The organism is Gordonia sp. VNK21, assembly GCF_046098115.1.
Lineage (GTDB): Bacteria > Actinomycetota > Actinomycetes > Mycobacteriales > Mycobacteriaceae > Gordonia.
Genome location: NZ_JBJURU010000010.1, coordinates 133,585 through 189,756, shown reverse-complemented (window position 1 = coordinate 189,756; position 56,172 = coordinate 133,585). Strand labels below are relative to the sequence as shown.

The following is a 56,172-nucleotide window of genomic DNA, read 5'->3' as shown; positions in this document are numbered from 1 at the left end:
TGAGCGGCTACTCCACCGCCGAGCGGACCTTCGACTCCAACGCCGGACTCAAGGACATGATCGCCGGCCTGGAATGGGTGCAGCGCAACATCGCGGCCTTCGGCGGCGACCCGGACCGGGTGACGGTCTTCGGGGAGAGCGCCGGCGGCTCGGCGGTGCTCGCGCTGCTGTCCACCCCGGCCGCAGAGGGACTCTTCGCCGGAGCCATCGCCCAGTCGCCGGCCGCCGACCTGGTGGTGCGCAAGCAGACCGCGGAGCTGCTGGCCGACGAATACGTCCGGCTGCTGATGGACCCGTCGCGGCGGGCCGGCGCCGAACGCACCGAGCCGCCGCTGGATCCGGCGCAGGTGGCCGCCGTCGTCGACGGTGCGAGCCCGTCGCAACTGCTCAAGGCCGCCCACCAGCTGCTCAAGTTCACCGCCAAGGCCGGGCTCAGTGAACCGATGCCCTTCGCCCCGGTGGTCGACGGACAGTACCTGCCGCTGCCGCCGGTGCAGGCCGCGATGGAGGGGTCGACGCTGCCGGTCCCGCTGATCACCGGCAGCAATCTCGACGAGGGCGAGCTGTTCGCCCGGTTCTGGGATCTGCTGCCCAAACCCACCCACTACCTGGTGGGCGTGCACGACCCGGAGATCAAGGCCGAGATCGACCGGCTCTACCCGGGCAGCAAGGACCAGGTGCGGCTCTCCGCCGACGCCGTGTTCTGGGTGCCGACGATGATCTTCGCCGAGCACCACGGCCGCCGGGCCCCGGTGTACGTCTACCGCTACGACTATTCGCCACCGCTGCTCAAGGCCTCCGGGATCGGCGCCACCCATGCCACCGAACTGTTCGCGGTCTTCGGGATGTACCGACATCCGATCGGGGCGCCGCTGGCGGCGGCCGGGAACTGGCAGGCCGCCAAACAGGTCACCGCCGCCGTCCAGTCGCGCTGGACCTGGTTCGCCCGTACGGGGGTGCCCGCCGAGGACTGGCCGCGCTACTCCGCCGAGAACCGGAAGGTCCTGGTCATCGACAAGCAGCCGCGCGTCCACGACGATCCGGACGGTCCGCGCCGGGCGGCGTGGGAGCGGGTCCACCTGGCTTTCATGGAATCGGTGTGACGCTCCACCGCACGGTCGTGGGGACGATCGCCGTCGCGGCGGCCGCCACGGGACTGCTGGCCGGCTGCGGCGCCGGCGACGACGCCACCGGGTCGTCTGCGACGGGTACTTCTCCCGCCCGGTCCTCTTCCGCCGGTTCGTCCGCCGTAGATTCTTCAACTGCCGAATCGTCGCCGGCGACGGCGGTGGCGCTGCCGCCGCCGTACATCTATCGCGTCGACTGGGTGCAGACCGATGTCGGTCCGAGCCTGCAGATCAAGCCCACGCTCGCGGGCCGGCATACGGGCGGCGAGTCGGCCGGTGCGGAGGCCTGGCAGGAGGTGCTGGCGGCGGAGCCGGACGCGGACACCCCGGGTATGCGCGCCCAGTTCGACTGCCACTGGACCTTCGCCAGGCTGGTGGACCCGGACAAGCCGAGCTGGAACCTCGAACCGGGGCGGCCCGTGGTCGATGACTCGGAGATGATCGCCAGCCGCTGCAACCCGGGCTTCGGCGAGGAAGAGTAGCGGGCCTGCGAGCGGTGCCCGGCGCCCGCCCGGTCAGCTGCGGGCGCGCAGGCCGAACAGCCTGCAGAGCAGGTAGATCACGAACGAGATCGTGGTGACCAGCACCGAGACCGGCAGTTCCGGGGCGAGCGACAGGATCAGCCCGCCCACCGCGGCCAGTTCGGCGAAGAGCACCGACAGCGCCAGCACCACCGTCGGATTGGCCGAGAGCCGGGCCGCGGCGGCGGCCGGGGTGATCAGCAGCGACATGACCAGCAGCGCCCCGATGATCTGCACGCCCTGTGCGGCGGCCAGCCCCACCAGGATCGCGAAGACCACCGAGAGGGTGCGCATCGGCACGCCGGAGGCGGCCGCCACCCGCGGATCGAGGCTGGCGAAGAGCAGCGGCCGGTAGATCACGGCGAGCACCACGACCACCACGGCGGCGGTGATCGCCACCGCCCGCAGCCCCTCGTCGGTGATGCTGGCCGACTGTCCGGTGAGCAGTGCGAAGCCGGTTCCGGTGCGGCCGTGCAGGTGCAGGAAGAGCACACCCAGACCCAGCCCGAAGGCCATCACCACCCCGATCACCGAATCGCGTTCCCGGGCCCGGTTGCCGAGGAAGCCGAAGACCGCCGCCGCCACCACGGCGCCGATCACACCACCGGTGTTGACGCTGATCCCGGCCAGCATGGCCGCGGCGGCGCCGGTGAACGACAGCTCGGAGGCGCCGTGCACCGCGAAGCTCAGCTGCCGGGCGACGATCATCGGGCCCAGCAGGCCGCCGATGAGGCCGAGCAGCGCCAGCGCGATCAGCGAGTTCTGCACGAAGCCGCGGCTGAGCAGATCGGCGGTCTGGTCGAAGTTCCAGAAGTCGCCCATCCGCGCCGCCAGCGGCGTGGAGGCGGCGGTCACCGGACGATCACCGTGCCGGCACCGGCGGCCTCGTCGTAGCCGTGGTCCTCGCAGTGGTGCTCGCTGTCGGCGCCGATCACCACCAGGCGGCCGCCCACCTCGGCCACGTCGACCCGGCTGCCGTACAGCTCGGACAGCGTCGCCGAGGTCATCACCTCGTCGACCGGCCCCACCCGGAAGGCGCCGTCGACCAGGTACAGGACCCGGTCGACGAAGGGCAGCACCGGATTGATCTCGTGGGTGATGAACAGGATCGCGGTGTCGCTGCGCCGGCGCCGGGCGTCGAGCAGATCCACCGCCATCCGCTGATTCTTCAGGTCGAGGCTGGCCAGCGGCTCATCGCAGAGCAGCACCGACGGATCCTTGGTGAGCGCCTGGGCCAGCCGCAGCCGCTGCTGCTCGCCGCCGGAGAGCAGGCCCAGCGGGGAGTCGGCGTACCGCCGGGCGTCCACCTCGTCGAGTGCGGCGTCGACCAGGGCGCGGCGCCGCCGCAGCCCGCGCAGGCCCATGCCCCAGCGGGCGCCGTCCACACCGAAGCCCACCAGGTCGCGTCCGCGCAGCGCCATGGTGTCCGAGTCGTCGGCGTGCTGCTGCGGAATGTAGCCGAGGGTGCCGCGGTGCGAGACCGAGCCGGCGGACAGGGCCACCTGGCCCAGAATCGCCCGCAGCAGGGTGGTCTTGCCCGAGCCGTTGGGGCCGAGCACCGCCACGAACTCGCCGGGCCGCACGGACAGGTTCAGATCACGCCAGAGGACCCGGTCTCCGAGCGTCAGCGTGGCTGACGAGAACTCGACGACCGGGTCGGCGGGGGACTGCGTTGTGCTCATCTAGCCGAGGGCCTGCTCCAGTTGTGTGATCTGATCGCCCTGCCACACCAGGTAGTCGGTAACTCCGGCCGGCAGGGACTCGGTCAGTTCTACCACCGGAACGCCGGCGCGGCGCGCGGTACCGAGCACCGATTCGGTGGCCGGATCCACGGTCTGGGTGTTGTAGATCAGCGCCTTGGCCCGATGATCGGTCAGCAGGTCCGTGAAAGCCGCCATGTCGGCCGCCGACGGCGACTGGCCGTTCTCGATCGCCGCGGTGAAGGCGGCCGGGGCGATGTCCTTCAGGCCGGCCTGCTCGAGCAGGTAGGTGGCCAGCGGCTCGGTCGCGGCCACCTCGGTCCCGTCGTGGGCCTTCTTGATCGCGGCCAGCCGCTGGTTCAGGCCGTCGATGCCGGCGACGAAGTCGTCGGCGTTGGTGCGGTAGTAGTCGGCCTCACCCGGATTGACCTCGGCGAGCGCGTCGGCGATCTTCTCGGACACCTCGGCGACGGTGGGCAGGTCGTAGAAGACGTGCTCGTTCTCGCCGTCGGCGTGATGGTGGTGGCCAGCCTCGCCGTCGTGATCGTCTCCCTCGTGATCGTGCTCCTCGTGCGTGTCGGGGTCCTTGCCCTCGTGCACGGCGCTGGCGTTCACCGAGTGGCCCTCGGCGTCGGCGGCCGCGGTCTCGAAGTAGGCGTCGTAATGCCCGCCGTTGAAGACCAGGACGTTGCCGTCCTTGATCTTCGCGGTGTCGGCGAGGGACGGCTCGAACTCGTGCGGATCGCCGTCGGGCGAGTTGTAGAGCGCGATCACCTCGGCGTGGTCGCCGCCGACGGCACGGGCCACCGAGGCCCATACGTCGGTGGAGGCCACCACGACGGGATGGTCGGTGGTGGCGGCCGGGCCGTCGTCGCTGCACGCGGTGACGGTGGCCAGGGCGGTCACCGCCGCCGCGGCGGCGGCCACGCGAGTCAGGAGCCGGGAACGCATCGTTGAACCTGCTTTCGGGCGTAGCGGAGACCACCGGACGGGCTGCTCCGGAGCAAATGAAAATGGTTACCGATATGAGTGTAGGAGTGGTGGCCCACGTGCACTAATCGTCGATTACGCATGAGTACGCGCCGGCTTTTGCGACCGCGGGCCGCGGCCCGCGGCGCCGATGCCTACCCTGGAGGACATGACCGGTGACCCCATGCCGCGACGGCTGGCACTGATCTCGGTGCACACCTCGCCGCTTGCTCAGCCCGGCACCGGTGATGCCGGGGGCATGAACGTCTATGTGTGGCAGACGGCGACGCGGCTCGCGCGCCGCGGCATCGAGGTGGAGATCTTCACCCGCGCCACCCGCTCGAGCGACGAGCCGCTGGTGGCCGCGGCACCCGGCGTGACCGTCTGCAACGTGGTGGCCGGGCCGTTCGACGGCCTCGACAAACGCGATCTGCCCGGGCAGCTCTGCGCCTTCACCGCCGGGGTGCTGCGGGCCGAGGCCGCGCAGGCCCGCGGCTACTACGACCTGATCCACTCGCACTACTGGCTGTCGGGTCAGGTGGGCTGGCTGGCCCGGGACCGGTGGAGCGTGCCGCTGGTTCACACCGCGCACACCCTCGCCGCGGTGAAGAACGCCTCGCTGGCCGACGGCGACACCGCCGAACCGGTCGGCCGGGTGATCGGCGAACAGCAGGTGGTGGCCGAGGCGGACCGGCTGATCGCCAACACCGCCACCGAGGCGGCCGAACTGACCGGGCTCTACGCCGCCGATCCGGCCAAGGTGGACATCGTCACCCCCGGGGCCGACCTGGACTGCTATTCGCCGGGGGACCGGGCGGCGGCCCGGGCCCGGCTGGGACTGTCCCAGGACGAGACCATCGTGACCTTCGTCGGCCGCATCCAGCCGCTCAAGGCGCCGGACGTGCTGATGGCGGCGATCGCCCCGCTGATCCGTGCCGACGCCGGCGGCGCCCTGCGGCTGCTGGTGGTCGGCGGGCCGTCCGGAACCGGACTCGAACGCCCCGAGGCGCTGATCGAGCTCGCCGCGCAGCTGGGCATCTCCGACCGGGTGACCTTTGTGCCGCCGCAGCCGCCGGCCGAGCTGGTGCAGGTGTACCGTGCCTCGGACCTGGTGGCCGTGCCGAGTCACTCGGAGAGCTTCGGCCTGGTGGCCGTGGAGGCGCAGGCCTGCGGAGTGCCGGTGCTGGCCGCCGACGTGGGCGGACTGAGCGTCGCCGTCGCCGACGGGGTGAGCGGCGAACTGGTGGCCGGACACGACATCGGCCGGTGGACGGAGCGGCTCGCCTCGCTGGTGGCCGACCCGCAGCGGCGCCGGCGCTACGGTGCGGCCGCCGTGGCTCATGCGCAGCGGTTCTCCTGGGAGCACACCGTGGACCAGCTGCTCGAGTCGTACGGGCGGGCGATCGGGGACTTCCCGACGCCCGCGGCACAGGCGTTGCCGCCGGCGTCGGCGCTGTCACGCCGGCGGCGGCGGTGGATCAAGAACCGATCGAAGGTGGCGGGATGACGACCTCGCACGAGGACAATCTGGCGGTCCTGGAGCAGGCCCTGACCGAGTCGGGCATCGATTACGTGCGCAAGGACGCCGGCGGTGCCAAGGCCGAGCACGTGGTGGTGGAACTGCCCGGCGAGCGCAAACTCAAGACCACGGTGCTGCTCACCGCGGGGCCGCACGGGGTGCGGGTGGAGGCCTTCGTCTGCCGCCGGCCCGACGAGAACCACGAGGCCGTGTACCGCTATCTGCTCAAGCGGAACCGGCGGCTCTACGCGGTGGCGTACACCCTCGACAACATCGGGGACATCTACCTGATCGGGCGGATCAGCGTGGACGCGCTGACCCGCGACGAGATCGACCGGGTCCTCGGTCAGGTGCTCGAGGCCGCGGACGGCGACTTCAACACGATCCTGCAGATCGGCTTCCTCACCTCCATCCGGCGGGAATGGGCGTGGCGGGTGGCGCGCGGGGAATCGCTGGCCAACCTGCAGGCCTTCGCCCACCTGATCGACGAGTCCGATCTGCCCGAAATCGGGCCGCTGTAGGGGACTACTCTCTGATGTGACAGCCGGGCGTGGCGGGTGTGCGGGTGACCGGGGTAACCCTGACAACACACATTGTTACGATCGGCTGACCGCAATCATCTACGGAGGGTGTTCATGAGCTTTTCCAGTCCCTACGACGACGTCGAGATCCCGGACGTCAGTCTCTACGACTATCTGTTCGGCACCATCGACGAGGCGGACCTCGACCGCACCGCGCTGATCGACTCCAAGAGCGGCTCGACCACCACCTACCGGCAGCTCGTCGGCCAGATCGACGCCGCCGCCGGTGCGCTGGCGGCCCGCGGGGTGGGCGTGGGCGACGTGGTGGCCATCCTCTCGCCCAACGTTCCGGCGTTCGCCACCGTCTTCCACGGGGTGCTGCGCGCCGGTGCCACCGCCACCACGGTCAACGCGCTGTTCACCGCGCCCGAGGTGGCCAAGCAGCTGCGCGACTCCAAGGCCCGGACCATCATCACCATCTCGGCGCTGGCCCCGGCCGCGCTGGAGGCGGCCAAGGAGGTGGGCCTGCCCGACGCCGAGGTGATCATCCTCGACGGCGAGGGGCAGGCCGTCTCCGGTCACCCGAACGCCGCCGACCTGCTCGGCGCCGGCCTGAGCGCCCCGGATGTGAGCTTCGATCCGGCCACCCACATCGCGGTGCTGCCGTACAGCTCGGGCACCACCGGCAACCCCAAGGGCGTCATGCTCAGCCACCGCAACCTGGTGGCCAACGTGGCCCAGATCCGGCCGCTGCAGGGCCTCACGCCCGACGACGTGGTGCTCGCGGTGCTCCCGTTCTTCCACATCTACGGGATGACGGTGCTGCTCAACGCCTCCCTCGGTGCGCGGGCGCAGCTGCTGGTGATGCCGCGCTTCGATCTGGTCGAGTTCCTCGAGAGCGTGCAGACGCACAAGATCACCTTCGCCTACATCGCCCCGCCGGTGGCCGTGGCTCTGGCCAAGCACCCGATCATCGACAACTACGATCTGTCCTCGCTGCACACCATGCTCTCCGGCGCCGCACCGCTGGACGAGGAACTGGGCAATGCGGTGGCCGCCCGGCTCGACCTGACCATGCTGCAGGGCTTCGGCATGAGCGAGACCAGCCCGGTGACCCACCTGATCCCGTTCGATCGCGGCGAGAAGACCCGCGGCACCATCGCGCCGCTGTCGTCGGTGGGCTGGGCCGTGCCCAACACCGAGAACCGGATCGTCGACCCGGGCACCGGCGAGGACGTCGCCCTCCCGGCCGAGGGCGCCTCCGAGCCCGGCGAGCTGTGGGTCAAGGGGCCCAACATCATGGTCGGCTACCTCAACAACGAGGCCGCCACCGCCGAGACGATCGATGCCGACGGCTGGCTGCACACCGGTGACATGGCCACCGTCGACGCGGCCGGCTGCGTCACCATCGTCGACCGGCTCAAGGAGCTGATCAAGTACAAGGGCTACCAGGTGCCGCCGGCCGAGCTCGAGGCGCTGCTGCTGACCCACCCGGACATCGCCGACGTGGCGGTCGTGGGCAGCCACGACGCCGACGGCGAGGAGGTGCCCAAGGCCTTCGTGGTGGTCCAGGAGGGCAAGACCCTCACCGAGGACGAGGTCATCGCCTTCACCGCCGAGCGCGTCGCGCCCTACAAGAAGGTGCGCCAGGTCGAGTTCATCCCGGCGATCCCCAAGTCGGCCTCCGGCAAGATCCTGCGTAAGGATCTGCGCAAGTAACCGGCCCGCCGCGGCGCCGTGGATCGTGACCCGTCTGCGTCACGATCTGCGGCGCCGTCCGCATCCGGGCCGACCGGGAGTGATCACCGGTGCGGGGACGGACGTCGGAGAGGTCGCGGCGGCGGCGATATGCGAAACTTGGACCCATGAGCAACGGCACCCTGATCCTGATGCGGCACGGCGAGAGCGAGTGGAACGCCTCCAACCAGTTCACCGGCTGGGTGGACGTGGCCCTGACCGACAAGGGCCGCGCCGAGGCCGTGCGTGCCGGGCAGCTGCTCGTCGAGCACGACCTGCTGCCCGACGTGCTGTACACCTCGCTGCTGCGCCGGGCCATCATCACCGCGCAGCTGGCCCTCGACGAGGCCGACCGACACTGGATCCCGGTGGTCCGCGACTGGCGCCTCAACGAGCGCCACTACGGGGCCCTGCAGGGCCTGAACAAGGCCGAGACCAAGGACAAGTACGGCAACGAGCAGTTCATGCTCTGGCGCCGCAGCTACGACACCCCGCCGCCGGCCATCGACCCGGACGCCGAGTACAGCCAGGTGGGCGATCCGCGGTACGCCGGCATCGACGTGCCGCTGACCGAATGCCTCAAGGACGTGGTGACCCGCCTGATCCCGTACTTCGCCGAGACCATCGCCGCCGACATCCGGGCCGGTAAGACGGTTCTGGTTGCCGCACACGGCAATTCGCTGCGCGCGCTGGTCAAGCATCTGGACGGGATCTCCGACGCGGACATCGCCGGGCTGAACATCCCCACCGGCAACCCGCTGCGCTACGACCTCGACGACGACCTCCGGCCGATCACGCCGGGCGGGGTCTACCTGGACCCGGAGGCCGCAGCCGCCGGTGCCGCCGCCGTGGCCGCCCAGGGCGAGCAGAAGTAGCTGCCGGTCAGGGCGTTCGATCGCCTGGACAAGCGTCTGCGCCGTCGTCCGGTATTGGGATACATTGGATCTATGGCTGACGGATCGATCACGGTGACTCATTTGGTGGACCAGGAGCGCTACCGCGCCGACATCGATGAGGACGGCACGACGCTCGAGGTGGGCTACCTCGACTACACCCGCGACGCCGGTCATGCCGACGGCGACCGCATCGCCCTCACCCACACCGTCGTCTACGACCGCTTCGGCGGCCGCGGCTTCGCCGCCGATCTGGTCCGCCACGTGCTCGACGACGTGCGCGCCAGCGGAAACAAGGTGGTGCCGGTCTGCTCGTACGTGGTGCGCTACCTGGAGAAGCACCCCGAATACTCGGACCTGGTGGTCAGCGCCCGCTGATCCGGGCGCGGTCGTTCACATCCGATTCACTCACGCGAACTGCGTGTGAACAGCTGGGTGATCGCACTGTCCCGGCTCGCCATCGTCTCGTGAACCGCCGTACACTGCGGATGTGTTTCAGAGCAGCGGATCCGATCGCCGGCGCCCGGCATCCGCACCCGGCTCGACCGGTCCGGCTCTGGTCGACAACGACGCCCTGACCTTCGGTTCCGACGGTGCGCTCTCCCGCGGCGGTCTGCTGAACCTGCTGGTCACCAACGCCGAATCCGGAATGGCCGTGGTCGGCGAGGATCACTCGGTGGTGCTCTACAACCGCCGGGCGGTGGAACTGGGCATGCTCCGCGATGTGCTGGCCGACCCGATCGCCGAGGCGGTCTCGGAGATCTTCGCCTCCGGCGGAGACCGCCGTTTCGAATTCGTTCCCCCGGTGTCCGCGCTCGGTTTCGTGGCCACCGGCCGCAGCATGCCGCGCACCGTGGAGAACGTGCGCTGCGTGGTCCGGCTCGTCGAGCACGGCACCTCCCGGTACGCGCTCGTCTACGGCGACGACGATTCGACCAACATCCGCGTCGAGGCCACCCGCAGGGACTTCGCGGCCAATGTCTCGCACGAGCTGAAGACCCCGCTCGGCGCCATCAGCCTGATGACCGAGGCGGTACTCGAATCCCGTGACGACCCCGAGGCGGTCGCGCACTTCGGCCGCCGCATCCTCAGCGAGAGCACCCGGATGGGCAATCTGATCAACGAACTGATCGGACTGTCCAAACTGCAGGAGGGTCGTACCGAGGAGTTCGCCGTCGTCGACGTCGACGCGCTCGTCGACGATGTGGTGAGCTCGTCCGCGGTGAGCGCCGAAGTGGCCAAGATCGAGCTGGTCTCCGACGCCGGCACCGGCATGGTGGTCTCGGGCGACCGCACCCTGCTGATGACGGCGCTGAACAATCTCATCGTCAACGCGATCAACCACTCGCCGGTCGGCGAGGTGGTGTCGGTGTCGCGCAGGCTCGCCGAGATCGACGGCAAGCCGATGGCGGCCATCGCCGTCACCGATCGCGGCATCGGCATCGCGCAGGCCGACCAGCAGCGCGTCTTCGAGCGCTTCTTCCGGGTGGACAAGGCCCGTTCCCGGGCCACCGGCGGCACCGGACTGGGTCTGGCCATCGTCAAACACGTCGCCGCCAGCCACGACGGCCACATCCGGCTGTGGAGCCGGCCCGGCACCGGATCCACCTTCACGCTCTACATACCCGTCGGGGACACCCCCGATGTCCCGGACCCGCAGGACCGGACCACCGGGAACCAGCCCCCTGAAGTTTCGCCCCCTGAACCGGAGGATCGCACGCCTTGACGCACGTACTGATCGTCGAAGACGAAGAAGCCCTCGCCGATCCGCTGGCCTTCCTGCTCCGCAAGGAGGGTTTCGAGGCCAGCATCGTCAACGACGGCGCGGAGGCGCTGTCGACCTTCGAACGTGTCGGACCCGACATCGTTCTCCTCGACCTCATGCTGCCGGGAGTGTCCGGCACCGAGATCTGCAAGTCCATCCGGGCGCGTTCGAGCGTGCCGGTGATCATGGTGACCGCCCGCGACAGCGAGATCGACAAGGTGGTGGGCCTCGAGCTCGGCGCCGACGACTACGTCACCAAGCCCTACTCGGCACGTGAGCTGATCGCCCGCATCCGGGCGGTGCTGCGCCGCGGCGCCACCGCAGTGGAGGACGAGGTGCAGTCCGCCGGCGTCCTGGAGGTGGATCCGGTGCGGATGGACGTGCAGCGGCACACCGTGAGTGTGGACGGCACCGAGATCACCCTCCCGCTCAAGGAGTTCGACCTCCTCGAATACCTGCTGCGCAATGCCGGCCGGGTGCTCACCCGCAGCCAGCTCATCGACCGGGTGTGGGGCGCGGACTACGTCGGCGACACCAAGACCCTCGATGTGCACGTCAAGCGGCTGCGGTCGAAGATCGAACCGGATCCCGGCCACCCCCGGCACCTGATCACGCTGCGCGGGCTGGGCTACAAGTTCGAGCCGTGAGCCCGCGCGGGCGGCTCAGAGCTGCTCGTATTTGATGTCACCGTCCCTACGGCCGGCTGCTGCGGCGGTCGCCGGATGGACGGCGACGATTCCCAGCTGCCCGCGCCGCCGGCAGGCCTGGGCCAGTTCGCGGTAGGCCGGTTCGCCGAGCAGCTCGGTCAGCTCCGGCGCATACGAGACGTACACCGGTTCGGCGCCGACGTGCGCCTCCGGCGATCCCGAGCAGTACCAGTCCAGGTCGTGGCCGCCCTCGCCCCAGCCGCGCCGGTCGAACTCGGTGATCGTGGTCTTGAGGATCTCGGTGCCGTCCGGCCGGGTGACCCAGTCCTGCTCGCGGCGCACCGGCAGCTGCCAGCACACGTCGGGTTTGACGGTCAGCGGCTCGAGGCCGCGGCGCAACGCCACCGCATGCAGGGCGCAGCCCTGCCCGGCCGGAAAGCCGGGCCGGTTCAGGAAGATGCAGGCGCCCTTGACGGTGCGCGTCTTCAGGGCCGGCTCGCCGTCGACGTCGGACTCGGTCAGATAGCCGCGTTTGCCGAGCGGATCCTTCCCCGAACCCTTGGCGTAGTACTGCCAGTCGTCCTCGGTGAGCAGGGCCATCCCGGCGGCGAGACGCTCCCGGTCGTCCTCGTCGGTCAGATAGGCGCCGTGCGTGCAGCACCCGTCGGGCTGCCGGCCGGCGACGATGCCGTGACAGGCCGGGGTGCCGAAGACGCACGTCCAATGCGACATCAGCCAGGTCAGATCCACGCTGATCAGATGCTCCGGGTCGGCGGGATCGAAGAACTCGTACCACTCGCGCGGAAAGTCGAGAGGTACTTCCGGGGCCGGCGCGATGGGCAGATCGGGGCCGGCGAGGTGCTCAGACACAGCGCCCAAGGTAGTCGCTTCCCCCCGGCCGATGCGTCCCGGTGCCGGGGTCGCGCTGCAGGGACCGGCCCGCAGGCAGTAGTTTGGGCGCGTGAGGCTTGGAGTGCTCGACGTGGGCAGCAACACCGTGCACATGCTCGTCGTGGATGCTTTTCCGGGGGGACATCCCTCCCCGATGAGCTCCACCAAGGCGGTTCTGCGACTGGCGGAACAGATCGACGACGACGGCCGGATGACCCGCAAGGGCGCCGACTCGCTGGTCGAGACGATCGTCGACTTCCAGCGCATCGCCGATTCCTCGGGCTGCGAGCAGGTGATGGCCTTCGCCACCTCGGCGGTGCGCGATGCGGTCAACACCGACGAGGTGCTCGCCCGGATCAAGAAGGCCGCCGACGTAGACGTGCGGGTGCTCACCGGGGTGGAAGAGGCCCGGCTCACCTCGCTGGCGGTGCGCCGCTGGTACGGCTGGAGCGCCGGGCGCATCCTGGCCCTGGACATCGGCGGCGGTTCGCTGGAGATCTCCAACGGCGTCGACGAGGAACCGGATGTGGCGCTGTCGCTGCCGCTGGGCGCCGGCCGGATGACCCGCCAGTGGATCTCCGAGGATCCGCCGGACCGGCGCCGCATCGCGGTGCTGCGCGACTGGCTCGACTCCGAGCTCAAGGCCCCGGCCAAGCAGCTCCGATCGGCCGGCAAACCCGATCTGGTGGTGGGCACGTCGAAGACCTTCCGCACGCTGGCGCGGCTCACCGGGGCCGCGCCGTCGGGGGCCGGACCACGGGTGCGGCGCACGCTGACCCTCGACGGGGTGCGGCAGCTGACCGCGTTCATCTCCCGGATGACCACCGCCGACCGCGCCGAACTCGAGGGCGTGAGCGCCGACCGCGCCCCGCAGCTCGTGGCCGGCGCCTTGGTCGCCGAGGCCGCAATGCGTGCTCTGGGAGCCGATACACTCGAGATATGTCCGTGGGCTCTGCGTGAGGGTGCGATTCTGCAGCGGCTCGACGCCGAGCCCACCGATACGCTGATCGGAGTCCCGTCGGGGACGCACACCACGTAACTGAGGATGGAGTTGTCACGTATGGGTTCCAAGCGCGATCCCGACTCGCAGCCGATCTCTGTGGAGGAACTGATCGCCCGCAGCAACAGCGACGCGGCCTTCCCCCGATCGGAGTCGATGCGGGTCCGCCCGGCCTCGACCGACGCCGACTCCGGGACGGGGGCGACGGCATCCGGCATGCCCTCGTACACCTCGTCGACTGAGAAGAAGACCGACGAGACGGCTTCGAGGGTGCTCGGCGCCTCCGGGATGCCCGACTACGTGCGGTCGACCAACGCGGTGACCGGCATCATCCCGGTGGTGACCGACGGCGGGGACGACGAGGAGCCGGTGCGTCCGGTTCCCTCCGACGACCTGCTCGGTGAGGACCTGCCCGCGGCTCCGGCCGCAGACGGGGGAGCCGCTGCGGACGCCACCGCTGCGGACGGGTTCACGGCGGACGGCTTCACCGACATCGACGTCGCCTCCACCGGTCCCATCGCACGCGTCGGAGACGGCGACGGTGCCCTGGACGCCGGCACCGTGACCGCCGGCACCGGGGCCCTCGACTCGGGCGTCGACGATTCTGCAGCTCTCGATACTGCAGCTCTCGATGCAGGGTCCCTCGAGACCGGAGCCGCCGGCACCGACGCGGACGAGCCCGCCGGCGACCATCTGGCCAGCGCCGCCGAGGTGGCCGAGGCCACCGACGACGAGAACGCGCTGCTCGCCGCGCAGGACGAGCAGCCGCACGAGCGCGCCGCGATCTGGGGCTGGCTCGGGCTGATCGGCGAAGTGGTGCTGGGCCTGGCCGTGGGCGCCGGCATCTTCTGGGGCTTCACCGTGCTCTGGAAGGAGTACATCTACCTGGCGCTGATCCTGGCCGTCCTGGTGATCTTCGCGATCGTCACCTTCACCTATGCGCTGCGCAAACGGGATCTGCCGACCACCCTGCTCGCGCTCGGCGTCGGCCTGCTGATCACCATCGGCCCGCTCGTCATGCTCGTGTAGGCGGCCGCCGGAGTGCGTACCGAGATACCGATCGGGCTGTCCACCGCCTCGGTGTACCCGCAGAACACCGAGGCGGCCTTCGCGTACGCCGCGGAGATCGGCTACGACGGTGTGGAACTGATGGTCTGGTCCGATCCGGTCAGCCAGAACATCGACCGGGTGGCCTACCTCTCGCAGGAATATCAGGTGCCGGTGCTGTCGATCCACGCGCCGTGCCTGCTCATCAGCCAGCGGGTGTGGGGCCGCGACCCGAAGGCCAAACTGGTCCGCTCGGTGCAGGCCGCCGAGGATCTGGGGGCCGGGACCGTCGTCGTCCATCCGCCGTTCCGCTGGCAGCGCGACTACGTGAAGTCGTTCGACGACCTGGTGCGTTCGCTCGAGGCGCAGTCGGATGTGGCCGTCGCCGTGGAGAACATGTTCCCCATGCGCGCCGACCGCGTCTTCGGGGCGGGGGAGCGGTCCGCGCAGCGGATGGCGCAGCGCGGCGGCCTGCCCGGGCTGCACGCCTCGGCCTTCGGCAAATCCGTCGACCCCACCGACCACGGCTACGCCAACTACACCCTGGACCTGTCGCATGCCGCCACCGCCGGGGTGGACGCGCTGGCGCTGGCCGCCCGGATGGGCGGCGGGCTCAAACACCTGCACCTGACCGACGGCACCGGTGCGGCCCGCGACGAACACCTGATCCCGGGAGACGGCAGCCAGCCGTGCGCCGAGATCTGCCGCGGCCTGGCCGCGAGCGATTTCGACGGCGCGGTGGTGCTGGAGGTGCACACCACCGAGGCCGGCAGCAAAGCCGAGCGGCGGGCCATGCTGACCCGGTCGCTGGAGTTCGCCCGGCGGCATCTGCACCGCAACCTATTGGAGGAAGCCACCGGTGACCAGTCTCGCTGATCTCGCCGCCCTGACCGCGCTCGAGATGTCCGGAGACGGCGCACCCACCGTGCGCTACGCCGCGCACGTCGGCGCCGAGTTCACCATCGGCCCCAAGGTGCACGGCGGCAGCCTGCAGCTGGTGGTGGCGGTCGCCGCGCGGCGCGCACTGCACGACCTGGCCGCCCCGGACAGCGATCCGGCGCTGCTCGACGGCGTGACCGCGCTGTCGGTGAGCAGCGACTATCTCGCCGCCCCCGATCCGGGCGGGATCGAGCTGGCGGTGCGCCCGGTCAAACGCGGCCGCACGGTGAGTGTGCTGCAGGTGGACATCCTCCAGCGCGACCGGGTGATGGTGTCCTCCTCAGTCACCCTCGGCCGGCTCGACGACGGCGATCCGCTGCACCGCGACACCGGCACGCTCGGCGGGCTGCCGGCCGAGCCGGCCGCCGATGCCCTGGCCCTGGAGGGGTCGGTGCTCGAGGAGGTGAACCACCTCGGGGCCGTGCTGGACCTGTCCCTGGACGCCTCGTCGTTCCCGGCGGCGACCGGGGCGACCGGCGCCCCCGAGGTGCGCGGCTGGACCCGGCCCAAGCAGGCCGACCGGCAGCCGCCGGAGACGGCCGTGGACTTTCCGGTGCTGGTGTGCGACATCTCGCCGCCGGTGGTGATGAACCTGGGCATGTTCGGCTGGGCGCCGACGGTCCAGCTCACGACCTATCTGCGGCGGCGGCCCGCACCGGGCTGGCTGCGCTTCGCCGCATCGAGCACAGAGGTGGGGCAGTCGATGTTCGCCGAGGACCACCTGGTCCTCGACAGCACCGGGGCGGTGGTGGCGCAGTCCCGGCAACTGGCCCTGATCCCGCATCCGGCACGATGAACCCCGGCATCCCCCACACCGGTCCCGGCGGCACCGCCGGCGACGACGAGACGAATCAGGACGGTTGAGCACGTGAGTGAACGGATCGCGATCATCGGCGGCGGCAAGATCGGCGAGGCGCTGCTGGCCGGGTTGATCCGGTCGGGCAAGCCGGTCAAGGACCTGGTGGTGGTCGAACGCGCAGAGGCCCGCCGCGCCGAACTGCACGCGGACTACGGCGTCCGGGTGACCGACGATGTGCGCGACGCCGCCGAGACCGCCCAGATCGCAGTGATCGCGGTCAAGCCCGATGCCGTCGACGACGTTCTGCGGGTGCTGGCCCGCACCGACGACGCGGGCGAGAGCGAGCGCATCACGGTCACGGTGGTCGCCGGCATTCCCACCACCCGCTACGAGACGGCGCTGCCTGCCGGGGCGCCGGTGATCCGGGTGATGCCCAACACTCCCATGCTCGTGAACGAGGGTATGAGCGCGGTGAGCGCCGGCCGCTACGCGACCGAGGATCAGGTCGCCGCGGCGGTGGCGATGATGGAGACCGTCGGCCGGGTGATGGTGGTCCCGGAGAAGCAGATGGACGCGGTGACCGCCGTCTCCGGCTCCGGGCCGGCCTACTTCTATCTGATGGTCGAAGCCCTCATCGATGCCGGTGTGGGACTGGGGCTGACCCGCCCGCAGGCCGCTGAACTGGCAGGTCAGACGCTGCGCGGATCCGGCCTGCTGCTCTCCGAGTCGGGCGTCTCCCCGGTGGAGCTGCGGGCCGCGGTCACCTCGCCGGCCGGCACCACCGCCGCCGCCCTGCGGGAGCTGGAGCGGTTCGGACTGCGCCACGCGGTGGGCGAGGCGGCCCGGGCGGCGGCTCACACCAGTGTTCAGGCCGCACGTCGAGTCGACGTTGAGACTTCTCGCTCGAGTCAGCAGGTCGCCGGAGAATTGGGCGTCGACGAGGCCTGACGTCCTCACCTGCACAGATGGCTGCCGATGTGGCGCATCCCACAGCAGCGACCCGCCGATTTAGCCACTCACGTCGCACTATTCACACAAGCCACGTTAAGCTCCTAGCAGCACGTACGTGTCTATGTCCGCCGGAGGGGAAGCCGGTGGCCGCGATGCGTGCACCGGAGGTTTATTTTTTCATGGCTGCAGCAGACAAGCCTGGAGACAGGAACGACTTCGCCGACCGCGGTGTCGCCAATGCCAACGCGAACGGTACGCAGTTCCTGACCGTCGCCGAGGTGGCCGCACTGATGCGCGTCTCGAAGATGACCGTGTACCGCCTGGTGCACAACGGTGAACTGCCCGCCGTGCGCGTCGGCCGTTCGTTCCGTGTGCACGCCAAGGCCGTGCACGACTACCTGGAGACCTCGTACTTCGACGCGGGCTAGTCCCCGCCGGCGGCCTCGCCGCCACCCGAAGCTGTGAGGAGCCTCGACGCTCACCGCGAGCCGGCCTGAACCGTCCACACCGTGGTTCCGGCCGGTTCGCACATGTCCAGCCCGCCGTCTCCGACCGGTCCGGTCGAGCTGGGAGCGACGCCCGATTTCACCCTGCTGCCTGCGGGTCGCTAGAATCGGTCGTCGGATCGCTGTCCGCGGGAGACTCTTGTTCCCGGCGAAGCGAGTTGGCCGCTCCCGGCGGCGGCCGCACCGACCACCAGCACGATCGTGAGGAGACCCCCGTGGGTTCAGTGATCAAGAAGCGCCGCAAGCGCATGTCGAAGAAGAAGCACCGCAAGCTGCTTCGCCGCACGCGAGTCCAGCGTCGCAAACTCGGCAAGTGATCGATTCGCAGAACCCGCCCACCGGGCGGGTTCTGTCGTCTCCGGGTTAGCCTTGAGCCATGTCTGAGGAGATCTCCGCGGCCACACCGCCCCGGTCCGTCCTGGTGACCGGGGCCGCCACCTTCCTGGGTGGCTATCTGGTGAGCCGGCTCGTCGACAATCCGGCGATCGAGCGGGTCGTCGCGGTCGACTCGCGGGTTCCCAGCAAGGCGATGATGCGCCGGATGGGCCGCGCGGAGTTCCTGCGCCTGGACATCCGGCGCCCGGCGATCGCCAAGGCCATCGCCGGCTATGAGGTGGACACCGTTGTGCACGCGGCGCCGTCGATCATGGACAGCGCCGCCCACTCGGCCGCCATCAAAGAACTCAACGTGGTCGGCTCGATGCAGGTGTGCGCGGCCTGCCAGCGCAGTCCGTCGGTCAAGCGGCTCGTCCTGCGCTCGAGCGCGATGATCTACGGCGCCACCGCCAAGGATCCGGTCGCCTTCGCCGAGGGCACCCGGGCCCGCCGGGAGCCGCGGCGCGGTTACGGTCGCGACATGCTCGACGTGGAGGGCTACGCCCGCGGGCTGGCCCGGCGCCGTCAGGACATCGAGGTGACCATTCTGCGTCCGCAGGGCATCCTGGGGCCGCAGCTGGTCACCCGGATGAGCTCCTACCTGTCCATGCCGCTGGTGCCGGTGGTCTTCGGCCACCAGGCGCGCCTGCAGTTCCTGCACGAGGAGGACGCGCTCCGTGCGCTCGAACACGCCACCTGCCGTCCGCAGGGCGGCACCTTCAACCTCTCCGGCGACGGAGTGGTGACGCTGGGCCAGGCGATCCACCGGGCCGGACACGTGCAGCTGCCGGTTCCGTCGGGCCTGCTGGTGCCGCTGGTCGGGGTGCTCCGCGATGCGCGGCTGCCCACCATCCGCTCCGACATGGAGGACTACCTGGCCTTCGGCCGGGTGCTCGACACCACGCGGATGCGGACCGAGTTCGGCTTCGAGCCGCGGTACACGACGATGGAGACCCTCGACGACTTCATCGATCGCGGCCGCACCCAGCCGGTGATCAGCCCGCAGACCTGGCGGTCGCTGCAGGACCGGGTGGTGGCCACCGCCACAGCGCTGCAGTGATGTGGTGGCGCAGGCTCGGAACGTAGAATGAATCGCAACGTACGGACGCATGACGGGGGGAGCGAGCACGTGGCATCGCAGGGTAAGCCGGCGGATCCGCGAACCGCGAAGGTCATCGCGCTGTATACCGCTGAGCCGCAACAGAGTTCGCCGATCCGTCCGCAGACCGTCGAGAGTGCGGACGGGGCCGCGGTGGTCCCGATCAAGCGGGAGCTGATCGCCGCCGACGAGCCGACCGCGCCGATCGAGCCGGCCCGGAACTCACCGCTCTTCTCGCTCGCCGGGCTGCGTCACGCCGTCGCCGATTCGCTGATCGCCACCTCGGGCTTCATCCGGGAGCGGATGACCGGCGAGTACACCGTCGACGACTTCGGCTTCGATCCGCACTTCACCGAATCGGTCTGGTTCCCGGCGCTGCGGCCGATCTACCAGAAGTGGTTCCGGGTGGAGGTCAGCGGCATCGAGAATCTGCCCTCGCAGGGCGGCGCGCTGCTGGTGGCCAACCACGCCGGCACCATCCCGGTGGACGCGCTGATCACCTCGCTGGCGGTGCGCGACAACCATCCCGACGGCCGCTATCTGCGTCTGCTCGCCGCCGACCTGGCCTTCGAGACGCCGGTGGTGGGCGATCTGGCCCGGCGCACCGGTGCCACCCTGGCCTGCAACGACGACGCCGAGGCGCTGCTGCGCAAGGGCGAGCTCACGGCCGTCTGGCCGGAGGGTTTCAAGGGCATCGGCAAGCCGTACAAGGACCGCTACCGGCTGCAGCGGTTCGGCCGCGGCGGCTTCGTGACCACCGCGATCCGTACCGAGGCGCCGATCATTCCGGTCTCCATCGTGGGCTCGGAGGAGATCTACCCGATGATCGCCGACCTCAAGCCGCTGGCCCGGGCGCTGGGACTGCCGTACTTCCCGGTGACCCCGCTGTTCCCGTGGCTCGGCCCGCTCGGGGCCATCCCGCTCCCGGCCAAATGGCACATCCACTTCGGCCGGCCCATCGACACCTCCGGCTACGGCAGTAGCGCCGCCGACGACCCGATGGTGGTCTTCGACCTCACCGACCACGTCCGCGAGGAGATCCAGCAGACCCTGTTCCGGATGCTCTCCCGCCGCGGCAGCGTCTACTTCGGCTGACCCCGGCCGACCGTTCGACGCCGAACGCGACACCGGGACTGATACGCGCGCCTGCACAGGCGCGCGTTCCGGTTCGCGTGTCGCGTACGGGGCCGGTCAGTCGGCGGAGCGCTGACGCAGGAGCTTGGCGCCCACGGCGGCGGTGCCGCCGGCCGCACCCAGCACGGCGGCGGTGGTGACGCCGTACTTGGCGGCCTTGCGGGCGGTGCGGAAGTCGTACGACTCCCAGCCGCGCACCTTGGCCACCTCGCGCAGATCCGAATCCGGGTTGATGGCCACCGCGGTGCCCACCAGCGAGAGCATCGGGACGTCGTTGTACGAGTCCGAGTAGGCGGTGCAGCGGCGCAGGTTCAGCCCCTCGCGGACGGCCAGCGCCCGGATGGCGTGCGCCTTGCCCGGGCCGTGCAGGATGTCGCCCACCAGCCGGCCGGTGAACACCCCGTCCACACTCTCGGCGACGGTACCCAGCGCTCCGGTCAGGCCCAGCCGGGTGGCGATGGTCTGCGCCAGCTCCACCGGGGTCGCGGTCACCAGCCACACCTGCTGGCCGGCCGCCAGGTGGCGCTGCGCCAGGGCCTGGGTGCCCGGCCAGATCTTGTCGGCGATGTACTCGTCGTAGATCTCCTCGCCGAGGCTCACCAGCTCGGCCGTGGACCGGCCGGCGATGAACGAGAGGGCCTTGTCGCGGCCCTCGGCGACATCGTCCATGTCCTCGCGCCCGGTCAGCCGGAACTTCGCCTGCTGCCAGGCGAACTGCATGATGTCGTTGTACGAGAAGTACTTCCGCGCCGCCAGGCCGCGGGCGAAGAGCACGATCGAGGCGCCCTGCACGAGGGTGTTGTCGACGTCGAAGAAGGCGGCGGCGGTCAGGTCGGTGTGCTCGCCGTCCGGGTCGTCCGGGATGTGCTCGTGCAGCGACTCCACGGCGGCGGCCGCCGCGGCCTCGCCGGCCAGCGTCTGGCGCAGCTCGGAGGCGCTCTGGCGCACCCGGCCGGCGCGTTCGGCCAGCCACGCGCTCACCCGGCGGCTCTCGATCTCCTCGGCGGTCAGCTCGGGCTCGGCGGGGCGGTCCCCGGCCGGCCGCGCCTCGGTGTGCTCGCCGGATTCGAGGCCCTCGGGGTCGGGTTCGTCGGGCAGGGAGACGTCGTGGTTGCGGTGCTCGGGCTCAGCCGACGACGGCCAGGAACGGCCGCCGTCTTCCGGTTCGGGGTCTTCGCGGCTCACATCGTCCAGATTAGCCTGTGCCGTCGGCCGCTGCGCCGCGGCGACGGCGGAGACGATCGCCCGCCTCGCGTGCCGGGGCACGTCTCGCGCCGCTCGTCGGGCACTCGTTCAGACAGTGGAATCCGGTGTTCACAATGCGACGCTCGTCGGCTGTGTCGCTATTGTTCTGCCTCATGACAGAAGCCTCCGAGCCGTCCGAGCAGACCGCTACCGTCCCCGCGACCACCGGGGAGACGCCGGTTCCCGACGCGGACATCGGCCCGCAGCGCAACAGCTTCATCCGGGTCGTCGGCTCGTCGATCTTCATCAGCCGCTGGCTGCAGGCGCCGCTCTACCTGGGGCTGATCGTCGCGCAGGCCGTGTACGTGGTGGTCTTCTGGAAGGAACTGGTCCACCTCGTCACCGACTTCGATCACCTCGACGAGACCCACGTCATGCTGGTGGTTCTGGGCCTGGTGGACGTGGTGATGATCGCCAACCTGCTGATCATGGTGATCATCGGCGGCTATGAGACCTTCGTCTCGCGGATCCGGATGGACGCCCACCCGGACAAGCCGGAGTGGCTCTCGCACGTCAACCCGAACGTGCTCAAGGTGAAACTGGCGATGTCGATCATCGGCATCTCCTCGATCCACCTGCTCAAGTCCTTCATCAACGCCGCCAACATCCCGTCCGAGCAGCTGATGTGGCAGACCATCATCCACATGGCGTTCATCGCCTCGGCGATCGGGCTGGCCTACGTCGACTGGATCTCCGCCAAGTCGGCGGCGCTGTCCAACGGTGCGCACTGACCGTGCCGGTCACCGGACACGCCCGGTGACCGGCGCCGGTGCGCCTGGTAAGACGGGGCTATGACCGTCACCCCCTCGACCCCCGGACCCGATGTGGTGCTGCTGACCCGGGCCGGCTGCGCGGCCTGCGCCACGGCGCTGACCGTCCTGACCGCCGTCCTCGCCGATTACGGTCTCGCGCCGCAGGTCCGCGACGTGGACCTGCTGGCCGAAGAAGGCGACCGGATCACCCGCGCCGAATACGGCGACCGGCTGCCGGTGGTGCTGCTCGACGGCGCCGAGCACAGCTACTGGGAGGTCGACGAGGCACGGCTGCGCGCCGACCTCGACGCCCGCCGCTGACCGCCCGCCCGGGCGCCGGCAGAGCGATTGTTCGGTCGATACCGCCGGGTTGATGGCGGGCCCGGCCGGCGGTGAACTACGCTGTCTTCTACATGTGTTCGTGTTTCCGGGCGCCGCGGCAGAGCCGACGCCGGGAAGCGGGCAGCGAGGAAACGGTGACAGCGTGAGTGTTTTGTTGTTCGGGGTCTCTCATCGGAGTGCTCCGGTGTCAGTGCTCGAACGACTCGCCGTCTCCGATTACGACCGACCCAAGCTGGTCGAAGCGCTCATGCGCTCCCGCTCGGTGTCCGAGGCCATGCTGGTCTCCACCTGCAACCGGGTGGAGATCTACGCCGTGGTCGACGCCTTCCACCCCGCGCTCGAAGCCGTGGGGGAGGTGCTCGGCGAGCATTCGGGCCTGGCCGTCTCCGAGATGACCGAACACGCCTACGTCAAGTATTCCGAGGCGGCCGTCGAGCATCTGTTCTCGGTGGCGGCCGGCCTGGACTCGATGGTCGTCGGCGAACAGCAGATCCTCGGACAGATCCGCACCGCGTACACCGTGGCCGACCAGCAGCAGAGCGCCGGCAGTACCCTGCACGAGCTGTCCCAGCAGGCCCTGCGGGTGGGCAAGCGGGTGCACAGCGAGACCGGCATCGACCGGGCCGGCGCCTCGGTGGTGTCGGTGGCCGTCCACCGTGCGGCCGCCCTGCGCGGCGACGGCCATCCGCCGATGCGGCGGGCCGTGGTGATCGGCGCCGGCGCCATGGGCTCGCTGGCCACCAGCCAGCTCGCCCGCGACGGGGTCGACGAGATGGTGATCGTCAACCGCACCGCCACCCGGGCCGGCGAACTCGCCGACGGGGTGCGCGAGCGCTACGGCATCGCCGCCACCGGCGTGAGCCTCGACGAGGTCTCCGGGGCGATGGCCGGTGCCGACATCGTGGTGGCCTGTACCGGCTCGGTGAGCACCCTGCTGCAGGTGAGCGACGTGCACACGGCGCTGCTCGAGCGCACCAACCCGGCCCCGCTGATGATCTGCGATCTGGGGCTGCCGCGGAACGTCGATCCGATCGCCGCGCAGCTGCCCGGTGTGCAGATCATCGACATCGAAGGCCTGCGCGGCGATGCGCAGACCCGTGCCGCCACCGACGATGCGGAGGCCGCCCGCGCCATCGTCGCCGGCGAACTGGCCGACTATCTGGCCGCCCAGCGCCAGGCCGAGGTGACGCCCACCGTGGCCGCCCTGCGCCAGCGCGCCGCCGACCTGGTCGAGGCCGAGATCCTGCGGCTGGAGACCCGGCTTCCCGACCTGGAGCCCGGCCAGCGCGACGAGGTGGCCAAGGCGGTCCGACGGGTGGCCGACAAGCTGCTCCACGCGCCCACCGTGCGGGTCAAGCAACTCGCCTCCACCGGCAACGGCGACCTGTACGCCGAGGCGCTGCGCGAGCTGTTCGAACTCAAACCCGGATCCACCGAGACGCTGGTGGCGCCGGAAGGCGGGATCGAAGAGATCCACTGACGGGCCGTCCCGGCCCGGGCGGCGCCCGACGCCGCCGCAACCAACACCGAGAACACCGGGTCCCGGCGGGTCCGGGGAAGGAAGTGGCTGTGCCCGACCCGATCCGGATCGGAACCCGAGGATCTCTACTGGCCACCACACAGGCGCAGGGTGTCGCCGACCGGCTGACCGCCGCCGGCCACCCCGCCGAACTGGTGATCATCACCACCGACGGCGACGTCTCCACCGCACCGGTGGCGCAGATCGGCGTCGGCGTCTTCACCACGGCCATCCGTATCGCGCTGCGCAACGGCGAATGCGACGTGGCGATCCACTCCTACAAGGATCTGCCGACCGCCCCCGAGGACGACCTGACGATCGCGGCGGTCCCCGAACGCGTCGACCCGAGAGATGCCCTGGTCAGTGCGGGTGGCAAGGTCCTCGGAGAGCTCGCCCCGGGCGCCACCGTGGGCACCTCCTCGCCGCGGCGGGCCGCGCAGCTTAGAGCATTGGGTCTCGGTTTGGAAATTCGCCCCCTACGGGGCAACCTAGATTCTCGGTTGGGCAAAGTCGCGAACGGAGAACTGGACGCGGTCGTGGTCGCCCGAGCCGGACTGGTACGCATCGGTCGCGCCGATGCGGTCACCGAAGCCATCGACCCGATGGTGGTGTTACCCGCTCCGGCCCAGGGCGCTCTGGCGGTCGAGTGCCGATCCGATGACGCCGAACTGGTGAGAATACTCGCCGAGTTGGACGACGAGTCCACCCGCACCGCGGTCGACGCCGAGCGGGCAGTGCTGGCGGCCCTGGAGGCCGGCTGCACCGCACCGGTCGGAGCGATCGCCGAGGTGGTCGAATCGATCGACGAGGACGGGCGCATCTTCGCCGAACTGTCGCTGCGTGCGGCGGTGGCGGCCGAAGACGGATCCGAGGTGATCCGCTCTTCGGTGGTGGGCGCCCCCGATCGGGCCGTACAGCTCGGCAAGGATCTCGCCGCCGAACTGCTGGAGCGCGGCGCCGCCGCACTCGTCAGTCCGGAGGTGTGAGCGCACCTCGCGGTCCGACGGCTCCGGTGGAGAACGAACTGCAGCCCCGCATGCGGGGCAGGAGAGTGCGAACGCATGAGCCGTACGAAGAATGCTAATCCCGGCCGGATTCTGTTCGTCGGGTCGGGTCCGGGAAATCTGGATCTGCTGACAGTGCGCGCCCAAGACACCCTGGTCAACGCCACGGCCGCCTTCGTGGATCCGGACGTACCGCAGGCTGTCGTCGAGTTGATCGGCTCGGCGCATCACGTTCCCGAACCTCCCAGCCCGCGAGCCGGGCGCAAGTCCGCCAAGGCCGAGGCCGAGGCGGCCGACACCGCCCCGGCCGCGGCGGAGGAGACCGAGCCCATCGCGCAGCCGGCGCTCGGTGATCCGGCCCAGGTGGCCAAGAGCCTCGTCGCCAAGGCCCGCACCGGCGTGGACGTGGTGCGCGTGGTCTCCGGCGATCCGATGTCCACCGACGCGGTGCTCGCCGAGATCGCGGCCGTCGCCCGCACCACCGTGCCCTTCGAGGTGCTGCCCGGTCTGCCGTCCGCAGCCGTGGTCCCCGGCTTCGCCGGCATGCCGCTCGGCTCCGGCCACACCGTCGCCGACGTCCGCGGCGAGGTGGACTGGGCCGCTCTGGCCGCCGCCCCCGGACCGCTCGTGCTGCACGCCACCGACACCCACCTCGGCGAGGTCTCGGCTGCGCTCACCGAGCACGGACTGGCCCCGCAGACTCCGGTCGCGGTCACCGTCAACGGCACCACCTGCCAGCAGCGCACCATCGAGGCCACCCTGGCCACCCTGGTCGACGCCGCGGCCTCGGTGACCGGCCCGCTGCTGCTGACCGTGGGCAAGGTCGTCGGCCAGCGCAGCAAGTTCTCCTGGTGGGAGTCGCGGGCGCTGTACGGCTGGACCGTGCTGGTCCCGCGCACCAAGGAGCAGGCCGGCGACATGTCCGACCGGCTGGTGGCGCACGGCGCCATCCCGCGCGAGGTGCCGACCATCGCCGTGGAGCCGCCGCGCAGCCCGGCGCAGATGGAGCGTGCGGTCAAGGGGCTGGTGGACGGCCGCTACCAGTGGGTGGTGTTCACCTCCACCAACGCGGTGCGCGCCGTGTGGGAGAAGTTCGAGGAGTTCGGGCTCGACGCCCGCGCCTTCTCGGGTGTCAAGATCGCCTGCGTCGGTGAGGCCACCGCCGCCAAGGTGCGCTCCTTCGGCGTGGAGCCGGAGCTGCTGCCCAGCGGCGAACAGTCCTCCCTGGGGCTGCTCGAGGTGTTCCCGCCCTACGACGAGATCTTCGACCCGGTGGATCGCATCCTGCTGCCGCGCGCCGACATCGCCACCGAGACGCTCTCCGAGGGGCTGCGTGATCGCGGCTGGGAGATCGACGACGTGACCGCCTACCGCACCGTGCGGGCCGCACCGCCGCCCGCCGAGACCCGGGAGATGATCAAGACCGGCGGCTTCGACGCGGTCTGCTTCACCTCCAGCTCCACCGTGCGGAACCTGGTCGGCATCGCCGGCAAGCCCCACGCCCGGACCATCGTCGCCTGCATCGGCCCCAAGACCGCCGAGACCGCCGTCGAATTCGGCCTGCGGGTGGACGTGCGTCCGGAGAACGCCTCGGTCATCGAACTCGTCGACGCACTGGCCGCTCATGCGGCCGCGCTCCGCGCCGAGGGCGCACTGCCCCCGCCGCGGCGCAAGTCGCGTCGGTCGCGGTCCTGAGCGACGCACGTAGGATTGTCCGGTATGGACCGTCCGATCGCCCGCCCCCGGCGGCTGCGGACCACCGGCGCCATGCGCCGGCTGGTCGCGCAGAACCGTCTGCACCCCGCTCAGCTGGTGCTGCCGATGTTCGTCGCCGACGGCATCGATGAGCCCCGGCCGATCGTCTCGATGCCCGGGGTGGTGAACCACACCGTCGATTCGCTGCGCGCCGCCGCTGAGGAGGCGGTCCGCGCCGGGGTGGGCGGGCTGATGCTCTTCGGGGTGCCGTCGACCGGCGACAAGGACGCCACCGGCTCGGCCGGCGACGATCCGGACGGCATCCTCAACCGGGGACTGGCCGCTCTGCGCGCCGACCTCGGGGACGCCACCGTGCTGATGGCCGACACCTGCCTCGACGAGTTCACCGATCACGGCCACTGCGGGGTGCTCGACGACCGCGGCGGGGTGGACAACGACGCCACCCTCGTGCGCTATCAGGCGCTCGCCGTGGCGCAGGCCCGGGCGGGGGCGCATGTGGTGGGTCCGAGCGGCATGATGGACGGCCAGGTGGCCGCCATCCGCGAAGCCCTCGACGACGACGGGCACACCGACGTCTCGATCCTCGCCTACACCGCCAAGTACGCCTCGGCGTTCTACGGCCCGTTCCGCGAAGCCGTCGCCTCGTCGCTGCAGGGCGATCGACGCACCTATCAGCAGGATCCGGCCAACCGCGGCGAGGCGGTCCGGGAGCTGATCGCCGACCTCGACGAGGGCGCCGACATGGTGATGGTCAAACCCGCCATGAGCTACCTCGACATCGTCCGCGACGTGGCCGAACTGGCCGACCGGCCGGTCGCCGCCTACCAGATCAGCGGTGAGTACTCGATGATCTGCGCCGCCGCCGAACGCGGCTGGATCGACCGCGAGGCCGCCCTGGACGAGGCGGTGCTCTCGATCGTCCGGGCCGGCGCCTCGGTGGTCCTGACCTACGCGGCCGTCGAGATCGCCCACCGGCTCACCGCCCGGTAAAGGCTCATGCACCCGTATCAGCAGCAACCGTTCCATCCGCCGGCACCGCCGGCGCCCCCGGAGCCACCGGAACGGCCTGAGAGCATCCGGCTGGCGATCCAGCTGTGGGCGGCGGTCATCGTCTGTCAGGCGATCGCCGCGATCAGTCTGTACCCGGTGATGCATCGGGAGGCCAGACCCTTCGCCGAGGACTACCTCGAGCAGAGCGGCGCCTCCGGCGACGTCGGCTCGGCCCAGACCCTGATGGCGGTCGGCGCGACCGTCGTGCAGATCGTGGTGCTCGGCGGGTTGTCGGTGCTGGTGATGGTCTTCGCCTTCCAGGGCCGCTCCTGGGCCCGGCTGCTGCTGGGCTGGATGAGCGCCTTTCTGGCCGTGCTGCTGGTCTTCGACATCATCGGTCTGCTGGTCGGTGTGGACGACGATTCCATGCTTTCCGTTCCCGCCTGGGGGATGGTGCCACGTATTCTCGGCGGCGTGGCGGCCATGGGCGCCCTGGCCGCGCTGATGAACAAGGACAGTGCCCGCTACTGCCGTGAGACGGCGGAGTTCCGGAGCCGCACGAAGCCCGGACGCGGGGGAAGGTGATCGATGTGACCGACCAGGAGACCAAGGTCTACAAACCGGATCCGGCCAACCGGCCGACCCAGGTGATGTGGGCGCTGCGGTTGTGGCTGATCTCGGGCGCGCTGCTGATCGCGCTGGGCGTCTGGGGGGTGGTCGCCACCATGCTCGACACCGGCTGGGACTTCGGCGTGATCGCGGTGGCGGTGCTCTTCATCGTGGTGGGCGCGGCGTACATCGTGCTGTCCCGCAATGCCTGCACCATCGTCCAGTGGCGCGGCGCGCTGGCCGCGCTCACCTGCGTGGTGGTCGCGATGCTGCTGGTGCTGACCATCGGCTTCGCCGATGCCTCGCTGGCTCTGGTGCTCGCGGCCTCCGTGGTGGGCCTGTTCGGCTCGCTGCTGGCCTACCGGCCCGAGGCCGACGCCTGGTTCACCGGCCGGGACCTCGACAGCTACGGCCGCAAAGCCCGCAAGGAGCGCTCGTGAGCCGGTCCGGGCCCGACGGCGGGGATCCGGAGTGGACCTTCGACCCGGACAAGGACTACGACCCGGACGAGGACTTCGAGACCCTCGATGATCCCGACGAAGCCGACGACCCCGATGAGGAGTCCGGCGCGGCGGCCCGCCCGGCCGGTCCGCCGCTGACCGACGTCGACGGCCTGGACCGCGGCGAGACCCTCTACCGGGAGGCCGGCGGCAGCTGGTGGGTGGTGAGTATCGGGCCGGTGATGATCCTGCTGGTGCTGATCCTGGAGATCATCGGCGGCGGCCGCATCCACTGGGGTGTGCTGGTCATCTTCGGAATCGTGCTCGTCGGCTTCTCCGTGCTGCAGGTGATCGCCGCCCGCCAGCACGTCTCGATGGAACTGACCGAGACCACCCTGCGGCAGGGGACGCAGACCATCGCCGTGGCCGACATCGCCGAGATCTTCCCGGCCAACAACGGAAGCGAACCCCGCGACTGGGAGGCCGCCCGCGCCCTCGGTGAACTGCCCGCGGTGCCGCGCCGCCGCAAGGGCATCGGCCTTCGGCTCACCAACGGCAGACTGGCCCAGGCCTGGGCCCGGGACGTCGACCGGCTGCGCAGCGAACTGTCCGAGGCCGTACTGGCCGCGCAACTGGGGCTCGGCCCCACGAAGAAGTCCTCCTGACCGGCGTGCGCTTCCTGCTGAGCGCGCTGCTGCTGGCACTGCTCGCCGGCGGTGCGGTGGCCGCGGCGGAATTGCGCCCGCTGACCGGCGAGCCGACCGCCGGAGCCACCGAGGCGGTGCACCTGGGCGACAGCTACGCCGCCGGCACCGGGGTGACCCCGCTCGCCGCCGACTCCCCGTTCCCGTGTCAGCGATCCGCCCGCAACTTCGGCGCGCTGCTGGCGCGCCGGGAGCATTGGCGGCTCACCGACGTCTCCTGCGCCGGCGCGACCACCGCCGAACTGGGCCGCCCGCAGTACGAGGGCGTGCCGGCTCAGCTCGAGGCGCTGGGGCCGCAGACCGCTGTGGTCACTCTCACGATCGGCGGCAACGATGCCGGCCTGTTCTCCCGGCTGGTCGGCGGCTGCACCCGGGCCGGCCGCAGCGATCCGCGCGGCCACCCGTGCCGCGACGAACTGTCCGGGGAACTGACCGCGGCGCTCGACGGGCAGGTGGCCCCGGATCTGCGGCGGGCGCTGGCCCGGATCCGCGCGGCGGCCCCGAATGCGCAGATCCTCGTCGCGGGCTATCCGCGCGTCCTGCCCGCAACCGGCGGCTGCTTCGATCAGGTCAGTATCGCTGCAGGTGACAGGCCATTCGTTCGGCGGATGGAGGAAAGACTCAATCAGGCGGTGCAGGCGGCTGCGACGGCCGCGGGCGCGACCTTCGTCGACATGACCGGCCCGTCGGCCGGGCACGACGTCTGCGCCGGTGCCGCACAGCGCTGGGTGGAACCGATGATCGACGGCCCCGGGGCGCTCCATCCCAACGCCCGCGGACAGCAGGCGATCGCCGATGCGGTGGCCGCCGCACGAGGTGCGGCCGGGCCCCGATAACGGGGCCGCCGAGCCGCGCGCCGGGCCGGTCCGGGCGAATGCCGGATTGGGACCCGGCGCGCAGATTTGGAACACTGGAAGCCATGGTCCGTCCCCCCGCCGACAACGCCGCAGCTCGCGACCAGGTCACCACCGCCAGCGCCGAACTGTTCCGCCGGGCCGCCGCCAGCATTCCCGGCGGAGTCAACTCCCCGGTCCGCGCCTTCTCGGCCGTCGGCGGCACCCCCCGCTTCATCGCCGAGGCGAGCGGCTGCCGGCTGACCGACGTCGACGGCAACCGCTACGTGGACCTGGTCTGCTCGTGGGGGCCGATGATCCTGGGGCACGCCCACCCGCAGGTGGTGGATGCGGTGCGCGCGGCGGCCGCCTCCGGACTCTCGTTCGGTGCGCCCACCGAGGCCGAAGTGGCCCTGGCCGAGGCGATCGTCGACCGGGTGGAGCCGGTCGAGCAGGTGCGGCTGGTCAACTCCGGCACCGAGGCGACGATGTCGGCGGTGCGGCTGGCCCGCGGCTTCACCGGCCGGGCCAAGATCATCAAGTTCGCCGGCTGCTACCACGGGCACGTCGACGCCCTGCTGGCGCAGGCCGGCTCCGGCGTGGCCACCCTGGGCCTGCCCACCTCCCCGGGCGTGACCGGCGCCGCCGCCCACGACACCCTGGTGCTGCCGTACAACGATCTGGCCGCGGTGGAAGGCGCCTTCGAGCGGTACGGCGACGAGATCGCCGCGGTGATCACCGAGGCGGCCGCCGGCAACATGGGCACCGTGGCGCCGCTGCCCGGCTTCAACGCCGGTCTGCGCGACCTCTGCGACCGCCACGGGGCGCTGCTCATCCTCGACGAGGTGATGACCGGCTTCCGGGTGAGCGCCGCCGGCCACTACGGCCTCGAGCGGGTGCCGGCCGACCTGTTCACCTTCGGCAAGGTGATGAGCGGCGGACTGCCCGCCGCCGCCTTCGGGGGCCGCGCCGAGGTGATGGACCGTCTCGCCCCGAACGGGCCGGTCTACCAGGCCGGCACGCTGTCCGGGAACCCGGTGGCCGTGGCCGCCGGACTGACCACCCTCGCACTGGCCGGACCGGACGTGTACGCCGCGCTCGATGCCAACTCGGAGCGGCTCCAGCAGCTGATCACGCAGGCGCTGAGCGCCGCCGGGGTGGCGCACCGCATACAGTCCGCCGGCAATCTGTTCAGCGTCTTCTTCCTCGGCCCGGACGACGATCCGGACCGCCCCCTGCTCGACTATGCGGCCGTTCAGGGCACCCAGACCTGGCGGTTCGCCCCGTTCTTCCACGCCCTGCTGGCCGGCGGCGTGTACGCGCCGCCGAGCGCCTTCGAATCCTGGTTCGTGTCCACAGCCCTCGACGACGACGCCTTCGCGGTCATCGCCGACGCCCTGCCCGCCGCGGCCGCCGCTGCCGCCGGCGCCCGAGAGGATCACTGATGAAAACGATCGTGCACATGATGCGCCACGGTGAGGTGCACAATCCGGACGGGATCCTCTACGGTCGGCTGCCCGGCTACCGGCTCTCCGACACCGGTCGCGCCCAGGCACAGACCGTCGCCGATGCCCTCGCCGACCACGACATCACCGCGGTCTTCGCCTCGCCCCTGCAGCGCGCCCAGGAGACCGCCACCCCGCTCGCGCAGGCTCTCGGTCTCTCGATCGTCACCAACGACGATCTGATCGAGGCCGACAATCAGTTCGAGGGGCTGCGCGTGGCCGTCGGCGACGGCGCCCTGAGCCGGCCCCGGCACTGGCCCAAGCTGCGCGACCCGTTCACCCCGTCGTGGGGCGAGCCGTACATCCAGATCGCACACCGGATGCTCGCCGCCGCCAACAAGGCCCGCGAGACCGCCGCCGGACACGAGGTGGTCTGCGTGAGCCACCAGCTGCCGGTGTACACGCTGCGCCGATTCCTCGAGGGCCGCCGGCTCTGGCACGATCCGCGGGTGCGCCAGTGCTCGCTGGCCTCGCTGACCAGCCTGATCTACGACGGCGACGAGCTCGTCGAGATCGTCTACTCGGAACCGGCCGGCGCCTCCGACCCGATGATCACCGGGGCGTGAGCTGAGGTGACCGGAGAACCCGCCGCGGCCCGCCGCGGCCTGATCGTCGCCGCCCTGGCGGTGATCTGTGCGCTGCTCGCCACCGGCTGTTCGACCGGCGACGACGCGGTGGTGCAGGGGCAGGGCAACCAGATCGTCGCTCCGGACGGCAAGACCACCATCCACTACGCGGCCGCCGACCGGCAGCGCATCGGCAGCGTCCGCGGGGACAAGCTGATCGGCGACGGCGAGGTGAACCTGGACGACCTGGCCGGTCAGGTCGTGGTGATCAACGTCTGGGCGTCGTGGTGTCCGCCCTGCCGCAAGGAGTTCGCGGTCCTGGAGACGGTGTACGAGGAGACCAGGGACAAGGGCGTCTCGTTCGTCGGGATCGACTTCCGCGACAACCGGTCCAACGCCGAGGACTTCGTCACCGACCGGAACGTCCCGTACCCGTCGATCTACGACTACGGCGGGCGCACCATGGCCGTGCTGGGCGTGCCGGTGAGCGCGGTGCCCACCACGATCATCCTGGACCGCCAGTTGCGGCCGGCGGTGGTCTTCCTGCGGGCCGTCACCGAGGACGAACTGCGGGACGCGGTGCTGCAGGTGGTCGGCGAGGACGCCGGCACACAATGACCGGGACTGCACTGCGATGACCGAGACCACGCTGGCGAGCGTCGGCCAGACCTTCGCGAACACCGTCACCTCGGGCCCGCTGCTGCTGGCCCTCGGGGTGTGCGTGCTGGTCGGGCTGATCTCCTTCGCCTCGCCGTGCGTGGTGCCGCTGGTACCCGGCTATCTGTCGTACCTGGCCGGACTCGTGGGCGCCGAGGCCCCGGCGGTGAGCCCCGACGAGGCGCCCAAGCGGGGCCGCCTGCGCGTGGTGGGTGCGGCCGGACTGTTCGTCGCCGGATTCACCGCCGTCTACACCCTGGCGACGGCCGCCGTCTTCGGGGTCACCGACTTCTTCCTCGACGTGGACAATCTGGAGTTGATGCAGCGCATCGGCGGGGTGGTCACCATCGTGATGGGTCTGGTCTTCCTCGGGATGATCCCGCTGCTGCAGCGCGACCTGAAGTTCGCGCCCCGGATGGTCTCCAACCTGGTGGGCGCCCCGCTGCTGGGGGCGGTCTTCGCCGTCGGCTGGATACCGTGCTCGTCGGCCACCCTGGGCGCGGTGCTCATCGCCGCGCGCAGCACCGAGGGCAGTGACGCGGCCCGCGGCGTGCTGATGGTGATCGCCTACTGCCTGGGACTGGGCATCCCGTTCCTGATCCTGGCCTTCTCGTCGGCGTGGGCGCTGCGCAGCCTCGGTTTCCTGCGCCGCAACGCCCGCGTCGTTCAGATCATCGGGGGCGTGGCGATGATCGTGGTGGGTGCCCTGCTGGTGACCGGGGTGTGGAACGACTTCGTCGACTGGATCCGGATGAGTGTGGTCACGGATATGGAGTTGCCCGTATGAGTCCGACGACCCGCCCGGCCTGGTACCAGCGCTGGGTGATCGCACCGCTGCGCAAGACCTGGCGGTCGCTCACCTCCATGCGCACCGCGCTGGCCCTGCTGTTCCTGCTGGCACTGGCCGCCATCCCCGGCGCACTGCTGCCGCAGCGCGAGCTCAACGAGACCAAGACCGCCCAGTACATCGCCGATCACGGCTCGCTCGGGCAGTTCATGGACCGGATCGGCATGTTCGACGTCTTCTCGTCGGCCTGGTTCACCGCCATCTACGTGCTGCTCTTCGTCTCCCTGGTGGGCTGTCTCACCCCGCGTATCTGGGAGCACTACAAGGCGCTGCGCACCCCGCCGGTGGCCGCGCCGCGCAACCTGGCGCGGATGCCCCGGCACATCACCGAGACGGTCGACGGCGAGCCGGCCGAGGTGGCCGAGACGATCAGGACGAATCTGCGCGGCTGGCGCACCACGGTGCGCACCGTCGAACCGGGCAAGCGGTACCCGGACGGCGCGGTGGAGGTCTCGGCGGAGAAGGGCTATCTGCGCGAGTTCGGCAACCTGGTCTTCCACTTCGCGCTGCTGGCCCTGCTGGTGACCATCGCGCTGGGCAAGCTCTTCGGCTACGAGGGCAGCCGCACGCTGGTCGCCGACGGCCAGCAGGTGCTGTGCAACACCTCCACGGCCGTCTACGACACCTTCCGGTCCGGGGCGATGGTCGACGGCACGGGGCTCTCGCCGTTCTGCTTCAAGGTGGACCGTTTCGACGCGACCTTCCTGCCGAACGGTCAGCCGGACATGTACACCGCCGCGGTCGCCTACACCACCGATCCGTCGCAGCCGGAGGACGAGTGGCGTCACCGCGACGTGCGGGTCAACGATCCGCTGCGGCTCTCCGGCGACCGGGTGTACGTGCTGGGCAACGGTTTCGCGCCGACCTTCACGGTGACCTTCCCCAACGGGCAGAAGCGCACCCAGACCATGCCGTTCATCCCGCAGTCCACCCAGACCATGCTCTCGGAGGGCGCGATGCGCTTCGACACCCCGGGCGGGATGTACCCGGACGAGGACGAGCGGCGCAAGAACCAGATCGCGATCGACGGCCTCTTCGCGCCGGACGCGGTCTTCACCGGCGCGCACGGCGCCCTGCTCAGCTCGGCCGGCCCGCAGCCCAACGACCCGCAGGTGGCGGTGCGGGTCTACAAGGGCGACACCGGCCTGGACACCGGCCGCTCGCAGAGCGTCTACGAGCTCGACCAGAGCCTCATCGATCAGGGCCGGCTCAATCTCGAGGCCTCGGTGAATCTGAAGGTGGGGCAGGACACCACCCTCGCCGACGGCACGGTGGTCCGCTTCGACGGCTACCAGCGCTGGGTGTCGGTGCAGGTCTCGCACGATCCGGCGCAGAACGGCGTCCTGATCTCGGCGATCGTCATGCTCGCCGGCCTGGTGGTCTCGCTGCTGGTGCGCCGCCGGCGGCTCTGGGCGCGGCTGGTGCCCGAGCCGGAGCCGGCGTCGGCGTCGAGCGGCGACGGTGACGAGCCGGACTCCTCCGACGGCGCGCGACGACGTACTGTAGTAGAGGTTGCGGGTCTGGCCCGCACCGACCAGGCGGGCTGGGGAGAAGGCTTCGAGGAGCAGGCGCACGCGCTGCTCACCGAGGGCGGCGCGATCAAGCGGGGACGGCTGTGACCGGCGTAGGACGCCGGCCGCGGCGACGGCAGTGGAAGGACCGGACTGTTGAACACTGACATGAGCGGCTACGTCGACGAGACGCTCGGCCGCTACTCGGATCTGCTCTACAGCACCGCGATCACCGTCTACGTGGTCGCCATGCTGATGTTCCTCGCGGCCCTGGCCGGCAGCTGGTCGCGCAAACCGGCCTTCGAACGCGAGCTGGTCGGGGCGGTCAGCGGCGGCGCCGCGCCGGTCTCGACCGTCGTCGACGACCGGACCCCCGGCAAGATCGCCGGCACCGATCCGCGCCGGCGCCGCACCCTCGGCGAGAAGTTCGCCGCCATGGCCTATCCGGTGGTCTTCGTCGGGCTCATCGCGCACCTCACGTCGATCGTGCTGCGCGGGGTGGCCACCGACCGGGCCCCGTGGGGCAACATGTACGAGTTCATCTCGCTGACCATGGCCGCATGCGTCATCGCCGGTCTGGTGGTGCTGCGCAAGCCGGCCCAGCGTCCGCTGCTGAGCTTCGTGCTGCTGCCGGTCACCCTGCTGATGTTCATCGCCGGCCGCTGGCTCTACACCGAGGCCGCGCCGGTGGTGCCCGCCCTCAAGTCGTACTGGCTGGCGATCCACGTCTCGGTCATCTCCATCTCGTCGGGTGTGCTGCTGGTCTCGGGTGTGGCCAGCGTGCTGTACCTGGTCAAGCAGCGCTGGGCGCCGGACACCGACTCGGATCTGACCGACGAGGGGGTGCGCGGCCCGGGCGCGATGATGCGCCGTTTCCTCAGTCATCTGCCGTCCGCCGACGCCCTCGACCGGGTCGCCTACAAGTGCGTCGTCTTCGGTTTCCCGCTCTTCGGCCTGGGCATCGTCTTCGGCGCCATCTGGGCGGAGTCGTCCTGGGGCCGGTTCTGGGGCTGGGATCCCAAGGAGACGGTCTCGTTCATCGCCTGGGTGATCTACGCCGCCTACCTGCACGCCCGGGCCACCGCCGGCTGGCGGCACGCCGCGGCCTGGATCAACGTGGCCGGCTTCGTCGCACTGCTGTTCAACCTGTTCGCCATCAACCTGGTGGTGTCCGGGCTGCATTCCTACGCGGGCCTGTGAGAGCCGGACCCGCGCCGATCGCTGTCCACTAATCCAAGAGGAGTGAATGTGAAGAACGTCGGAGTCATCGGCGGCGGCACCATGGGCGCCGGAATCGCCGAAGTCGTCGCGAAGGCCGGAGTGCCGGTGCGGGTGCTCGAACGGGCCGAGGCCGTCGAGGCCGCGCAGGAGCGCATCGCCACCAGCCTGGCCCGCGGGGTCAAGGCCGGCAAGCTGAGCGAAGAGGACTCGGCCGCGACGCTGGCCCGCGTCACCGTGACCACCGACATCGAGAGCTTCGCCGACGCCGACCTGGTCATCGAGGCCATGCCGGAGATCGAGGAGCTCAAGGTGGAGTACTTCACCAAACTCGACTCGATCGTCCGCCCGGACGCGATCCTGGCCACCAACACCTCGTCGATCCCGGTGATCCGGCTGGCCAACGCCACCGAGCACCCGGAGCGGGTGCTGGGCATGCACTTCTTCAACCCGGTGCCGGTGATGACGCTGGTGGAGATCGTCACCACCCTGCGCGTCGACCGCGCCGTGGTCGATACCGTGACCGAGTTCGCGCGCGAGGGCCTCGGCAAGAAGACCATCGAGTCCAAGGACCAGGCCGGCTTCATCGTCAACGCCCTGCTGGTGCCGTACCTGACCAGCGCCATGCGCATGTACGAGACCGGTTTCGCCAGCGCCGAGGACATCGACGAGGGCATGCGGCACGGCTGCGGCCACCCGATGGGGCCGCTGCGGCTGAGCGACACCGTGGGCCTGGACGTCATGCTCTCGGTGGCCGAATCGCTCTACGCCGAGTTCAACGAGCCGCACTACGCGCCGCCGGTGATCCTGCGCCGCATGGTCGACGCCGGCTACCTGGGCCGCAAGTCCGGCCGCGGCTTCTACGACTACAGCAAGTAGGGCGGGGGCCCGGCGCTCACAGCTTGCGCAGGAAGTCCGGATCGTCGTCCGGCCCGCGCGGAGCGTTCCGGTCCGCGGGCGGGACGTGCTCGCGTCCGGTGAGCAGACGCCACACGAGGAATCCGATCACGCAGAGCACGAGCAGGGCCAGCAGGTAGGGCATGCCTACAACGGTACGCGGCGGCGACCCCGAGGGGGTCGCCGCCGTCGTTCGTGCGGTGCCGGCTGCAGCCGGGACGTTCAGCGGTTGAGCAGCTCCACCACGTCGGCCTCCCGGAAACGGCGATGGCCGCCGGGGGTGCGGATGGACGGCAGCACGCCGGTGGTGGCCCAGCGGGCCACGGTCTTCGGATTCACATTGAACATCTCGGCGACCTGACCGGGCGTGAGATTGTGCTGCTTCGCCAGGGCCGGGGTGATCGTGGCGTCGTCGGTGATCGACATGGGCTGACCTCCAGGTGGTAGTGCTTGCCTCGCCTCCATGGATACACCGCGCACCCCCGGGTGCTCGAATGGTCAGGAAACGGTAAAGAGTCGGTAATGTCCGATTGCCGCCGTCGTCATTCGGGTCCGGGGCCTGCCACGACGTACCCTGGAAGCCATGGCTGACGACGATTCCACCACCCAGACGACCGGGCCCGGGCAGACCCGCGCGACCGCCGGTTCGCTGACCGGCTGGGTGGCCCTGTACTCCCTCGCCCGGCTGGCGCTGGTCGCCGTCCTCGCCGCGATCATCATGGGCATCGGGTACCTGGTGGACGTGAAGGTGCCGGTGCTGGTGGCGGCCCTGTTCGGCGTGCTGATCGCGCTCCCGCTGGCCCTGGTGATCTTCAAGCCGCTGCGGCTGAAGGTGAACCAGCAGATCGCCGAGGTCGACGCCGACCGGGCGGCCCGGCGCAACGATCTGCAGTCCCGGCTCCGCGGCGAACGGGACTGAGGCGGCCGCCGTGCGCGTCGTCGACCGTCCTCACAGCCATGACTGGACAGCGGCGGCGGTCGGCGTCATCGACGCCGATGCGCGTCGCACCGCCGACACCCACCTGCTCAAGGTGGATCTGCCGGCCTGGGCCCACCGGCCCGGCCGCGAGATCGCGCTCTATCTGAAGGACGAGTCGACCCACCCGACCGGTTCGCTCAAGCATCGGCTGGCGCGGTCGCTGTTCCTGTACGCGCTCTGCAACGGCTGGATCGTCGAGGGCACCACGGTGATCGAGGCCTCGTCCGGATCCACCGCGGTCTCCGAGGCCTACTTCGCCAAACTGATCGGGGTGCCCTTCGTCGCGGTGATGGTGCGCAGCACCAGCCCGCGCAAGATCGAACTCATCGAACGGCAGGGCGGCCGCTGTCATTTCGTCGATCGCCCGGACCAGATCTACGCCGTGGCCCAGCAGCTGGCCGACGACCTCGGCGGACACTTCATCGACCAGTTCACCATGGCCGAGCGGGCCACCGACTGGCGCGGCAACAACAACATCGCCGAATCGGTGTTCGCCCAGCTGGCCCGCGAGCCGCGGCCGATCCCGGACTGGATCGTGGTGGGCGCCGGGACCGGCGGCACATCGGCCACCTTCGGCCGGTATCTGCGCTACCAGCGTCACCCCACCCGGCTGTGCGTGGTGGACGTGGAGAACTCGGTCTTCCTGCCGGCGTACGCCTCCGGCGATGCCGCGCTCACCTCGCCCGGCGCCTCCCGCATCGAGGGGATCGGCCGGCCCCGGGTGGAGCCCTCCTTCATCGGCCAGGTGATCGATCGGATGATCGGCGTCCCCGACGCCGCGTCGATCGCCGCCGAACGCTTCATCAGCGACCGCCTCGGCCGCCGGGTGGGCGGCTCCACCGGCACCAACATCTGGGGCGCCTTCGCGCTGATCGGCGAGGCGCTGGCACAGGACGCGCCGACCAGTGTGGTGACCCTTCTCTGCGATGCCGGTGACCGATACGATCACATATATTTCAACGACGACTGGGTCGCCGAACAGGGATTGGAGCTGGCGCCGCCGACCGCGGTGCTCGAACACTTCTGGACCACCGGCGCCTGGGAACCGGGGGAGTAGCCGCGCCCGCGGGTGCCGCGCCACCGGGAAGGAGCGAGGCATGGCCGTGGTGGAAGCGACCGACCTGGTCCGCGAATACCGGCTCGGCGACCAGAGCGTCCGGGCGCTCGACGGCGCGAGCCTGACCTTGGACGGCGGACAGTTCGTCTCGGTGATCGGCCCCTCCGGCGCCGGTAAGTCCACCCTGCTGCACATCATCGGCGCCCTCGACACCCCCACCTCGGGCAGCATCGTCGTCGACGGCGTGGACCTGGCGTCCCTCGACGACGACGCGGCCTCCGAGTTCCGCCGGCACCGGGTGGGCTTCATCTTCCAGTTCTTCAACCTGGTGCCCACTCTCTCCGCGTGGGAGAACGTGGCGCTGCCCATGCTGCTGGACTCGCGGTCGATGGCCCGGGCCAAGCCGCGCGCGGTGGAGCTGATGGAGCGGGTGGGACTGGGCGACCGGATCGACCACCGGCCCACCGAACTGTCCGGCGGCCAGATGCAGCGGGTGGCCATCGCCCGGTCGCTGATCATGGACCCGAAGATCCTGCTGGCCGACGAGCCGACCGGCAACCTCGACTCCAGGACCGGCCACGACGTGCTCGAGCTGCTGGCCGAGGTGGCCCACGACGACCCCGACCGGCTGGTGCTGATGGTGACCCACGACAACAACGCCGCCGCGGTCTGCGACCGGGTGATCACCGTCCGCGACGGCATCGTCCTCGACGACGGCCGCACCGGCCCGGCCGGCCGGTCGCAGCGCGGGCCCTCCGCCGCGTCGCTGCAAGCCATGCTCACCACCGGACCGCTTCCGGTGGTCGACGGCGGCGGCCGGCACCGCTCGGGACTGTAGCCCGCGGTGGCCGGGAAGAACGCGCTCGCCGCCGCCGGGCGCTCACTGCTGGCGGGCGCCACCCGTGTCCGGGTGCTGAACCTGCGGGAGCTCGCCGGGCACCGGCTCCGGGTGATCACCTCGCTGATCGTGGTGATCGTCTCCTCGGCGCTGCTGATCGCGGTACTCGGCGCGTACGGTTCGATGACCGAGTCCGTGCGCACCTTCAACGCGGCGATCTCCGGTGACGCCACCGTCGAGGTGGCCGGTATCGCGGATTCGGGAGTCGACCAGGATCTGGTCACACAGCTGCGCCGGGAGGTCGACGACGCCAAGGCCGTGGTGCCGATGGTGCGCGGCAGTGTGCTGCTCGACGGGACGTCGACCACACTCCTCGGCTCGGACGCCCGGGTGAGCGCCCTGTCCGCGCAGATGCGGGCGGCGATGGCCGGGGCCGGCGACGACCTCGACCCCGCCCTCCTCGAGGACGGGGTGATCGCCGGCGCGGGCACCGGCCTCCGGCCCGGGCAGCACGTGCAGATCAGCGGTGCGCAGGTCACCGTGCTCGAAGTGGTCGACGATCCGTCGACGAGAGTACTCAACGGCGGACGGTTCCTGTTCGCCTATCTGCCGCTGGCCCAGCGGCTGACCGGCCTCGACGGCGCCGTCGACTCGATCCTGATCGTCCCGCAGCCGGGCGTGGGGAAATCGGCGCTTCGGGAGCAGGTGGCGGCGGTGGTGGGCGGCCGCGCCGCCGTCCTCGACCCGGACTTCCGGGTCAAGCAGGCCGAGACGGCCGGCTCGGTGACCCGCGACTCGACGCTGCTGGTCTCGGCGGTCTCGCTGATCATCGCCGCCTTCCTGGTCTTCAACACGATGAACATGGCGGTCGCCTCGCGCCGGCAGTCGCTGGCGATGATCCGCGCCCTGGGCGCCCGGCGCCGGCACCTGGTGGGCGATCTGCTGGCCGAGTCCGCGATCTTCGGGGCGATCGGCGGCCTGATCGGTGTGCCGCTCGGCGTTCTCGCCGGGCGCTGGGCCATCAGCCGGCTGCCGGGGTCGCGGAGCGGCGTACCCGTCGAGGTGAGCTACCACCTGCCCGGCTACGCGGTGCCGCTGGCGGTGCTCGCCTGCCTGATCGCCTGTGTCGCGGCCACGGCGCTGGCCGCCCGCTCGGTGTTCGCCGTGGAGCCGGTCGAGGCCATGGTGCCCGGGGCGGCCGCCGATGCGGCACCGCCCCGGCGCAGCACCCGACGGGTCGCCGGGCTGATCGGGCTGGCGCTGGTCGTCGGCTCGGTGGTGATGGGCCTGACGGTGCCCGGCCGCCCGGTGATCCTGGCCGGCGCGGTGTTCGCTGTCGGTGCCCTGCTGGTGTGCTTCGGCATCACCACCGTGCTGGTGCGGGCGGTGGTGATCGTGTCCGGCCGGCTGCGCGGGCCGGGCCGGCTGGCGGCGGTCAACAGCGAACGCGCCCCGCGCCGGGTCTGGGCCACCGTGATGACGGTGGCGGTGGCGATCGCGGTCGGCATGGGCATCTCCGGCGCGCTGAACAACATGGTCTCGTCCATCTCGGACTCGCTCGCCGGGCTCGACGACCCGGACCTGTACGTCTCCTCCCAGTCCATGGACGAGATCCCGACCGGGCCGATCCTCGACCCGCGGATCGCCGAGGAGGTCTCGGCGCTGCCCGGGGTCGGGCAGGTGGTCGGCGGGCAGTGGGCCACCGCCAACATCGGCGACGCGCGGGCGCAACTGCAGGGTCTGCGGCCCGAGACGACGGCGCCGTTCATGAGGAAGACCTCGCCGTCGGCGCTGACGCAGGTGCTCGACGGCGACGGCATGGTGCTCTCGAGCGTGCTCGCCCGCACCCTCGACGTTGAGACCGGGGACACGCTGCGGCTGGCCACCCCCACCGGCTATCACGATCTGGTGGTGCGCGAGGTCGTGAACTATCCGACCATCGACTCGGGGACCGGGGCGATGTCGGCGCCCTTGCTCGAGAAGTGGTTCGACCGGCCCGGCGACACCTACCTGCAGGTCCAGCTGGCGCCCGGTGCGGACGCCGCACAGATCCGTGAGCAGGTCGCGGAGGTCGCCGCGCGCCATCCGGGGGCCGGGAACACGCCGGTGCACGTCTACAGCGGCGCCGAGGCGCTGCGCTCGACCCAGCGGACCGTCGAGCAGTCGGGCGCGTTCACCGTCGCCATCCAGTGGATCGTCGCCGGGGCGGCGGCGCTGGCGCTGCTGAACACCCTTCTGCTGTCGGTGATCGAACGCCGCCGGGAGATCGGGGTGCTGCGGGCGATGGGCGCCTCCCGCCGGTTCGTGGTGAAGATGGTGCTCGCCGAGGCCGGCTCGGTGGCCGCGGTCGGCGCGGTGACCGGAGTGGTGATCGGGACCGGCCTGCATGCGCTGGCCGACGTCCTGCTCACCGAGACCACCTCCATCGACATCGCCTACCGGCCACAGCTCTCGGCGGTGCTGTACGTGGCGGTGGCGGCCCTGCTGTGCCTGCTCGGCGCCCTGGTGCCGGCCCTGCGGGCGTCCCGGATGAACATCACCGACGCGCTGCAGTCCGAGTGAGCCTCCGGGGTCCCGGCGACACGCGGCTCACCAGCATCGACAGTGACCGGGGTAACACTCGGCCCGGCGCCGAGGACAGACTCGGTATCAGGTCGTGGATTCCGGCGGCCGTCCGAGCGCCGCCGGAATCCGGGCACCGACCGTCGGGCGCCCCGCAGACCGGCCTGGTGAAGGAGCGAGAGCGATGAGCACGATGACGAACCGCACCCGCCTGGGACGGAAGACGACGATGGCGGCCGGAGTGGGCGTGGCGGCACTGGCGGCGGCCGGTGCGCTGGCGGCACCGGCCCAGGCCGCACCGGTCCAGGTGGCGCAGATCCCGGCCACCGCCTTCTCGGTGAGCGGGCTGGTGGTCCCGGGCCTGGAGTTCGTCGGCGTCTACGCCGACCAGACCGCCCCCGGCACCGTGGAGATGTCCGCACCGGCGCGCCCGCAGATGTGCTCGGCCAGTGCCGCCGGTGCGCTGGTGGAGCTGGGCTACCTCAACCTGAGTACCGGCAAGGCCGGCGGCACCACCGTCAAGCCGTGCCCGAACTACATGGGTCCGACCCCCGTCAAGGCCCCGATCCATCCCGGAGCCGGTCAGATCGCCATGACCATCCGGGTGATCCCGTCCGGGCTGAGCCCGCGCGCCGGCCAGCCCTCCCTGCCGGGGGCGGCCACCTTCAGCGTGCGCTGAGCGCCGCGGCCGGCCAAGCCGGGCAAGCGGGAGGTGCCGCCGGGTTACGGTGAACGGCGAAGCCGTACCCGGTGAAGGAGAGCTCATGCCCAGGCCCACCCGCGACCCTCGGATCGCCCCGGAGTCCCGCCCCGGCGGGCCGAGCCGCCGCCGCTTCCTCGGAGCCGCCGGCGCCGGCCTGGGTGCGGCCGGTCTGGGAGCATCCGGACTTCTGCGCGGGGCGCCGCCGGCGGCCGCGGCCCCGGCGTCGCGCTGGACGGTGCCGGCACCGGTCCGCGGCTGGCCCGAGGGCTTCCGGTTCGGGGCGGCCGGCTCGGGCTTCCAGGTGGAGGGCAGCAATCCCGATTCGAACTGGCGGCGCTACGTCCGTCGTGAGTCGGCGGCCGGGAAGGTCGATCCGGTGCGCGACTCCGTCGACTTCTTCCACCGGTACCGCGAGGACGTGAAGCTCGCGGCGGGCATGGGGCTCAACGCCTTCCGGCTGGGCATCGAGTGGGCGCGGGTCGAGCCGCGGCGCGGCCGGATCGACCAGGCGGCGCTGGCCTTCTACGACGACGTGATCGACACCGTGGTGGCCCACGGCATGACACCGATGATCACGATGGTGCACTACGTCTATCCGGGGTGGCTGGCCGACCGCGGCGGCTTCGTCAACCCGGCGGCGCTGGGCGACTTCGAGCGCTTCGCCAGGCTGATCACCCGCCGGTACGCCGATCGCTGCTCGATGTGGATCACCTTCAACGAGCCGCTGGTCTTCGTCAATCACGAGCTCGAGATCGGCGAACTCGACCCGGCCGATTCGGCGACCTTCATCGACAACATCGTCCGCGCTCACCGGATCGCCTATCGCCTTGCGCACCAGGCGAATCCGCGGGCCCGCGTGGCCCTGAACGAGGCCTTCCTGCCGGCGGTCACCCCGATCACCGACGGACTGTTCCTCGACCGGGTGACCGAGTACCTCGACTTCATCGGGATCGACTACTACTACACGGCGAGCCTGGACAATCTCACCGCCGCGTACGCCGGAATGGGTGATTTCCCCAGCGTCCGGCCGCAGCCGGACGGGCTCTACCAGGCGCTGCACCACTATCACCGCCGCTATCCGGGCATGCCGCTCTATGTGGTGGAGAACGGCATGCCCACCGACAACGGGCGTCCGCGCGCCGACGGCTACACCCGCGGCCGGTTCATCGAGGACTCGCTGTTCTGGGTGCAGCGAGCACGCGGCGAGGGCATTCCGGTGGTCGGCTACAACCACTGGTCCATCACCGACAACTACGAGTGGGGCAGTTACGACTCGCGCTTCGGGCTCTACCGGGTGGACGTGCTGACTGATCCCGCGCTGACCCGCAGGCCCACCAGCGGCGTCGCCGCCTACCGCCGGGCCGCCGCGTCCGGCGGTCCGCGGCTGAGCTACCGGCCGGCGATCGCCCCCGCCGTCGGTGACCTGTCCCGGATCCCCGAGTCGGTGCTCACCCGTGCCGACGTGAACGGCCCCCGCGCCCGGCTCGTCTGATCCCTCACCCCGCCGGAAGATTCCGCCGATCGGTGCTCGTCCGCGGTCACGGACGGCGGACGCCCGGGCCCTTGACGAGAAGCTCCGTCAAGATTTGTTGACAAACTTCCCTTGTGTCAGTAAAACTTGACAGCATGCACGACGACGAGAAGTTGACATCATCCGACAGCGAGCAGATCGCCGGGGCCGCGGCCAGCGCGGATCCGGCCGTGGGTCTGGCCGCCGTTCGGGCGCTGCGAACCCTCGCCGATCGTCTGGAGGACGTTCAGGTGGGCAATGCCCGGTCGGCCGGCTGGAGCTGGCAGGCCATCGCCGACGTTCTGCAGATCAGCCGGCAGGCCGTGCACCAGAAACATGCGTACCGGGAGACCGAAGCGGCGGGCAGCCGCGGCGGAGGACCGACCGGTACCGACTCGGCCCCTCGGGCCGGAAAGGACGGCAACGATGTTCAGCCGACACAATGACGACCGCATGACCTTCGTCTTCGCCACCCAGGAGGCGGCGGACCTCGGACACCGCGGTCTGGGCGCCGACCATCTCATCCTCGGCATGCTCTGCAACGCCCGCAGTCCCCTCTTCGGGATCCTCGGCGCGCAGGGGCTCACCCTCGAGCAGGCCCGCGAGACGGTCCGCGCCTACCACGAAGAACACACCGACGATCTGGACTCGGCCCGCCAGGCCGGGGCCGCAGGCCGTTACGAGGAAGACCGGGAGGCGCTGCACAGCATCGGCATCGACCTGGACAAGGTTCGTGAGGCCGTGGCCGGGCGCTTCGGCGACGACCTGGCGCAGGGCTGGGGCGAGCGTCCCCGGCGCGGACGCGGCGGGCGCGGTCAGGGGCGCGGGAGTGGCGGACCCGGTGGTTTCGGTGGCCCCGGTGGTTTCGGGCCCGGTTTCGGACCGGGCGGCTTCGTGCCGAGCCGTCAGCCCGGAGACACCGACGGCGACGGCCCGATCGGAACCGACGGTCCCTGGGCGGACGATCCGCGGGCGGACGGTTCTCGGGCGGACGGTTCTTGGGCCGGCGGTCCCTGGTCCGGAGGTCGGGGCCGCCGCGGCCCGCGCGGCCGGGGCGGACGCCTGCAGGCCACCGGCGGAGTGCGGGACGCCATGCGTGCCGCGGCCGGCCTGGCCCGCGAGCACCATGCGCCGGGGCTGAGCCCGGAGTATCTGCTGCTGGGCATCCTCGACAGCGAGGACCCGGCGGCCCGGGCGCTCATCGAGTCGGCGACCACCGTCGACGAGCTGCGCGCCGCGGTCCTGGCGGCCCTGCCGGAGAGCCCGGTCGGCGCCTGAACCGCACCACACGACAGACGGCGAGGCCGTCGCCGAGGATCTCGGCGGTGGCCCCGCCGTCGGCATCGCTCGCGGTGCGGTGCGGTCAGCCGAAGGCGAGTGCGACCGAGGCCGCGATCGACCAGCTGAGCAGCGCCATACCGGTCGAGGCCAGGGCCGGGATCAGCTCCGGTCCGCGGCCGCCGCTCACCACCGGCCGCAGGGCCGCCGCCGCCGGGGCCGCGGCCACCAGCGCCACCAGCACCCACCAGGTGGTCAGTGCCGCCAGCGCCACCGTCAGCAGCAGCGGAAGCACCATCAGCACCGCGAACAGCCGCCGGGTACCGGCATCGCCGAGCCGCACGGCCAGCGTCAGCTTGCCGGTCTCGGCATCGGTGGGGATGTCGCGCAGATTGTTGGTCACCAGCACCCCGGTGGTGAAGCAGCCGACCACCACCGCACTGAAGGCTCCGGCCCCGTCGACGCCGCCGGCGCTGACGAATTCGGTGCCCAGCACCGCGACCAGACCGAAGAAGACGAAGACCGCCACTTCACCGAAACCGGAGTAGCCGTAGGGCTTGCGCCCGCCGGTGTAGAACCACGAGCCGGCCAGGCAGACGGTGCCGACGGCCAGCAGCCACCAGGCGGTCAGTGCCGCCACGGCCACCCCGGCGACCGCGGCCACCCCGAGACAGGTGAAGGCCGCCGCCTTGACCGACGACGGTGACGCCGCCCCCGAGCCGACCAGCCGCATCGGGCCCACCCGGTCGTCGTCGGTGCCGCGGATGCCGTCCGAGTAGTCGTTGGCGAAGTTCACCCCGATCACCAGTGCCAGCGACACCACCATCGCCAGCCCCGCGGGCAGCCAGTCGATGTCGCCGTACCAGGCGGCCGCACCCCAGCCGGCCACCACCGGCGCGATTGCCGTCGGCAGCGTCCGAGGCCGGGCGCCCTCGATCCATTCCGTCACCGTTGCCACGGATCGTCATCTTTCCACCCGGGTGCGGCAGCGCCCCAATCCGCTGCCCGCCGGCACCGGGTCCGCGCGATTTCAGTGTCACTGAGACAGGTGTCAATCGAGGGGTGGATCTTTGCTCTACCAGGTGATTCCGGCACGGCGACGGGCCGATCGCTGTGGTTTTCTGGCCGGGTCGGATCCGGCTCAGCCCCGCCGGTTCCGCGCCGGATCCGAGGTCGTGTCCGGTGCTCGCAGCTTTCGGTGAAAGGCAACCCCGTGACCGGTCGTCATCGTGCCCCCATCTCTTCGTCCCCGCGAGTCTCTTCGTCCACTGATTCTTCGTCCCCGCGCCGGCGGCGCGGCCCGGCCGTCCGCGGTGCGGCCGGGCGACGGCTCGCGGCGGCGGCCGTCTCCTGTGCGGTGTGCCTGGGCGCGGTGGCGCCGATGGCGCTGGCCGACGTCCTGCAGCCGGTCGCCGGCAACGACGCGGGACAGCTCTACACCGCCGTCGACGCCGTCGGTGCCGGGAACGCCGGTGGCTACCTCACCGGTCTGGTCGGCGCCGGCAATCCGGTGGCCGTCGTGATCGTCACCCCCGGCACCGACGACGTCGGCCTGCACCCGCGGGTCGATCCGATCGTCGGCGATGCGGCGGCGGCCTATGTGACGTATCCGGAGTCGTTCTGGCCGATCATCGCCGGCAACACCGATCCGCTGCTCGGCCTGCCCTTCCTGCCGTCGGTGAAGACCTACCAGGAGTCGGCGGCGGTCGGGGCGGCCGCGAACGGGGCCGTGATGATCGCCAACGCCGGCCGGGAGTCCGGCACCTTCGTCTACACCGGCTACTCTCAGGGTGCCGAGGCGCTCGGCGACGCCGCCGAGGCGCAGCGCGCCTCGCTGAGCGACAAGGACTGGATCGTGCTGGTCTCCGACCCGCGGTCCCCGTGGGGAATCAAGGCCACGGCCGACCGGCTCCCGGCGCTGCTGGCCACCCCGCTCATGGGGCTCCTCGGCGTCGAGAACAACGGTGCCCGGGACCCGGGGGCCACCATCGAGTCCGACGGTCAGGACGGCACAGATCCGCACATGGTGTCGGTGATCGTGGTCGGCGACCCGGTCGCGAACACCCAGTGGGTCTGGTACCGGCCGGTGGCCTCGCTGCTGGTGGATCTGGCCGGCTTCGTGGCCATCCACTCGCCCGGCGACGGGCCCTACGGTCAGCTCGACTGCCAGGCGCCCGCCGGGAAACCGCTGTTGGTGACGAACTGCGATGCACCCACCGAATACCAGGCCGGGAACACCACCTATCAGGTGTACGACACCTATCACCCGCTGGCGCTGCTCACCGCGCAGGTCTACGACGCGGTGGGTCTGCCCTACGACGCCGCCGATCTGGCGGACTGGGACGCGGCGGCGGAGGCCTTCTATCCCATGCAGCACCCCACCCCGGGCACGGCGCTGGTCGACGGGGTCACCGAGAAGACCGAACCGGCCGGAGGGTCGCAGACCGGGCCGCAGAACGAGCTGCAGAACGAGCCGGAGACCGCGATCGATGCCGCGGCGAATGCGCTGGTTCAGGCCGGCTCGGCCGGCCGGCACACCGCCGTCGACGAGGACGGCGAGGTACTGGTGCGGTCCCAGTCCGGGTCGGCCCGGCACGGGCAGGCAGGGGAGGGACCGGCAGGGCCCGCGGCCGGGAGCGACACCTCGCCGATCGGCGAGCTCGCCGACGACAGCTCCGGCACCGACAGCTCCGGCACCGACAGCTCCGGCACCGATGGCTCAGCGGCCGGCACCTCGGGCCCCGACATCTCGCTCGCCGACTCAGCCGCCGACGACTCCGGCGCCGCCCGAGAACAGGCGACGCCGGAAGCAGAGTCCGCCGGCTGACCGGCGCAGCGGGTCAGCTCAGCGGGGAACCGTCGTAGAGCACGTCGAAGAACTGCGAGGCCACCAGCTGCTCGCTGTCGCGCTCCTTGCCGAGCGCCTTGCGGTAGGCCAGCACATGCCTCACGCTCAGCGCCGAGTACAGCAGCGGCAGGTGGTCCTTGTGCTGGTCGTAGACGCCCTTGGCGCCCTTGGCGGCCGCGAAGTCGGACTTCGCCCGGCTCGGATGCATCAGGGCATCGCGCAGCACGGCGGCCTTGATCGCCTTCTTCCGGCCGGCCGGGATCACCACCAGACCGTCCGGGGCGAACAGCGCGGTCTCGAACTCCTCGGCGGTGGCCACCGTGCAGCCGGCGGTCGGCCGCGGATTGCACTCGACCATGTGGTGCACGCCGTCCTCGGTGACCAGGTAGTCCATGCTGATCTGGCCGTGCCAGTTCAGTTCCCGGGCGATCTTCTGCACGGCGGCCAGAGACTCGGGGGAGTCGACGGACTCGAAGACCACACCGCCGCGGTCGTCGATGGCCAGCGGATGCTCGTAGCAGGAGTGCAGCACCACCTCGCCGTGATGGACCACGCTCCAGCTGCACCGGTTGGTGCCCACCAGGAACTCCTGGACCAGCCACGGGAACTCCTCGGTCGGCTCGAGGGTGGCGATGGAGGCCTCGGTCGACGCGGCGAGCGGACCGTAGTTGGTGGCGATGTCCAGGCCGCCGCGGCCGAAGGCGGCACGGGCGAACCAGTGATCCCACACCTTGGTGGCGGCGATCAGCTCCTCCTGGCTGGTCGCGGTGATGGTCTCGGCCACCGGCAGCTCCAGCCGGCGGCACAGATCGGCGAAGTGCACCTTGTCGTTGACCACCGTCAGCGCGTCGAGGCTCGCGAAGAACAGATCCACGTCGCGGCCGTCTTGGATCCGGTCGCGATTGGCGGCCAGATAGAAGACCTCCTCGAACATCGGCAGCACCAGATCGATCTTCTCGTCGTCGATGATCGTGATGACGGCGTCGACGAAGCCCTTCGGGTCCTGGGTGGGCGGCGGCGTCACATGCGGGCGGAGGTGCCCTTCGAATGGCTGCCCGGCGCCTGCTTGAAGGTGTCGGTGGCCACGACGTAGTGGTCGCGCTCCTCACCGAGTTTGTGGATCTCGTCGACGGCGAACGGCATGCGGGAGGTCGTGGCCAGAATCCTGTGGGGTGCGCTCATGACCTGCAAAGTACCGATGCCGGCGGGGGTTCGCGAGTTTATCCGCCCGTCCCGCCTCAGCTGGGCACGAATAGACGACGCAGCGCCGCCCGGTCCACTTTTCCGGGCCCGCGCAGCGGCAGCTCGTCCACCACCACCACCCGCCGCGGGGCGGCGTAGCGGTCCAGCTTCAGCCGGACCGCCGCCTGCACCTGCTCGAGACTCGGCGGCGGGCCCGGGCACACCAGAGCGGCGACGATCTGCTCGCCGAGCCGCTCGTCGGGCACCCCGAAGACCGCGCACGCCGACACCCCGGGAACGGTTTCGACGACCGCCTCGACCACCTGCGGCACCACGGTCAGTCCGCCGGTGGAGATGGCCTCGTCGGCGCGGCCGACCACCCGCAGCACCCCGTCGTCGAGCGCGCCGAGGTCGTCGGTGCGGAACCAGCCGGGATCGGCGAAGGCGCGATGTCCGGGCCGGTTGCGGTAGCCGAGGGCGACGGTGGGGCCGCCCAGCTCGATGCGGCCCACCCCGCCGGCGTCGGCGTCGGCCAGCCGCACGCGGGTGCCCGGCAGCGGTCGTCCGTCGTAGACGCAGCCGCCGGCCGTCTCGCTCATGCCGTAGGTGGTGACGATCGGCAGTCCGGCCTCCCGCGCCCGGGCCGCCAGCTCCGGGCCGGTGGCGGCCCCGCCCACCAGGATCGCGTCCAGCGTCGCCAGCGCGGAAGTCGCCCCCGGGTGATCGAGCGCTTTACGCAGTTGCAGCGGGACCAGCGAGGTGTAGCGCCGCGGCGCCTCGAGGGCGTCGATCGCGGCCGGAAGCCGGGCCGGATCGAAGCCGGACGCGAGGTCCATCACCACCGGCGTGTGGCCGGCGGCCAGCGAGCGCAGCAGCACCTGCAGCCCGGCGATGTGATGCGGCGGCAGGGTCAGCAGCCAGCCTCCCGGACCGCCCAGCACCTCGGCGGTGGCCGTCGCCGAGGCGCGCAGCGTCTGCGGGGTGTGCATCGCGCCCTTGGGCACACCGGTGGTGCCGGAGGTGCTGATCACCAGAGAACAGTGCGCGTCGATCGGAGTGCCCGCGCCGAGGGCGTCGGCGAGCAGCCGGGCCTGGGCCGGATCGTCGGCCGGCACCGGCAGGAAGGCGCCGTCCTCGCCGGTGAGCATCGACTCCAACTGCGACCGGGCCCGCAGCACGGCGGGCCCGGTCGGCAGAACGAGTGGATGCAGAACCGGCAGGGTCACTCCTCGTCGGTGGTCGGGCGCGATGTATCGGTGCCGGCGGCGCGCAGCGGCTCGTCGTCGAACGGCCAGCCGGCTCGTTCCAGGGTCTCACGGACCCGGGCGATATCGCTGTTGTGGGGCAGTTCGTCGGTGACCTTGGAGATCTCCACTCCGGCGTCGATCCGGCTGACCGGTTCCTCGACGTCGTCGGGCACCAGCCCGGCCGCGACCTGACGGATCTCCGGCTCGGTGAGTTGACGGCGCAGCAGTGCCAGCAGCGGCACATAGTCCTGGCTGGGCACACCCTGCGGATAGCCGGCGCGCAGCCAGGCGATGATCGCCTGCAGCCGGGACGGTACGTCGCTCATGGGCGCTCAGCCGATGGACGCGGTGTGTTCGAGCGGCCAGCCCGCAGCGGCCAGCCGGCCGGCGACCTGTGCGACCTCGGCGTCGGAGGGCTTGTTCTCGGTGACCTCGGCGACGGCGGCGGCGATGGCCTCCGGGGTGGCCGGCTGATCCACACCGTGCTCGCGGGCCAGGGTGATCACCGCCTCGGTGATCTCCTCCTCGCTCAGCACCGGACTCAGCAGTGCGAACAGCGGCGGGTAGTCCGTGGGCGGAATGCCGTCCGGGTAGCCCTTGCGGATCCAGTTGACGACGTTCTCGAAGACATTGGTGGCCATGGCCCGGGATACCTTCTCTGCTGTGGGGGGAGGGGTCCGACACTGCGCGCGAGGCAGGGACTAGTCGTACGCGAAGTCCGGGAAGATCTTCACGTCGAAGTGGAAGTAGATGGTCTGCCGGGTGATCCACAGGATGCCCAGCAGGATCACGGCGGCGACGATGGCGAAGAGCACGTAGCCGACGGCCTTGAGGGCGGGATTGGGGGCGGTGACGGTGCCGTCCGGGGCCGGCTCGCCGTCACCCTTGGCCACCAGCCGCATGCCGACGGCGAAGAGGGCGGGCAGACCCGCGCCGAGGACCAGGCCGACGGCCAGCACCCGGATGATCGATTCGACGATGTCCATGGTCGATTCCTTTCGTGGTGGGCGGTCAGGCCGAGGCGGCCGGAGTGCCGTCGGAGTGGGCGGGGGCGTCGTCGAGCGACACCGGGATCACCGAGTTGTTCTCCTCGTCCCAGTCGGCGTTGACGTTGGACGCGTCCACCTTGGCCAGCCGCGAGCGCCAGTACATGTAGCCCGAGGCCAGTGCCAGCAGGATGAAGATGACGATCGCGCCGCCGGCGCCACCGATCGAGTTCGCGAGCCAGAAGCAGAGCGCGCCGACCAGTGCGGCGGCCGGGAGCGTGGTGATCCAGGCGACGGCCATCCGGCCCGCCACCGACCAGCGCACCTCGGCGTCCTTCTTGCCCAGGCCGGTGCCGAGGATCGAGCCGGTGGCCACGTGAGTGGTCGACAGCGCCATGCCGGCGGCCGACGAGGTCAGGATGATCGCGGCCGACGAGGCCTCGGCGGCCATGCCCTGCGGGGCCTTGATCTCCACCAGGCCCTTGCCCAGGGTGCGGATGATCCGCCAGCCGCCCAGGTAGGTGCCCAGAGCGATGGCCAGGGCACAGGAGACGATGATCCAGATCGGCAGGCCGTGGCTGACGGTGGAGGCGTCGAGGTGGTTGGTGGCGATCAGCGCCAGCGCGATCACACCCATCGTCTTCTGGGCGTCGCCGGTGCCGTGCGCGAGCGCCACCAGCGAGGCGGTGGCGATCTGACCGGCCCGGAAGCCGCCGTCCTTGCGCTTCTCACTGATGGTCTTGGTGATGGCGTAGATGAGCAGAGTGCCGACCGAGGCGACGACGCAGGCGATCACCGGGGCGAAGAGCGCCGGCACGATGATCTTGCCGAGCACACCGTGCCAGTTGACGCCGGAGCTGCCGAGCGCGGCCAGACCGGAGCCGATCAGCCCGCCGAAGAGGGCGTGCGAGGAGCTCGACGGCAGACCGAACAGCCAGGTGAACAGATTCCACAGGATGGCGCCGATCAGGCCGGCGGAGATGATCGTCAGCGCCGTCGACGAGTCGAGGCCGCCGACCAGTTCGCCCTTGCCGGCGCCGGAGGTCTCCTGGATCTTCAGGACGTCTTTGGTGATTGTGGCGGCCACCTCCACGGAGAGGAAGGCGCCGACCAGGTTCAGGACTGCGGCCAGGCTGACCGCCAGCTTGGGCTTGAGGGCGCCGGTGGCGATGGACGTGGCCATCGCATTACCGGTGTCGTGGAAGCCGTTGGTGAAGTCGAATCCCAGTGCGGTGATGATCAGCAGCACCAGGATCAGCATCTCTGCGCTCATGGCTTAACTATGACGGTTTCCCCGGCTGGGCCGTCAATTTCCGGGCTGATCCTATTCCTACTTGTGACCTGCATGTTTTCCTTCTCGTGAGTGCTGTTCATGCAGTGTTCATCCATACGTTGGGAGAGCGTCGTCATGGGGTCTTTCGCGGGGTCGTCCGGCGGGTGTCCAGAAGGTGAACAGCGGGCCGTCGGAGCTGTGACACGGGCCACGGTGGGGTATCGCTGTGTCCAGTGGCAGAATCGCCCGCATGCCGATGAAACTGGGAATGCCGATCAACTATGCGGGCGACTTCCGCGAGACCATCGAGAACCTGCGCGACTTCGAGGCGGTGGGGGTGGCCCGGGTGACTGTGCCCGAGGCGTACAGCTTCGATGCGGTCTCGCAGCTCGGCTATATCGCCGCGCGGACCGACACCATGGAACTGCAGACCGGCATCCTGCCGATGTACTCACGCACCCCGTCCAACCTGGCGATGACGGCGGCCGGCCTGGACTACATCTCGGGCGGCCGGATGATCCTGGGCATCGGCGCCTCCGGCCCTCAGGTGATCGAGGGCTTCCACGGCGTCAAGTACGACTACCCGCTGGGCCGGGCGCGTGAGCACGCCGACATCTGCCGGATGATCTGGCGTCGCGAGCCCACCGAGTACCGGGGTAAGCACTACTCGCTGCCGCTGACCGAGGAGGACGGCGGCAGTGGCCTGGGCAAGGCGCTGAAGATCATCAACCATCCTGTGCGTGAGCGGATTCCGATGCTGCTGGCGGCGATCGGACCGAAGAACGTGGAGCTGGCCGCCGAGAAGTTCGAGGAGTTCCAGCCGTTCCTGTTCCATCCGGAGCACGTCGCCGCCGCCTTCGGCGATGCGCTGGCCGCCGGGAAGGCCAAGCGTGACCCGGAGCTCGGTGAGCTGAGCATCGTGGTGCAGGCGACGGCGCTGATCACCGAGGACCAGGAGCAGATCGACAACGCGCTGGCCCTGGTGCGGCACCAGGCGGCGCTGTATATCGGCGGGATGGGCGCCCGCGGAAAGAACTTCTACAACACCCTGGTGCAGCGCTACGGCTACGTCGAGGAGGCCAAGCTGATCCAGGATCTGTATCTCGACGGGCGCAAGGCCGAGGCGGCCGCGGCGGTACCGGAGGATCTGATCCGGGCGATGAGCCTGGTGGGGCCACGCAGCGAGGTGGCCGAGCGGGTGGAGGCCTTCCGCGGAGCCGGGGTGGGCGTGATCCTGGGCTCGCCGGCGGCGGCCACGCATGCGCAGCGGGTCGAGGACATGCGGGTGCTGGCCGAGATCATCGGCTGACCGGGGTAGATCGTTCATACCGACCTGCGGCGGCGTCCGGCGGGCCGATCCGTTGCGATCTGGAACGTCGTGGGGGACCGGTAGATTCGTTCGCGTGAGGCAATGCATCTGCGGACACGAGCGGTCCGCACACGAACACTACCGGCGCGGTACCGACTGTGCGCTGTGCACCGGCGGCGGCTGCACCCGCTACCGGCCCGCCACCCCGCTCCGTAGGGCCCTCGCCAGACTGCAGCGCCGGCCCGGCTGACCGCCGCAGGCAGGTGGCACTACCTAAGCGCGAAAACTTTGGCTGCTTAACCGACCCCAGAGGTCGGTTAAGCAGCCAAAGTTTTCGTTCAGGCGCTCAGCAGCAGCGAGGGGATCAGTAGTAGTAGGGGAAGTCGTCCCAATCCGGCTCGCGCCGGAGGGCGCTTGTGCGGGCCAAGTTCGTCTGGCTGCGGCTGCACCCGAGGAAGCTGCGGCCGATGCCATCGCGGATGGACCGGTTCGTCCACCCGGTCTTCAAGCGGGCCCTCTAGAAGAAGGAGCCGCTGCGGATGCTGCGCGTCTGGTACGTACGCTACCCACGCCACTTGGCCCACCAGCTGGTGCGGCTGGACCTCCGGTGGCGGTAGCTGACCCGGGCCTGGTAGTTGCCGTTCAGCGGCTGCCGCGTCGCCTACGAGTTCAAGCGCAAGTTGGACTGGCTGCTGCCTAACTACCCGGTCGTCCAGAAGCGGCCGCTCCGGTGGGCCGACCGCATGTACTGGCTGCTCCGGCAGCTTCCGGCGCTGCGGAAGGACCTCTTCGCGCTCGGCCTAACCCTGCTGAAGGGGATGATGATGACTAGGGGAGCGACGACGACTCGCGGACTTGCTTTTGAAACCGACGAATTGGCTGGAGACCCCAGCCAATTCGTCGGT

Annotated in this window: 57 protein-coding genes and 2 pseudogenes (1 of these 59 only partly in view); 45 read left to right on the top strand and 14 right to left on the bottom strand. The window is 70.6% G+C overall.

Annotated elements, in window-relative coordinates:
- Positions 1–1,103 carry the 3' portion of a carboxylesterase/lipase family protein gene (locus ACJMNC_RS12870; protein ID WP_408948347.1) on the top strand. The gene continues 457 nt to the left of window position 1, outside the view, so only the last 1,103 of its 1,560 coding nucleotides appear in the window; the start codon falls outside the window, past its left edge; it ends in the stop codon at positions 1,101–1,103.
- Positions 1,100–1,609, top strand: a complete 510-nt coding sequence (locus ACJMNC_RS12865; RefSeq protein WP_408948346.1) for a DUF2599 domain-containing protein — start codon at positions 1,100–1,102, stop codon at positions 1,607–1,609. Before ACJMNC_RS12870 ends, ACJMNC_RS12865 begins: the two co-directional genes overlap by 4 nt.
- Before the next feature lie 33 nt (positions 1,610–1,642).
- Here ACJMNC_RS12865 and ACJMNC_RS12860 read toward each other — a convergent pair whose 3' ends face one another.
- From ACJMNC_RS12860 to ACJMNC_RS12850, 3 genes are read right to left on the bottom strand one after another with little or no spacing between them, the layout of a single operon-like run.
- Positions 1,643–2,470, bottom strand: a complete 828-nt coding sequence (locus tag ACJMNC_RS12860) for a metal ABC transporter permease (protein ID WP_408948365.1) — start codon at positions 2,468–2,470, stop codon at positions 1,643–1,645.
- A 29-nt stretch (positions 2,471–2,499) separates the two neighbouring features.
- Positions 2,500–3,330 (bottom strand): metal ABC transporter ATP-binding protein, encoded by an 831-nt coding sequence (locus tag ACJMNC_RS12855; protein ID WP_408948345.1) that lies wholly within the window; start codon positions 3,328–3,330, stop codon positions 2,500–2,502.
- Positions 3,331–4,299, bottom strand: coding sequence for a metal ABC transporter solute-binding protein, Zn/Mn family (locus ACJMNC_RS12850; RefSeq protein WP_408948344.1), 969 nt, complete (start codon positions 4,297–4,299; stop codon positions 3,331–3,333).
- Positions 4,300–4,486: 187 nt separating this feature from the next.
- Here ACJMNC_RS12850 and mshA point away from each other — a divergent pair, with 187 nt between their 5' ends.
- The 7 genes from mshA (at position 4,487) to ACJMNC_RS12815 (ending at position 11,399) form a co-directional block, all read left to right on the top strand.
- Positions 4,487–5,824, top strand: coding sequence for a D-inositol-3-phosphate glycosyltransferase (gene mshA, locus ACJMNC_RS12845; RefSeq protein ID WP_408948343.1), 1,338 nt, complete (start codon positions 4,487–4,489; stop codon positions 5,822–5,824).
- The gene (locus ACJMNC_RS12840; RefSeq protein ID WP_408948342.1) at positions 5,821–6,357 is read left to right on the top strand and encodes a YbjN domain-containing protein; all 537 of its coding nucleotides are present in this window, start codon (positions 5,821–5,823) and stop codon (positions 6,355–6,357) included. The genes mshA and ACJMNC_RS12840 overlap by 4 nt, the downstream gene beginning before the upstream one ends.
- Positions 6,358–6,471: 114 nt before the next feature.
- Positions 6,472–8,076: an AMP-binding protein gene (locus ACJMNC_RS12835; protein ID WP_408948341.1), complete on the top strand. Its 1,605-nt coding sequence runs from the start codon at positions 6,472–6,474 to the stop codon at positions 8,074–8,076.
- 146 nt (positions 8,077–8,222) lie between these two features.
- Positions 8,223–8,969: a phosphoglyceromutase gene (locus tag ACJMNC_RS12830; RefSeq protein WP_408948340.1), complete on the top strand. Its 747-nt coding sequence runs from the start codon at positions 8,223–8,225 to the stop codon at positions 8,967–8,969.
- 72 nt (positions 8,970–9,041) lie between these two features.
- Positions 9,042–9,365, top strand: a complete 324-nt coding sequence (locus tag ACJMNC_RS12825; protein ID WP_408948339.1) for a GNAT family N-acetyltransferase — start codon at positions 9,042–9,044, stop codon at positions 9,363–9,365.
- 112 nt (positions 9,366–9,477) lie between these two features.
- The gene (locus tag ACJMNC_RS12820) at positions 9,478–10,713 is read left to right on the top strand and encodes a sensor histidine kinase (protein ID WP_408948338.1); all 1,236 of its coding nucleotides are present in this window, start codon (positions 9,478–9,480) and stop codon (positions 10,711–10,713) included.
- Complete coding sequence (locus tag ACJMNC_RS12815) at positions 10,710–11,399, top strand: winged helix-turn-helix domain-containing protein (protein WP_408948337.1); 690 nt, start codon at positions 10,710–10,712, stop codon at positions 11,397–11,399. Before ACJMNC_RS12820 ends, ACJMNC_RS12815 begins: the two co-directional genes overlap by 4 nt.
- Before the next feature lie 15 nt (positions 11,400–11,414).
- Here ACJMNC_RS12815 and ACJMNC_RS12810 read toward each other — a convergent pair whose 3' ends face one another.
- Complete coding sequence (locus ACJMNC_RS12810; RefSeq protein WP_408948364.1) at positions 11,415–12,236, bottom strand: hypothetical protein; 822 nt, start codon at positions 12,234–12,236, stop codon at positions 11,415–11,417.
- Between the two features lie 124 nt (positions 12,237–12,360).
- Between ACJMNC_RS12810 and ACJMNC_RS12805 the strand changes: the two genes are divergently transcribed.
- The 9 genes from ACJMNC_RS12805 (at position 12,361) to ACJMNC_RS12765 (ending at position 20,101) form a co-directional block, all read left to right on the top strand.
- On the top strand, positions 12,361–13,329 hold the full coding sequence (locus tag ACJMNC_RS12805) for a hypothetical protein (RefSeq protein ID WP_408948336.1): 969 nt from the start codon (positions 12,361–12,363) through the stop codon (positions 13,327–13,329).
- Between the two features lie 21 nt (positions 13,330–13,350).
- Positions 13,351–14,319, top strand: a complete 969-nt coding sequence (locus ACJMNC_RS12800; protein ID WP_408948335.1) for a hypothetical protein — start codon at positions 13,351–13,353, stop codon at positions 14,317–14,319.
- 12 nt (positions 14,320–14,331) lie between these two features.
- Entirely contained in the window at positions 14,332–15,213 is an 882-nt protein-coding gene (locus ACJMNC_RS12795; RefSeq protein ID WP_408948334.1) for a sugar phosphate isomerase/epimerase family protein, read from the top strand.
- A 25-nt stretch (positions 15,214–15,238) separates the two neighbouring features.
- Positions 15,239–16,072 (top strand): thioesterase family protein, encoded by an 834-nt coding sequence (locus tag ACJMNC_RS12790; RefSeq protein WP_408948363.1) that lies wholly within the window; start codon positions 15,239–15,241, stop codon positions 16,070–16,072.
- A gap of 72 nt (positions 16,073–16,144) precedes the next feature.
- Positions 16,145–17,023, top strand: a complete 879-nt coding sequence (proC, locus tag ACJMNC_RS12785) for a pyrroline-5-carboxylate reductase (RefSeq protein ID WP_408948333.1) — start codon at positions 16,145–16,147, stop codon at positions 17,021–17,023.
- A 182-nt stretch (positions 17,024–17,205) separates the two neighbouring features.
- Positions 17,206–17,454, top strand: a complete 249-nt coding sequence (locus ACJMNC_RS12780; RefSeq protein ID WP_408948332.1) for a helix-turn-helix domain-containing protein — start codon at positions 17,206–17,208, stop codon at positions 17,452–17,454.
- A gap of 293 nt (positions 17,455–17,747) precedes the next feature.
- Positions 17,748–17,849: a 30S ribosomal protein bS22 gene (locus ACJMNC_RS12775; RefSeq protein ID WP_003402602.1), complete on the top strand. Its 102-nt coding sequence runs from the start codon at positions 17,748–17,750 to the stop codon at positions 17,847–17,849.
- 59 nt (positions 17,850–17,908) lie between these two features.
- Entirely contained in the window at positions 17,909–18,967 is a 1,059-nt protein-coding gene (locus ACJMNC_RS12770) for an NAD-dependent epimerase/dehydratase family protein (protein WP_408948331.1), read from the top strand.
- A gap of 69 nt (positions 18,968–19,036) precedes the next feature.
- Positions 19,037–20,101 carry a lysophospholipid acyltransferase family protein gene (locus tag ACJMNC_RS12765; protein WP_408948330.1) on the top strand — a complete coding sequence of 355 codons (1,065 nt, stop codon included), beginning with the start codon at positions 19,037–19,039 and terminating at the stop codon, positions 20,099–20,101.
- A 96-nt stretch (positions 20,102–20,197) separates the two neighbouring features.
- On the opposite strand, the gene ACJMNC_RS12760 is transcribed toward ACJMNC_RS12765, so the two are convergent.
- The gene (locus tag ACJMNC_RS12760) at positions 20,198–21,325 is read right to left on the bottom strand and encodes an HAD family hydrolase (RefSeq protein ID WP_408948329.1); all 1,128 of its coding nucleotides are present in this window, start codon (positions 21,323–21,325) and stop codon (positions 20,198–20,200) included.
- A 173-nt stretch (positions 21,326–21,498) separates the two neighbouring features.
- Here ACJMNC_RS12760 and ACJMNC_RS12755 point away from each other — a divergent pair, with 173 nt between their 5' ends.
- From ACJMNC_RS12755 to ACJMNC_RS12675, 17 genes are all read left to right on the top strand, one after another.
- On the top strand, positions 21,499–22,116 hold the full coding sequence (locus ACJMNC_RS12755) for a TIGR00645 family protein (RefSeq protein WP_408948328.1): 618 nt from the start codon (positions 21,499–21,501) through the stop codon (positions 22,114–22,116).
- A gap of 60 nt (positions 22,117–22,176) precedes the next feature.
- Positions 22,177–22,458, top strand: coding sequence for a glutaredoxin family protein (locus tag ACJMNC_RS12750; protein WP_408948327.1), 282 nt, complete (start codon positions 22,177–22,179; stop codon positions 22,456–22,458).
- 163 nt (positions 22,459–22,621) lie between these two features.
- Positions 22,622–23,959, top strand: a complete 1,338-nt coding sequence (locus ACJMNC_RS12745; protein WP_408948326.1) for a glutamyl-tRNA reductase — start codon at positions 22,622–22,624, stop codon at positions 23,957–23,959.
- Between the two features lie 83 nt (positions 23,960–24,042).
- Positions 24,043–24,984: a hydroxymethylbilane synthase gene (gene hemC / locus ACJMNC_RS12740; RefSeq protein ID WP_408948325.1), complete on the top strand. Its 942-nt coding sequence runs from the start codon at positions 24,043–24,045 to the stop codon at positions 24,982–24,984.
- 75 nt (positions 24,985–25,059) lie between these two features.
- Positions 25,060–26,697 (top strand): uroporphyrinogen-III synthase, encoded by a 1,638-nt coding sequence (locus ACJMNC_RS12735; protein ID WP_408948324.1) that lies wholly within the window; start codon positions 25,060–25,062, stop codon positions 26,695–26,697.
- Between the two features lie 24 nt (positions 26,698–26,721).
- Positions 26,722–27,708 carry a porphobilinogen synthase gene (gene hemB, locus ACJMNC_RS12730; RefSeq protein WP_408948323.1) on the top strand — a complete coding sequence of 329 codons (987 nt, stop codon included), beginning with the start codon at positions 26,722–26,724 and terminating at the stop codon, positions 27,706–27,708.
- A gap of 6 nt (positions 27,709–27,714) precedes the next feature.
- On the top strand, positions 27,715–28,293 hold the full coding sequence (locus ACJMNC_RS12725) for a hypothetical protein (protein WP_408948322.1): 579 nt from the start codon (positions 27,715–27,717) through the stop codon (positions 28,291–28,293).
- Between the two features lie 5 nt (positions 28,294–28,298).
- A complete protein-coding gene (locus tag ACJMNC_RS12720; RefSeq protein ID WP_408948321.1) occupies positions 28,299–28,757 on the top strand; it encodes a hypothetical protein in 459 nt (152 codons plus the stop codon).
- The gene (locus ACJMNC_RS12715) at positions 28,754–29,422 is read left to right on the top strand and encodes a DUF3093 domain-containing protein (protein ID WP_408948320.1); all 669 of its coding nucleotides are present in this window, start codon (positions 28,754–28,756) and stop codon (positions 29,420–29,422) included. Before ACJMNC_RS12720 ends, ACJMNC_RS12715 begins: the two co-directional genes overlap by 4 nt.
- A 5-nt stretch (positions 29,423–29,427) precedes the next feature.
- Positions 29,428–30,297: an SGNH/GDSL hydrolase family protein gene (locus ACJMNC_RS12710; RefSeq protein ID WP_408948319.1), complete on the top strand. Its 870-nt coding sequence runs from the start codon at positions 29,428–29,430 to the stop codon at positions 30,295–30,297.
- 83 nt (positions 30,298–30,380) lie between these two features.
- Positions 30,381–31,739 carry a glutamate-1-semialdehyde 2,1-aminomutase gene (hemL, locus tag ACJMNC_RS12705; RefSeq protein WP_408948318.1) on the top strand — a complete coding sequence of 453 codons (1,359 nt, stop codon included), beginning with the start codon at positions 30,381–30,383 and terminating at the stop codon, positions 31,737–31,739.
- A complete protein-coding gene (locus tag ACJMNC_RS12700) occupies positions 31,739–32,365 on the top strand; it encodes a histidine phosphatase family protein (RefSeq protein ID WP_408948317.1) in 627 nt (208 codons plus the stop codon). Before hemL ends, ACJMNC_RS12700 begins: the two co-directional genes overlap by 1 nt.
- A 6-nt stretch (positions 32,366–32,371) precedes the next feature.
- Positions 32,372–32,983 carry a TlpA family protein disulfide reductase gene (locus tag ACJMNC_RS12695; RefSeq protein ID WP_408948316.1) on the top strand — a complete coding sequence of 204 codons (612 nt, stop codon included), beginning with the start codon at positions 32,372–32,374 and terminating at the stop codon, positions 32,981–32,983.
- 16 nt (positions 32,984–32,999) lie between these two features.
- Positions 33,000–33,809: a cytochrome c biogenesis CcdA family protein gene (locus ACJMNC_RS12690; RefSeq protein ID WP_408948315.1), complete on the top strand. Its 810-nt coding sequence runs from the start codon at positions 33,000–33,002 to the stop codon at positions 33,807–33,809.
- Positions 33,806–35,488 carry a cytochrome c biogenesis protein ResB gene (locus tag ACJMNC_RS12685; protein WP_408948314.1) on the top strand — a complete coding sequence of 561 codons (1,683 nt, stop codon included), beginning with the start codon at positions 33,806–33,808 and terminating at the stop codon, positions 35,486–35,488. The genes ACJMNC_RS12690 and ACJMNC_RS12685 overlap by 4 nt, the downstream gene beginning before the upstream one ends.
- Before the next feature lie 60 nt (positions 35,489–35,548).
- On the top strand, positions 35,549–36,580 hold the full coding sequence (gene ccsB, locus ACJMNC_RS12680) for a c-type cytochrome biogenesis protein CcsB (RefSeq protein WP_408948362.1): 1,032 nt from the start codon (positions 35,549–35,551) through the stop codon (positions 36,578–36,580).
- 48 nt (positions 36,581–36,628) lie between these two features.
- Positions 36,629–37,477: a 3-hydroxybutyryl-CoA dehydrogenase gene (locus ACJMNC_RS12675; RefSeq protein ID WP_408948313.1), complete on the top strand. Its 849-nt coding sequence runs from the start codon at positions 36,629–36,631 to the stop codon at positions 37,475–37,477.
- A 16-nt stretch (positions 37,478–37,493) separates the two neighbouring features.
- Here ACJMNC_RS12675 and ACJMNC_RS12670 read toward each other — a convergent pair whose 3' ends face one another.
- Positions 37,494–37,640 carry a hypothetical protein gene (locus ACJMNC_RS12670; RefSeq protein WP_408948312.1) on the bottom strand — a complete coding sequence of 49 codons (147 nt, stop codon included), beginning with the start codon at positions 37,638–37,640 and terminating at the stop codon, positions 37,494–37,496.
- 77 nt (positions 37,641–37,717) lie between these two features.
- Complete coding sequence (locus ACJMNC_RS12665; protein WP_408948311.1) at positions 37,718–37,921, bottom strand: BldC family transcriptional regulator; 204 nt, start codon at positions 37,919–37,921, stop codon at positions 37,718–37,720.
- A 157-nt stretch (positions 37,922–38,078) separates the two neighbouring features.
- On the opposite strand from ACJMNC_RS12665, the gene ACJMNC_RS12660 reads away from it, so the two are divergent.
- From ACJMNC_RS12660 to ACJMNC_RS12625, 8 genes and pseudogenes are all read left to right on the top strand, one after another.
- Complete coding sequence (locus ACJMNC_RS12660; protein WP_408948310.1) at positions 38,079–38,414, top strand: DUF4229 domain-containing protein; 336 nt, start codon at positions 38,079–38,081, stop codon at positions 38,412–38,414.
- A gap of 10 nt (positions 38,415–38,424) precedes the next feature.
- Complete coding sequence (locus tag ACJMNC_RS12655) at positions 38,425–39,531, top strand: PLP-dependent cysteine synthase family protein (RefSeq protein ID WP_408948309.1); 1,107 nt, start codon at positions 38,425–38,427, stop codon at positions 39,529–39,531.
- 40 nt (positions 39,532–39,571) lie between these two features.
- Positions 39,572–40,231: pseudogene (locus tag ACJMNC_RS12650) on the top strand (ABC transporter ATP-binding protein); the annotation flags it as partial.
- Positions 40,232–40,375: 144 nt separating this feature from the next.
- Positions 40,376–42,931: an FtsX-like permease family protein gene (locus tag ACJMNC_RS12645; RefSeq protein ID WP_408948308.1), complete on the top strand. Its 2,556-nt coding sequence runs from the start codon at positions 40,376–40,378 to the stop codon at positions 42,929–42,931.
- A 184-nt stretch (positions 42,932–43,115) separates the two neighbouring features.
- Positions 43,116–43,610 carry a hypothetical protein gene (locus ACJMNC_RS12640; RefSeq protein WP_408948307.1) on the top strand — a complete coding sequence of 165 codons (495 nt, stop codon included), beginning with the start codon at positions 43,116–43,118 and terminating at the stop codon, positions 43,608–43,610.
- An 85-nt stretch (positions 43,611–43,695) separates the two neighbouring features.
- A complete protein-coding gene (locus ACJMNC_RS12635) occupies positions 43,696–45,126 on the top strand; it encodes a glycoside hydrolase family 1 protein (protein WP_408948306.1) in 1,431 nt (476 codons plus the stop codon).
- Positions 45,127–45,260: 134 nt separating this feature from the next.
- Positions 45,261–45,590 (top strand): helix-turn-helix domain-containing protein, encoded by a 330-nt coding sequence (locus ACJMNC_RS12630; protein WP_408948305.1) that lies wholly within the window; start codon positions 45,261–45,263, stop codon positions 45,588–45,590.
- Positions 45,571–46,422 (top strand): Clp protease N-terminal domain-containing protein, encoded by an 852-nt coding sequence (locus tag ACJMNC_RS12625; RefSeq protein ID WP_408948304.1) that lies wholly within the window; start codon positions 45,571–45,573, stop codon positions 46,420–46,422. Before ACJMNC_RS12630 ends, ACJMNC_RS12625 begins: the two co-directional genes overlap by 20 nt.
- An 85-nt stretch (positions 46,423–46,507) precedes the next feature.
- On the opposite strand, the gene ACJMNC_RS12620 is transcribed toward ACJMNC_RS12625, so the two are convergent.
- Complete coding sequence (locus ACJMNC_RS12620; protein WP_408948303.1) at positions 46,508–47,380, bottom strand: 1,4-dihydroxy-2-naphthoate polyprenyltransferase; 873 nt, start codon at positions 47,378–47,380, stop codon at positions 46,508–46,510.
- A gap of 423 nt (positions 47,381–47,803) precedes the next feature.
- Here ACJMNC_RS12620 and ACJMNC_RS12615 point away from each other — a divergent pair, with 423 nt between their 5' ends.
- Positions 47,804–49,249 carry a hypothetical protein gene (locus ACJMNC_RS12615; RefSeq protein ID WP_408948302.1) on the top strand — a complete coding sequence of 482 codons (1,446 nt, stop codon included), beginning with the start codon at positions 47,804–47,806 and terminating at the stop codon, positions 49,247–49,249.
- Positions 49,250–49,262: 13 nt separating this feature from the next.
- Here the strand turns inward: ACJMNC_RS12615 and ACJMNC_RS12610 are convergent.
- From ACJMNC_RS12610 to ACJMNC_RS12585, 6 genes and pseudogenes are all read right to left on the bottom strand, one after another.
- Positions 49,263–50,452, bottom strand: a pseudogene (locus ACJMNC_RS12610) (ATP-grasp domain-containing protein).
- A gap of 56 nt (positions 50,453–50,508) precedes the next feature.
- Positions 50,509–51,672 carry an o-succinylbenzoate--CoA ligase gene (gene menE, locus ACJMNC_RS12605; protein ID WP_408948361.1) on the bottom strand — a complete coding sequence of 388 codons (1,164 nt, stop codon included), beginning with the start codon at positions 51,670–51,672 and terminating at the stop codon, positions 50,509–50,511.
- A 2-nt stretch (positions 51,673–51,674) separates the two neighbouring features.
- Entirely contained in the window at positions 51,675–52,025 is a 351-nt protein-coding gene (locus tag ACJMNC_RS12600) for a DUF3349 domain-containing protein (protein ID WP_408948301.1), read from the bottom strand.
- A gap of 6 nt (positions 52,026–52,031) precedes the next feature.
- Complete coding sequence (locus ACJMNC_RS12595) at positions 52,032–52,340, bottom strand: DUF3349 domain-containing protein (RefSeq protein WP_408948300.1); 309 nt, start codon at positions 52,338–52,340, stop codon at positions 52,032–52,034.
- Positions 52,341–52,400: 60 nt separating this feature from the next.
- A complete protein-coding gene (locus tag ACJMNC_RS12590) occupies positions 52,401–52,685 on the bottom strand; it encodes a hypothetical protein (RefSeq protein WP_408948299.1) in 285 nt (94 codons plus the stop codon).
- 25 nt (positions 52,686–52,710) lie between these two features.
- Positions 52,711–53,958 (bottom strand): anion permease, encoded by a 1,248-nt coding sequence (locus tag ACJMNC_RS12585; RefSeq protein ID WP_408948298.1) that lies wholly within the window; start codon positions 53,956–53,958, stop codon positions 52,711–52,713.
- Positions 53,959–54,214: 256 nt separating this feature from the next.
- Here ACJMNC_RS12585 and ACJMNC_RS12580 point away from each other — a divergent pair, with 256 nt between their 5' ends.
- Positions 54,215–55,267, top strand: a complete 1,053-nt coding sequence (locus tag ACJMNC_RS12580; RefSeq protein WP_408948360.1) for an LLM class F420-dependent oxidoreductase — start codon at positions 54,215–54,217, stop codon at positions 55,265–55,267.
- Positions 55,268–56,172: the final 905 nt, after the last annotated feature.

Coding starts and splice junctions, on each gene's coding strand:
- ACJMNC_RS12860 (WP_408948365.1), bottom strand. CDS start 2,470: ATGGGCGACTTCTGGAACTTCGACCAGACCGCCGATCTGCTCAGCCGC.
- ACJMNC_RS12855 (WP_408948345.1), bottom strand. CDS start 3,330: ATGAGCACAACGCAGTCCCCCGCCGACCCGGTCGTCGAGTTCTCGTCA.
- ACJMNC_RS12850 (WP_408948344.1), bottom strand. CDS start 4,299: ATGCGTTCCCGGCTCCTGACTCGCGTGGCCGCCGCCGCGGCGGCGGTG.
- mshA (WP_408948343.1), top strand. CDS start 4,487: ATGACCGGTGACCCCATGCCGCGACGGCTGGCACTGATCTCGGTGCAC.
- ACJMNC_RS12840 (WP_408948342.1), top strand. CDS start 5,821: ATGACGACCTCGCACGAGGACAATCTGGCGGTCCTGGAGCAGGCCCTG.
- ACJMNC_RS12835 (WP_408948341.1), top strand. CDS start 6,472: ATGAGCTTTTCCAGTCCCTACGACGACGTCGAGATCCCGGACGTCAGT.
- ACJMNC_RS12830 (WP_408948340.1), top strand. CDS start 8,223: ATGAGCAACGGCACCCTGATCCTGATGCGGCACGGCGAGAGCGAGTGG.
- ACJMNC_RS12825 (WP_408948339.1), top strand. CDS start 9,042: ATGGCTGACGGATCGATCACGGTGACTCATTTGGTGGACCAGGAGCGC.
- ACJMNC_RS12800 (WP_408948335.1), top strand. CDS start 13,351: ATGGGTTCCAAGCGCGATCCCGACTCGCAGCCGATCTCTGTGGAGGAA.
- ACJMNC_RS12790 (WP_408948363.1), top strand. CDS start 15,239: ATGTCCGGAGACGGCGCACCCACCGTGCGCTACGCCGCGCACGTCGGC.
- ACJMNC_RS12780 (WP_408948332.1), top strand. CDS start 17,206: ATGGCTGCAGCAGACAAGCCTGGAGACAGGAACGACTTCGCCGACCGC.
- ACJMNC_RS12770 (WP_408948331.1), top strand. CDS start 17,909: ATGTCTGAGGAGATCTCCGCGGCCACACCGCCCCGGTCCGTCCTGGTG.
- ACJMNC_RS12755 (WP_408948328.1), top strand. CDS start 21,499: ATGACAGAAGCCTCCGAGCCGTCCGAGCAGACCGCTACCGTCCCCGCG.
- ACJMNC_RS12750 (WP_408948327.1), top strand. CDS start 22,177: ATGACCGTCACCCCCTCGACCCCCGGACCCGATGTGGTGCTGCTGACC.
- ACJMNC_RS12735 (WP_408948324.1), top strand. CDS start 25,060: ATGAGCCGTACGAAGAATGCTAATCCCGGCCGGATTCTGTTCGTCGGG.
- hemB (WP_408948323.1), top strand. CDS start 26,722: ATGGACCGTCCGATCGCCCGCCCCCGGCGGCTGCGGACCACCGGCGCC.
- ACJMNC_RS12725 (WP_408948322.1), top strand. CDS start 27,715: ATGCACCCGTATCAGCAGCAACCGTTCCATCCGCCGGCACCGCCGGCG.
- hemL (WP_408948318.1), top strand. CDS start 30,381: ATGGTCCGTCCCCCCGCCGACAACGCCGCAGCTCGCGACCAGGTCACC.
- ACJMNC_RS12700 (WP_408948317.1), top strand. CDS start 31,739: ATGAAAACGATCGTGCACATGATGCGCCACGGTGAGGTGCACAATCCG.
- ACJMNC_RS12690 (WP_408948315.1), top strand. CDS start 33,000: ATGACCGAGACCACGCTGGCGAGCGTCGGCCAGACCTTCGCGAACACC.
- ACJMNC_RS12685 (WP_408948314.1), top strand. CDS start 33,806: ATGAGTCCGACGACCCGCCCGGCCTGGTACCAGCGCTGGGTGATCGCA.
- ccsB (WP_408948362.1), top strand. CDS start 35,549: ATGAGCGGCTACGTCGACGAGACGCTCGGCCGCTACTCGGATCTGCTC.
- ACJMNC_RS12670 (WP_408948312.1), bottom strand. CDS start 37,640: ATGCCCTACCTGCTGGCCCTGCTCGTGCTCTGCGTGATCGGATTCCTC.
- ACJMNC_RS12665 (WP_408948311.1), bottom strand. CDS start 37,921: ATGTCGATCACCGACGACGCCACGATCACCCCGGCCCTGGCGAAGCAG.
- ACJMNC_RS12660 (WP_408948310.1), top strand. CDS start 38,079: ATGGCTGACGACGATTCCACCACCCAGACGACCGGGCCCGGGCAGACC.
- ACJMNC_RS12640 (WP_408948307.1), top strand. CDS start 43,116: ATGAGCACGATGACGAACCGCACCCGCCTGGGACGGAAGACGACGATG.
- ACJMNC_RS12635 (WP_408948306.1), top strand. CDS start 43,696: ATGCCCAGGCCCACCCGCGACCCTCGGATCGCCCCGGAGTCCCGCCCC.
- ACJMNC_RS12630 (WP_408948305.1), top strand. CDS start 45,261: ATGCACGACGACGAGAAGTTGACATCATCCGACAGCGAGCAGATCGCC.
- ACJMNC_RS12625 (WP_408948304.1), top strand. CDS start 45,571: ATGTTCAGCCGACACAATGACGACCGCATGACCTTCGTCTTCGCCACC.
- ACJMNC_RS12615 (WP_408948302.1), top strand. CDS start 47,804: ATGGCGCTGGCCGACGTCCTGCAGCCGGTCGCCGGCAACGACGCGGGA.
- ACJMNC_RS12600 (WP_408948301.1), bottom strand. CDS start 52,025: ATGAGCGACGTACCGTCCCGGCTGCAGGCGATCATCGCCTGGCTGCGC.
- ACJMNC_RS12595 (WP_408948300.1), bottom strand. CDS start 52,340: ATGGCCACCAATGTCTTCGAGAACGTCGTCAACTGGATCCGCAAGGGC.
- ACJMNC_RS12590 (WP_408948299.1), bottom strand. CDS start 52,685: ATGGACATCGTCGAATCGATCATCCGGGTGCTGGCCGTCGGCCTGGTC.
- ACJMNC_RS12585 (WP_408948298.1), bottom strand. CDS start 53,958: ATGAGCGCAGAGATGCTGATCCTGGTGCTGCTGATCATCACCGCACTG.
- ACJMNC_RS12580 (WP_408948360.1), top strand. CDS start 54,215: ATGAAACTGGGAATGCCGATCAACTATGCGGGCGACTTCCGCGAGACC.